This window comes from Billgrantia endophytica, assembly GCF_002879615.1.
Taxonomy (GTDB): domain Bacteria; phylum Pseudomonadota; class Gammaproteobacteria; order Pseudomonadales; family Halomonadaceae; genus Halomonas; species Halomonas endophytica.
Genome location: NZ_PNRF01000047.1, coordinates 55,462 through 103,387 on the forward strand (window position 1 = coordinate 55,462; position 47,926 = coordinate 103,387).

48 protein-coding genes (1 of these 48 cut by a window edge) are annotated in these 47,926 nt (G+C 63.4%); 18 read left to right on the forward strand and 30 right to left on the reverse strand.

Annotated elements, in window-relative coordinates:
* The 5 genes from C1H69_RS22160 to C1H69_RS22180 all read right to left on the reverse strand — a co-directional run.
* A protein-coding gene (locus tag C1H69_RS22160; RefSeq protein ID WP_165789563.1) for an alpha/beta fold hydrolase crosses the window boundary here: on the reverse strand, positions 1-708 show its 5' portion. 123 nt of this gene lie to the left of the window's left edge; the window shows 708 of its 831 coding nt (coding positions 1-708); the start codon lies at positions 706-708; its stop codon lies off the left edge, out of view.
* A gap of 77 nt (positions 709-785) precedes the next feature.
* Entirely contained in the window at positions 786-1,988 is a 1,203-nt protein-coding gene (pcaF, locus tag C1H69_RS22165; protein WP_102655554.1) for a 3-oxoadipyl-CoA thiolase, read from the reverse strand.
* Between the two features lie 13 nt (positions 1,989-2,001).
* Positions 2,002-2,775 carry a CoA-transferase subunit beta gene (locus C1H69_RS22170; protein ID WP_102655555.1) on the reverse strand — a complete coding sequence of 258 codons (774 nt, stop codon included), beginning with the start codon at positions 2,773-2,775 and terminating at the stop codon, positions 2,002-2,004.
* Positions 2,775-3,605, reverse strand: coding sequence for a CoA transferase subunit A (locus C1H69_RS22175; RefSeq protein WP_102655556.1), 831 nt, complete (start codon positions 3,603-3,605; stop codon positions 2,775-2,777). Before C1H69_RS22175 ends, C1H69_RS22170 begins: the two co-directional genes overlap by 1 nt.
* A 309-nt stretch (positions 3,606-3,914) precedes the next feature.
* The gene (locus C1H69_RS22180; protein ID WP_102655557.1) at positions 3,915-4,817 is read right to left on the reverse strand and encodes a 3-hydroxyacyl-CoA dehydrogenase NAD-binding domain-containing protein; all 903 of its coding nucleotides are present in this window, start codon (positions 4,815-4,817) and stop codon (positions 3,915-3,917) included.
* A gap of 168 nt (positions 4,818-4,985) precedes the next feature.
* On the opposite strand from C1H69_RS22180, the gene C1H69_RS22185 reads away from it, so the two are divergent.
* On the forward strand, positions 4,986-5,699 hold the full coding sequence (locus C1H69_RS22185; RefSeq protein ID WP_102655558.1) for an SDR family NAD(P)-dependent oxidoreductase: 714 nt from the start codon (positions 4,986-4,988) through the stop codon (positions 5,697-5,699).
* Between the two features lie 10 nt (positions 5,700-5,709).
* On the opposite strand, the gene C1H69_RS22190 is transcribed toward C1H69_RS22185, so the two are convergent.
* The 7 genes from C1H69_RS22190 to C1H69_RS22215 form a co-directional block, all read right to left on the reverse strand.
* Positions 5,710-7,083: a hypothetical protein gene (locus tag C1H69_RS22190; protein WP_240610046.1), complete on the reverse strand. Its 1,374-nt coding sequence runs from the start codon at positions 7,081-7,083 to the stop codon at positions 5,710-5,712.
* A gap of 8 nt (positions 7,084-7,091) precedes the next feature.
* Complete coding sequence (locus tag C1H69_RS23720) at positions 7,092-7,232, reverse strand: hypothetical protein (RefSeq protein WP_165789564.1); 141 nt, start codon at positions 7,230-7,232, stop codon at positions 7,092-7,094.
* A gap of 21 nt (positions 7,233-7,253) precedes the next feature.
* Positions 7,254-8,477 (reverse strand): CaiB/BaiF CoA transferase family protein, encoded by a 1,224-nt coding sequence (locus tag C1H69_RS22195; RefSeq protein WP_102655559.1) that lies wholly within the window; start codon positions 8,475-8,477, stop codon positions 7,254-7,256.
* 84 nt (positions 8,478-8,561) lie between these two features.
* The gene (locus C1H69_RS22200) at positions 8,562-9,713 is read right to left on the reverse strand and encodes an acyl-CoA dehydrogenase family protein (RefSeq protein WP_102655560.1); all 1,152 of its coding nucleotides are present in this window, start codon (positions 9,711-9,713) and stop codon (positions 8,562-8,564) included.
* Positions 9,714-9,888: 175 nt separating this feature from the next.
* A complete protein-coding gene (locus C1H69_RS22205; protein WP_102655561.1) occupies positions 9,889-11,397 on the reverse strand; it encodes a tripartite tricarboxylate transporter permease in 1,509 nt (502 codons plus the stop codon).
* 32 nt (positions 11,398-11,429) lie between these two features.
* Positions 11,430-11,930: a tripartite tricarboxylate transporter TctB family protein gene (locus tag C1H69_RS22210; RefSeq protein ID WP_102655562.1), complete on the reverse strand. Its 501-nt coding sequence runs from the start codon at positions 11,928-11,930 to the stop codon at positions 11,430-11,432.
* Positions 11,931-12,010: 80 nt separating this feature from the next.
* Positions 12,011-12,997 (reverse strand): Bug family tripartite tricarboxylate transporter substrate binding protein, encoded by a 987-nt coding sequence (locus C1H69_RS22215; RefSeq protein ID WP_102655563.1) that lies wholly within the window; start codon positions 12,995-12,997, stop codon positions 12,011-12,013.
* A 302-nt stretch (positions 12,998-13,299) separates the two neighbouring features.
* Here C1H69_RS22215 and C1H69_RS22220 point away from each other — a divergent pair, with 302 nt between their 5' ends.
* Positions 13,300-13,551 (forward strand): hypothetical protein, encoded by a 252-nt coding sequence (locus tag C1H69_RS22220; RefSeq protein ID WP_102655564.1) that lies wholly within the window; start codon positions 13,300-13,302, stop codon positions 13,549-13,551.
* Positions 13,552-13,630: 79 nt separating this feature from the next.
* Here C1H69_RS22220 and C1H69_RS22225 read toward each other — a convergent pair whose 3' ends face one another.
* From C1H69_RS22225 to C1H69_RS22240, 4 genes are all read right to left on the reverse strand, one after another.
* Positions 13,631-14,650, reverse strand: a complete 1,020-nt coding sequence (locus C1H69_RS22225) for an isopenicillin N synthase family dioxygenase (protein ID WP_102655565.1) — start codon at positions 14,648-14,650, stop codon at positions 13,631-13,633.
* Positions 14,651-14,808: 158 nt separating this feature from the next.
* A complete protein-coding gene (locus tag C1H69_RS22230) occupies positions 14,809-15,597 on the reverse strand; it encodes an ABC transporter permease (protein ID WP_102655566.1) in 789 nt (262 codons plus the stop codon).
* A gap of 10 nt (positions 15,598-15,607) precedes the next feature.
* Positions 15,608-16,492 carry an ABC transporter ATP-binding protein gene (locus C1H69_RS22235; RefSeq protein ID WP_102655567.1) on the reverse strand — a complete coding sequence of 295 codons (885 nt, stop codon included), beginning with the start codon at positions 16,490-16,492 and terminating at the stop codon, positions 15,608-15,610.
* Entirely contained in the window at positions 16,489-17,520 is a 1,032-nt protein-coding gene (locus C1H69_RS22240) for an ABC transporter substrate-binding protein (RefSeq protein ID WP_240610047.1), read from the reverse strand. Before C1H69_RS22240 ends, C1H69_RS22235 begins: the two co-directional genes overlap by 4 nt.
* A gap of 630 nt (positions 17,521-18,150) precedes the next feature.
* On the opposite strand from C1H69_RS22240, the gene C1H69_RS22245 reads away from it, so the two are divergent.
* The 3 genes from C1H69_RS22245 to C1H69_RS22250 all read left to right on the forward strand — a co-directional run bounded on the left by C1H69_RS22245 (position 18,151) and on the right by C1H69_RS22250 (position 20,802).
* Positions 18,151-19,506 (forward strand): amidohydrolase family protein, encoded by a 1,356-nt coding sequence (locus tag C1H69_RS22245; RefSeq protein WP_102655568.1) that lies wholly within the window; start codon positions 18,151-18,153, stop codon positions 19,504-19,506.
* A 225-nt stretch (positions 19,507-19,731) separates the two neighbouring features.
* Positions 19,732-19,890, forward strand: a complete 159-nt coding sequence (locus C1H69_RS23725) for a hypothetical protein (RefSeq protein ID WP_165789565.1) — start codon at positions 19,732-19,734, stop codon at positions 19,888-19,890.
* 132 nt (positions 19,891-20,022) lie between these two features.
* Positions 20,023-20,802 carry an IclR family transcriptional regulator domain-containing protein gene (locus C1H69_RS22250; RefSeq protein ID WP_102655595.1) on the forward strand — a complete coding sequence of 260 codons (780 nt, stop codon included), beginning with the start codon at positions 20,023-20,025 and terminating at the stop codon, positions 20,800-20,802.
* Between the two features lie 453 nt (positions 20,803-21,255).
* Here C1H69_RS22250 and aroQ read toward each other — a convergent pair whose 3' ends face one another.
* From aroQ to trmB, 5 genes are all read right to left on the reverse strand, one after another.
* Entirely contained in the window at positions 21,256-21,699 is a 444-nt protein-coding gene (gene aroQ, locus C1H69_RS22255) for a type II 3-dehydroquinate dehydratase (RefSeq protein WP_102655569.1), read from the reverse strand.
* A gap of 40 nt (positions 21,700-21,739) precedes the next feature.
* Positions 21,740-24,718 (reverse strand): bifunctional [glutamate--ammonia ligase]-adenylyl-L-tyrosine phosphorylase/[glutamate--ammonia-ligase] adenylyltransferase, encoded by a 2,979-nt coding sequence (gene glnE, locus C1H69_RS22260; RefSeq protein WP_102655570.1) that lies wholly within the window; start codon positions 24,716-24,718, stop codon positions 21,740-21,742.
* A gap of 99 nt (positions 24,719-24,817) precedes the next feature.
* On the reverse strand, positions 24,818-25,189 hold the full coding sequence (locus C1H69_RS22265; protein WP_102655571.1) for a diacylglycerol kinase: 372 nt from the start codon (positions 25,187-25,189) through the stop codon (positions 24,818-24,820).
* A gap of 47 nt (positions 25,190-25,236) precedes the next feature.
* The gene (gene dacB, locus C1H69_RS22270; protein ID WP_102655572.1) at positions 25,237-26,679 is read right to left on the reverse strand and encodes a D-alanyl-D-alanine carboxypeptidase/D-alanyl-D-alanine endopeptidase; all 1,443 of its coding nucleotides are present in this window, start codon (positions 26,677-26,679) and stop codon (positions 25,237-25,239) included.
* An 18-nt stretch (positions 26,680-26,697) separates the two neighbouring features.
* Positions 26,698-27,453, reverse strand: coding sequence for a tRNA (guanine(46)-N(7))-methyltransferase TrmB (trmB, locus tag C1H69_RS22275; RefSeq protein WP_102655596.1), 756 nt, complete (start codon positions 27,451-27,453; stop codon positions 26,698-26,700).
* A 324-nt stretch (positions 27,454-27,777) separates the two neighbouring features.
* Here trmB and C1H69_RS22280 point away from each other — a divergent pair, with 324 nt between their 5' ends.
* The 7 genes from C1H69_RS22280 (at position 27,778) to C1H69_RS22310 (ending at position 35,071) form a co-directional block, all read left to right on the forward strand.
* Positions 27,778-29,655 (forward strand): beta-ketoacyl synthase, encoded by a 1,878-nt coding sequence (locus C1H69_RS22280; protein WP_102655573.1) that lies wholly within the window; start codon positions 27,778-27,780, stop codon positions 29,653-29,655.
* 85 nt (positions 29,656-29,740) lie between these two features.
* A complete protein-coding gene (gene coaD / locus C1H69_RS22285; RefSeq protein ID WP_102655574.1) occupies positions 29,741-30,220 on the forward strand; it encodes a pantetheine-phosphate adenylyltransferase in 480 nt (159 codons plus the stop codon).
* Between the two features lie 87 nt (positions 30,221-30,307).
* Entirely contained in the window at positions 30,308-30,556 is a 249-nt protein-coding gene (locus C1H69_RS22290) for a YfhL family 4Fe-4S dicluster ferredoxin (RefSeq protein WP_102655575.1), read from the forward strand.
* 83 nt (positions 30,557-30,639) lie between these two features.
* On the forward strand, positions 30,640-31,986 hold the full coding sequence (locus C1H69_RS22295) for an MATE family efflux transporter (protein WP_240610048.1): 1,347 nt from the start codon (positions 30,640-30,642) through the stop codon (positions 31,984-31,986).
* Between the two features lie 119 nt (positions 31,987-32,105).
* Positions 32,106-33,416, forward strand: a complete 1,311-nt coding sequence (locus tag C1H69_RS22300) for a short-chain fatty acid transporter (protein WP_102655576.1) — start codon at positions 32,106-32,108, stop codon at positions 33,414-33,416.
* A 104-nt stretch (positions 33,417-33,520) separates the two neighbouring features.
* Positions 33,521-34,057, forward strand: a complete 537-nt coding sequence (locus tag C1H69_RS22305) for an acyl-CoA thioesterase (protein ID WP_102655577.1) — start codon at positions 33,521-33,523, stop codon at positions 34,055-34,057.
* 6 nt (positions 34,058-34,063) lie between these two features.
* On the forward strand, positions 34,064-35,071 hold the full coding sequence (locus tag C1H69_RS22310; RefSeq protein ID WP_102655578.1) for an ion transporter: 1,008 nt from the start codon (positions 34,064-34,066) through the stop codon (positions 35,069-35,071).
* A 26-nt stretch (positions 35,072-35,097) separates the two neighbouring features.
* Here the strand turns inward: C1H69_RS22310 and C1H69_RS22315 are convergent, their stop codons facing one another.
* From C1H69_RS22315 to C1H69_RS22325, 3 genes are all read right to left on the reverse strand, one after another.
* Positions 35,098-35,418 carry an I78 family peptidase inhibitor gene (locus C1H69_RS22315; protein ID WP_240610049.1) on the reverse strand — a complete coding sequence of 107 codons (321 nt, stop codon included), beginning with the start codon at positions 35,416-35,418 and terminating at the stop codon, positions 35,098-35,100.
* A gap of 120 nt (positions 35,419-35,538) precedes the next feature.
* A complete protein-coding gene (locus C1H69_RS22320; RefSeq protein WP_102655579.1) occupies positions 35,539-35,670 on the reverse strand; it encodes an entericidin A/B family lipoprotein in 132 nt (43 codons plus the stop codon).
* Between the two features lie 106 nt (positions 35,671-35,776).
* A complete protein-coding gene (locus tag C1H69_RS22325; RefSeq protein WP_102655580.1) occupies positions 35,777-35,908 on the reverse strand; it encodes an entericidin A/B family lipoprotein in 132 nt (43 codons plus the stop codon).
* Positions 35,909-36,084: 176 nt separating this feature from the next.
* On the opposite strand from C1H69_RS22325, the gene C1H69_RS22330 reads away from it, so the two are divergent.
* Entirely contained in the window at positions 36,085-36,507 is a 423-nt protein-coding gene (locus C1H69_RS22330; protein ID WP_102655581.1) for an HIT domain-containing protein, read from the forward strand.
* 5 nt (positions 36,508-36,512) lie between these two features.
* Here the strand turns inward: C1H69_RS22330 and C1H69_RS22335 are convergent, their stop codons facing one another.
* The 4 genes from C1H69_RS22335 to C1H69_RS22350 are packed head-to-tail and all read right to left on the reverse strand — an operon-like array spanning position 36,513 to position 39,183.
* Positions 36,513-37,553 (reverse strand): nickel/cobalt transporter, encoded by a 1,041-nt coding sequence (locus C1H69_RS22335; protein WP_102655582.1) that lies wholly within the window; start codon positions 37,551-37,553, stop codon positions 36,513-36,515.
* Positions 37,544-38,233 carry a DUF1007 family protein gene (locus C1H69_RS22340; protein ID WP_205738590.1) on the reverse strand — a complete coding sequence of 230 codons (690 nt, stop codon included), beginning with the start codon at positions 38,231-38,233 and terminating at the stop codon, positions 37,544-37,546. Before C1H69_RS22340 ends, C1H69_RS22335 begins: the two co-directional genes overlap by 10 nt.
* A 42-nt stretch (positions 38,234-38,275) precedes the next feature.
* Entirely contained in the window at positions 38,276-38,635 is a 360-nt protein-coding gene (locus C1H69_RS22345) for a Slp family lipoprotein (RefSeq protein WP_102655584.1), read from the reverse strand.
* Entirely contained in the window at positions 38,632-39,183 is a 552-nt protein-coding gene (locus tag C1H69_RS22350) for a hypothetical protein (protein ID WP_102655585.1), read from the reverse strand. Before C1H69_RS22350 ends, C1H69_RS22345 begins: the two co-directional genes overlap by 4 nt.
* Positions 39,184-39,491: 308 nt before the next feature.
* Between C1H69_RS22350 and C1H69_RS22355 the strand changes: the two genes are divergently transcribed.
* Together C1H69_RS22355 and C1H69_RS22360 are read left to right on the forward strand one after the other, a co-directional pair.
* Complete coding sequence (locus tag C1H69_RS22355) at positions 39,492-39,965, forward strand: Dps family protein (protein ID WP_102655586.1); 474 nt, start codon at positions 39,492-39,494, stop codon at positions 39,963-39,965.
* 192 nt (positions 39,966-40,157) lie between these two features.
* Positions 40,158-40,721, forward strand: a complete 564-nt coding sequence (locus C1H69_RS22360; RefSeq protein WP_102655587.1) for a type 1 glutamine amidotransferase domain-containing protein — start codon at positions 40,158-40,160, stop codon at positions 40,719-40,721.
* A 92-nt stretch (positions 40,722-40,813) separates the two neighbouring features.
* Here C1H69_RS22360 and C1H69_RS22365 read toward each other — a convergent pair whose 3' ends face one another.
* On the reverse strand, positions 40,814-42,283 hold the full coding sequence (locus C1H69_RS22365) for an aminoacyl-histidine dipeptidase (protein WP_102655588.1): 1,470 nt from the start codon (positions 42,281-42,283) through the stop codon (positions 40,814-40,816).
* A gap of 63 nt (positions 42,284-42,346) precedes the next feature.
* Positions 42,347-44,458, reverse strand: coding sequence for a tRNA(Met) cytidine acetyltransferase TmcA (locus C1H69_RS22370; protein ID WP_479688543.1), 2,112 nt, complete (start codon positions 44,456-44,458; stop codon positions 42,347-42,349).
* A gap of 411 nt (positions 44,459-44,869) precedes the next feature.
* On the opposite strand from C1H69_RS22370, the gene dctP reads away from it, so the two are divergent.
* The 3 genes from dctP to C1H69_RS22385 all read left to right on the forward strand — a co-directional run.
* On the forward strand, positions 44,870-45,970 hold the full coding sequence (dctP, locus tag C1H69_RS22375) for a TRAP transporter substrate-binding protein DctP (RefSeq protein WP_102655590.1): 1,101 nt from the start codon (positions 44,870-44,872) through the stop codon (positions 45,968-45,970).
* Between the two features lie 123 nt (positions 45,971-46,093).
* Entirely contained in the window at positions 46,094-46,597 is a 504-nt protein-coding gene (locus C1H69_RS22380; protein ID WP_102651510.1) for a TRAP transporter small permease subunit, read from the forward strand.
* Positions 46,594-47,926: TRAP transporter large permease (locus C1H69_RS22385; RefSeq protein WP_102651509.1), on the forward strand; the 1,333-nt coding region annotated here is incomplete at its 3' end. The genes C1H69_RS22380 and C1H69_RS22385, both read left to right, overlap by 4 nt.

Here is a 47,926-nt window from a genome sequence, read left to right on the forward strand (position 1 = left end):
CTCGAGCGGCGCACTGTCGAGCTCGGCGGCCAGGGTCTCGAGGGTCGCCGGCGGCGTGGCCAGATCTTCGCTGCCACCCAGCAATTGCGTTTTCACCTGTTTGCCCGATAGCTTTCCCGTGAAGTCGGTGCGTCCCAGCATCTCGCACAGCCGCGCATAGGATTCGTCATCACCGCGGCCCATCTGGATCATCCAGCCATCCTTGAGCGCCGGGTTGGCCTCGATACGCACCGCGCTGAACCAGCGCGGCACGATCTCGCCTGACATGGCCGCGAGCCCCTCGCTGCGCACGCGCCCGGCGCGGGTGGTCCACAGCTCCTGGTTGCCGATCGCCGCCCCGGTATTGGTCAGGGTGGCGGAAAGCAAGCGCTCGGCGTGCTCGGCGATCAGTTGCTGGCCCACCACGCCGCCGATGGAGGTGCCGACGAAGTGGAAGCGCGAAGCGCCGGCGCGTTCGACCAGCGCCAGCGCCTCGCGGGCCAGCGCCGCCGGGGTGATCCCGCCGCCATCGGCCGGCCAGGCCTGGCTGGCGCCGTGGCCCGGCAAGTCCCAGGTCAGCACGCGGTAGCGCGGCAGCAGCATGGGCAGGACGTCGTCCCACACCGCCTGGGTCATGCCCAGCGGATGCGCCAGCACCACCAGCGGCAGCGCCTCGGCACCGAGCAGGCGGTAGGCCACGCTGCGGCCCTCGATGGTCAGAAATGCCATGATCTCTCTCCCTGCAGTGCAACGGGAAAGGCCGGCAGCTCGAAACCGCCGGCCCTGGTTCCGATCTTCGGTACCACTTATACCTTTTCGATAAGGGTAGCGATCCCCTGCCCCACGCCCACGCACATGGTGCACAGGGCATAGCGCTTGCCGGTGCGCTGCAGCTCATGGGCCGCGGTCAGCAGCAGCCGTGCCCCGGACATGCCCAGCGGATGCCCCAGGGCGATGCCACCGCCGTTGGGATTGACCCGTGGATCGTCGTCGGCAATGCCCAGTTCACGCAGGCAGGCAAGTGCCTGGGCGGCAAAGGCTTCGTTGAGCTCGATGACGTCGATCTCGTCCAGCGACACGCCGGTACGCTCGAGCAGTTTCTTCACCGCCGGTACCGGGCCGATGCCCATGATGCGCGGTTCCACCCCGGCGGTGGCCATGCCGACGATGCGCGCCATGGGCTTGAGGCCGTGCTTGTCCACCGCCGCCTGACTGGCGACGAGCATCGCCGCGGCGCCGTCGTTGACGCCGGAGGCGTTGCCGGCGGTGACGCTGCCACCCTCGCGGAACGGCGTCGGCAGGCCGGCCAGCTTCTCCAGCGTCGTCTCGCGCGGGTGCTCGTCCTGGTCGAAGACGAGCGGCTCCTGCTTGCGCCGCGGGATCTCGATCGGCGTGATTTCGATGGCGAAGCGGCCCGCCTTCTGGGCGGCGGCGGCCTTCTGCTGGGAGCGCAGGGCGAAGGCGTCCTGGTCCTCACGGGAGATGTCGTACTGTTCGGCCACGTTCTCGGCGGTCTCGGGCATGGACTCAACGCCGTAGGCCTTCTTCATCAGCGGGTTGACGAAGCGCCAGCCGATGGTGGTGTCCTCGATCGTCTGGGAGCGTGAAAAGGCGCCGTCGGCCTTGCCCAGCACATAGGGCGCCCGCGACATCGACTCCACGCCACCGGCCAGGGCCAGCTCCATCTCACCGGCCCTGATGGCGCGAAAGGCGGTGCCTACGGCGTCCATGCCGGAGCCGCACAGGCGGTTCATGGTGGTACCGGGAACCGTGACCGGCAGGCCCGCCAGCAGCGCCGACATGCGCGCCACGTTACGGTTGTCCTCACCGGCCTGATTGGCACAGCCCATGAAGACTTCTTCAATCTCGGCGGGATCCAGCCCAGGGGCTTCCGCCAACACCGCCTTGAAGACACCAGCGGCGAAGTCGTCGGGGCGCCGGCTTGCCAGGGTGCCGCCGAAACGGCCGACGGCGGTGCGGCGCGGATGACACAGGTAGACGTCGTTCATTGGGTCTCTCCCTTCATTCACCAGCGTGTTTGCGTGCGGTCCTGTCCTTCAGGTCGCGCAGTATTTCGAGCTCCTTCACCGATGGTTCCGGAGTGCTGTCGAGCTCGCTGGCGAAACGGATCTCCCAACCGGTAGCCTCGATCACGTCCTCGCGGGTCACGCCGGGGTGCAGCGAGACGACCACCAGCTCCTTGGTATCCGGATCGGGCTTCATCACGCAGAGGTCGGTGATCACCCGGGTCGGGCCACGGCCGATATTGGGCACGCCGTCGCGACCCTTGCCGTCGCGGCCGAAGCCCAGGGTGGTAACGAAATCCACGTCCCTGACGAAAGCGCGCCTGGAGTGTTTCAGGGTGATGAAGACCTCTCCCGCACAGGTCGCGATCTCCGGCGCCCCACCGCCGCCCGGCAGGCGTACCTTGGGGTCATGGTAGTCACCGATCAGGGTGGTGTTGAGGTTGGCAAAGCGGTCGATCTGGGCTGTCCCCAGGAAACCCACGCTCACCTTGCCACCCTGTAGCCAGTAGCGAAACATCTCCGGCACCGACACGGTGGTCAGCGCCGATTCGCACAGCTCGCCGTCGCCGATGGAAAGCGGCAGCACGTCGGGCTTGGTCTGCAGGGTGCCGGATTCGTAGATCAATACCACGTCCGGGGCGTGGGTCAGGCGCGCCAGGTTGGCCGCCTCGGAGGGCAGGCCGATGCCGACGAAACAGGTCATGCCGTTTTCCAGCGCACGGGCGGCGGTGACGGTCATCATTTCCGAGGAGGAGTAGTCAAGGCTCATCAGGATTTACCTCCTGCGTTGTAGACGTTTTCGTCAAGCCACTTCGTGAAGGCGTCGCGGTCACGGGCAATGGCGTCCCACTCCTTGTAGAAGCGGTTATCGCGCGGGTAGTAACCGTGGGTATAGGAGGGGTAGGAGCCCTTCTCGGCCACGGCCACGGCGCTGATTGCCCAGCCGGGAATCACGCAGGCATTGGGGTGATAGTCCGACTGCGTGGTCAGGTCATCGACGATCTCCTCGACGGTGACAATGCTGTGCTGCGCCGCCAGTACCGCCTCTTTCTGAACTCCGATGATGCCTTCCACCAGCACGTTACCGGCACGGTCGGCGCGCTGGGCATGGACGATGGACACATCCGGGCGCACCGACGGCACCGCGGCCAGGCGCTCGCCGGTGAACGGGCACTCGATGAACTTGATCTGATCGTTGACGTTGGGCAACTCGCTGCCGACGTAACCGCGCAGCACCGCCAGCGGCAACCCGGCGGCACCCGCCTCGAAGGCGCAGGCCATGGCGGCATGGCTGTGCTCCAGGATCTCGACCTTGTGCGGCCAGCCTTTCTCGACGGCATCGCGCAGGCGGTGCAGCGAACCCACCCCCGGATTGCCGCCCCAGGAGAAGATCACCTTCTTCGCGCAGCCCGCACCGATCATCTGGTCGTAGACCAGGTCGGGGGTCATGCGGATCAGGGTCAGATCGCGCGTTTCCTGGCGGATGATTTCGTGGCCCGCGGCGAAGGGGATCAGGTGGGTAAAGCCCTCCATGGCCACGGTGGCGCCGTCTTGGACATAGCGCGCTACCGCATCATGCAGGCTGAGGAATTCGGCCATGTGGTTTGCCTCCCGGCTTCAACTCGATAAGTGCCAGAGCTATGTCGATCACGGCTTCACCCCATCGCCGGGGATCGCGTGCTGCAGAAATGCTTGCCGCACTGTACGCATTACGAACATAGATTTGTAATGCGAACAAAATACTTCCCTTGGCTCTGAACGTCAAACCATGGAAAAAAAGAAGACCGAAAGCCTTTCCTTGGTCGTTTGAAAGAAATAATATTTTTTATCAAAGGGTTATGAATACACGGAGGAAAAGTGCCGTAGACGAGTCACGGATAATGCGACCAAGGTATAAGAAAAACCGGGTCAGGCATCGCGCTCCGAGTCGATCAGCGAAAGAATGTGGGTCAGCTGTTCCCGCTCCTGTCGGGATTGCGCCGCCAGCTCTGCCTCGCTCCATTCGTAAAAGCCCCTGCCGGCCTTGGCGCCCAGGAAGCCTTCGGCCACGTGATTCTCGAGCAGCTTGGCGGGCGTCCGGCTGGAGCTCAGGTCGTCATAGAGATAGCGGGCGATGTTGAGATGAGTGTCCAGCCCGTTGAGGTCACGCTGGCGCAGGGGGCCATTGATGGCCATGCGGATGCCGATGGAGTATTTCACGATATCGTCCAATGCAGCCGGTTCCACCACCCCCTGTTCGATAAGGTGAAGACATTCGCGCATGATGGCGTGCTGGATACGGTTGGCGACAAAGCCCGGCACACACCGGCTCAATACCGCCGGGCGCTTGCCCAGTCGCCGCAATAGCTGGCAGGCCCGTTCCACGGCAGCCGGGTGGGTCGGGCTGCCCGGTACCACTTCCACTGCGGGAATCACATCGGCGGGGTTGAAGAAGTGGGCACCGACGAAGCGCTCGGGGTGCGCCATCGACTCGCCGATCTCATCGATGGAAAGGCCAGAGGTATTGGTCATGATCAACGTATCACTGTCGACATGGGCCTCGGCCTGTTCAATGACCTGCCGCTTGACCGCGATGTTCTCGGTCACGCTTTCGACCACCACATCGACGGCGCGCCCAGGGCACCACTCGGAGGCAAAGGCGACCCGCGCCGCCGCACCGGGGTCGTGAACCAGGCGATCACGGCAACGCGCCAGCGTCTCCTGGCTGGTATCGATCACCGTGACCGACAGACCGTGTGTTGCCATGAGCCGGGCGAGTGTGGTGCCCATGGTGCCTGCACCTACCACGATGGCGTTCTGTTGACTGCTCATCGACTGATGTCTCCTCGTTTCACACAGCCGACACAAAGGTCGACCGCGACGAAAGTCGCATTGTGGCGCCCCTCTATCGAACGCAACCATTAGGCAATTAGCGAACATATGTCCGCACTACGTACATCCTATCCAGCGATAACTGCCTCGACAACAAGGAACTTCCTCATGACCCAACCCTGTGCAGTCGTCACCGGCGGCGCCCGCAACATTGGCCAGGCCATTGCCCTGCGACTGCAGCAAGACGGCTACCGTACCCTCGTACTGGACATCGTCGAACCGGAAGCCGACTCGTTGAAGGCCGACGCTCGGCAGGTCGACCTCTCCGATACGAACGCCGCTGCCGTCGTGCTGAAGGAGATCGCCGAGGTTCACCAGGTTTCGTGCCTGGTCAATAACGTGGGGGTCGTGGCCCCCGCCCTGCTCGACGAGACCCGTATCGAGGACTTCGATCGGCTGATGCACCTCAATGTCCGTTCGGCGCTGATCTGCACCCAGGCGCTGCTGCCGGGCATGCGGGCCCTGGGGGGCGGCCGCATCGTCATGAATGCCAGTCGCGTCGTCCTGGGCAAGGAAGCGCGCACCCTCTACAGCGCGACCAAGGGCGCCCTGCAGTCGATGGCCCGCACCTGGGCGCTCGAGCTTGCTGGCGACGGCATCACCGTCAACTGCGTGGCACCCGGCCCCATCGCCACGACCGCCTTCTGGGAAAACAACCCGCCGGAATCGGCTCGAGCACGGCGCATCATCGACAACATTCCGGTCCAGCGCATGGGGCAACCCGAAGACGTCGCCCAGGCCGTGAGTTTCTTCTGCGACCAGCGCAGCGGCTTTATCACCGGGCAGACACTGTTCGTATGCGGAGGGGTCACGGTCGGCTGAACCGGCCCGTTCAGGTAGCCAGCCGCAGCAACAAGACCGCGGTCATCAGTGAAGTCCCGAGAAACACCCCGTTCCAATGGAACCCGATACGCCCGGCCGATAGGCCGGTGAAGCGTGACATGATCATCATCGCCGCCGTGAACGGCGAGGTCACCATCGTCAATGACCAGCCAGCCAGCATGGCGGCCGCGAGGAGCGGCAATGGCACGCCGGGCAGGGTCACCTGTGATGCCATGCTGGTCAGGAACGTCACACTGATGATCGGATTGACACCGACCTGGGCCAGTACCACGATCACCAGCATGGCAACCAACGGCAGCCAGGTACCGAGATCGACCATGACGCCAGCCATGCCGGCAAGCTGGGCAGGGTCCATCAGCGCCACACTCAGGTAGCCCAGGTAGGCCCCCGCACCGAGCGCCACGACTTCATTGCCGATGCTGCCGAGCAGTGCGGGCAAGCGTCGCCCGAGCACGACGGTGGCCGGGGCCACCCCCATCAGGCCAAGAAGACGACACTGCCAGGCCAGCCACAGCCAGGCACCCAACGGCACCCCCACCAGTACCGCTTGGGGCAGGCGCAGCTCGAACCACCAGGAAAGCAGGAAGATCAGCGCCATCAGCGCCGAGAGCAGCAGGCTGAAGCGCACCAGCGGCAACAGCGATGGTCGCGGTGGGTTGGCATTGCGCCTGACCGGCTTCGGTCCGGCCAGGTGATCGCAGGCCCAGCCCACCAGGAACAGCACCGTGGCCGCCGCCAGCACGTAGGGGAACAGTTCACGCCATTTGAGTTCGGGCAGATTGGCCAGTATGACCGCCACGCCGATACCCATGGGCGAGACCAGCGGCGCCAGGGTGAAACCACGCAGCGTGGCGAGCAGCATGCGCCGCCGCCGCGCCTGCTGGACCCACTGCCGCCCCTGGGCCGCGCCCAGGGTGTTGGCTTTCTCGATCATCGACACGAACAGGTTGAGGACACCGAAATTGAGTACGATGCCAAACAGGGTCGAACCCACCGAGAGCAGCGGGTAACGCCAGTTGGGCGGTTGCAGCAACAGGCTTTGCCCACAGCGGCGGATCAGGCGGGAGCGGTAGGCCGGCAGCCGCAGCAACGCCAGCGAGGTCATGAAGGCCGCCAGGAAGGCAAAGCTGTCGGCGGCTTCGCGCAGAACCGTCCAAGGGCTGTCAAGGCGCCACATTGTCAGCAGCGAGACCATTATCGAGGCCAGCAACAGCCCTCTCGCCATGACGGAGAACCGTCCCCACGAGAGCGACAGGAAGCCCACCAGCAGAAAGACGGCCACGTCGGCGACGAGGGGCGGCCCACCCAACTGGGACCAGAGAGTCAGCAGTGCAACCAGCATCAACAGGTAGCTGTGCAGCACACCCGCTTTCACTCCGGTTGGCCTACTGGTGAAATGCTGCCACTGCGGCGGCGGAAGACACCTTCTTCCATCGAAAGCCCATCACTCCGCTCGTCCGCCACCTTGACGCTGGCCATGTAGTCCTCGCCACCTCCACCGATGTCGGCCACCCCGCCTCCCTGACCCGTTCGCTACAGCACGCCCTGCTCACGCAGTGCGGCAATGTCTTCGGCGCTCTTGTTCAGCATGCCGGCAAGCACGTCTTCCGTATCACGACCCAGGGAAGGTGGTGCCTTGTGGTACTCGAGCCGTGTCTTGGAAAACTTGGTGGGATTGGCCACCCCCACCACCGGGCCATGCTCCGACTCGGTCTCGATCCTCATGCCGCGGGCCTTGACCTGCGGGTCGTCGAATACCTGGGCGATATTCTGGATCGGGCCGCAGGGCACGCCGATATCGCGCAGCAGTTCCATCCACCGGGAGGCGGTGCGGGTGCGAGTGATGGTCACCATGATCGGCACCAGTTCCAGGCGGTGTCTTACCCGCCCGGGATTGGTACTGAAGCGAGCATCCGTGGCCAGTTCCGGACGCCCCACCGCGCTGCAGAAGCGCTGGAACTGGCTGTCGTTGCCGATGGCGATGATCACCTTCTCCCCGTCCTCGGTGGGGAAAGGCTGATAGGGCACCAGGTTGGGGTGGTATTCACCGGTGCGGGTGGGCGGCGTACCGCTGCAGAAGTAGTTCTGGGCCTGGTTGGCCAGCCAGCTGACCTGAACGTCGAGCAATGCCATGTCGATATGCTGGCCTTCACCGGTCTGATGGCGATGATGCAGCGCCGCCAGAATGGCGGTGGCGGCATTCATGCCGGTCGTCAGGTCGGCGACCGCCATGCCCACACGCTGAGGGCCGGCGCCCGGCTCGCCGTCCGCCACGCCAGTGATGCTCATCAGGCCACCCTGTGCCTGAACCAGGTAGTCGTAGCCGGCCATGTGCGCCATGGGACCGGTATGGCCGAAGCCGGTGATCGAGCAGTAGATCAACCCCGGATTGATCGCCTCCAGCGCCGGGTAATCGAGACCCTTCTCGGCCAAGCCGCCCGTCTTGAAGTTCTCCACCAGGATGTCGCATGTGGCCGCCAGCTCGCGAACCAACGCCTGCCCTTCAGGCCGGCCGATATCCACGGTCACCGAATGCTTGCCACGATTGGCCGAGAGGTAATAGGCCGATTCACGTGTGATATCGCCGGCCTGGTTCGTCCACCAGGGAGGGCCCCAATGGCGCGTATCGTCCCCGATGACGGGACGCTCGATCTTGATCACCTCCGCGCCCATGTCGGCCAGTATCTGGGTACACCAGGGGCCGGCCATGACACGACTCAGGTCCAGTACCCGCAGGCCAGTCAGCGGTCCTGCCATAACGCTATCTCCCTCGATGCCATCAGGTTCTCTCATACCGCAGGACAGTGGTTCGCTACGACATCGCCACTGGCCGCAGTCGGCTCAGCTGGCTTCCTTCACCATGTTGCGGGCGATGACCAGTTGCTGGATCTGGGTCGTACCTTCATAGATGCGGAACAGGCGGACATCGCGATAGAAGCGCTCGACGGCATACTCGGCCATGTACCCGGCCCCCCCATGGATCTGTACGGCACGGTCGGCCACACGCCCGACCATCTCGCTGCAGAACAGCTTGCAGCAGGAGGCCAGCGTCGAAACGTTTTCGCCAGCATCCTTGCGCCTGGCGGCATCCAGCACCATGGTGCGCCCGGCATAGGCTTCGGTCTTGCTGTCGGCCAGCATGGCCTGGATGAGCTGATGCTCCGCCAGCGGCACGCCGAACTGGCGGCGCTCCATGGCATAGCTCAGACTCTCCTCGATCAGCCGCTCGGCGACCCCGGCGCATAGCGCCGAGATATGCAGGCGGCCTCGGTCCAGAACCTTCATGGCCGTCTTGAAGCCCACCCCTTCGCGCCCCCCGATGATGTTCTCGGCCGGTACCCGGCAGTCGTCGAAGATGATGTCGCAGGTATGGGCCCCTTTCTGCCCCATCTTGTGATCCGCAGAACCTCGGCTCAGCCCAGGCGCATCGCCCTCGACGATGAAGGCGGTGATGCCTCGCGCACCCTTCTGGGCCGGGTCGGTGCGTGCCATGACGGTGAACAGGTTGGCCTCCGGCCCGTTGGTGATGAAGCGCTTGGTACCATTGAGCACATAGTGGTCGCCATCGCGTACGGCCGTGGTACACAGGCTCGCCGCATCGGATCCAGCGTCCGGTTCGGTCAGGCAGAAGGCGCTGATGATCTCGCCGCTGGCCAGTGCGGGTACATACTTCGCTTTCTGCGCCTCGGTGCCGTCGATCAGAATTCCCTGGGCACCGATACCATTATTGGTACCGAACCGGGAGCGGAACGCCGGCGAGGTCTTGCCGATCTCGAAGACCACGTAGGCCTCTTCTTCCATGGTCAGCCCCAGGCCGCCGTACGCCTCGGGAATCGACAGGCCGAAGAGCCCCATCTCCTTCATCTCTTCGAGAAGGGTTGCCGGGATCTCATCGTCATCCGCTACCTGGGCTTCGCTGGGGATCAGACGCTCCCTCACGAACCGTGCAATGGTATCGACAAGTTGATCGAGCAGTTCCTGATCGCGAATCATTGGCTCCCTCGCTGTAGCGGCTCTGGCACTCGCCTTGCGTACGCATGGCGAATATATGTGCGCCAGGTATCATTAATATTCTGCATAACATCGAATTACAGTCAATAAATCGACATTCTTTCCTGATGCAAGACACCCTGGCCTGGTTCGACAACTTCGATGGCACGCATGGTGTTCATGAAGCCTCCTGGCTCGTGTCGGCGGCACGGCGAGCCATGCGTTGCGCCATGACGTAACGGTAGATGGCCAGCAGGATCGAGCCTGCCGTCAGGGCGATGAAGAACCAGGTGATGGGACCACGCACGAAGATCGACAGATCGTTGGAACCGATCAGCAGCGAGCGCCGCAGGTTATCCTCGAACATGGGTCCGAGGATGAAGCCAATCAGGAATGGCGCAGCCGGAATCGCGGCACGGTTGAAGATATAGCCGAGTACGCCAAAGGCAAGCATCAGCCAGATATCGAAGGTGTCGTTGTTGACCGCATAAGCACCGTAGACGCAGAACATCAGCACGATCGGAAACAGGATCGACTTGGGAATGTCGGCGATCACCGAAAAGTACTTGATGGCCATATTACCTACCACCAGCAGCAGCACGGAACTGAACATGATGCCGATGAACAGCGCATAGATCAGCGGCAGATTCTCCTGGAACATGATCGGGCCGGGGCTCAGGCCGTGCACCATGAAGGCCCCCAGAATGATCGCCGTGATCACGTCGCCGGGAATGCCCAGTGACAGAAGGGGAATCATGGTGGCACCGGCGACACCGTTGTTGCCGGCCTCGGCGGCAGCCACCCCCTCTACTTCGCCCTTGCCGAAATTGGCCTTGTTGGGAGAGCGGCGACGCGCATCACTGTAGGAGATGAAGGCGGCCGCCGTGGCGCCAGTACCGGGAATGGCGCCGATGATCACCCCGATCAGGCTGCCGCGAACGATACTTTTCATGCTGCGCTTCATCTCGGCCAAGGTCACCCCGACACCGCTGGCCTTGGTCTTGAGATGTGGCAGTGCCTTCTTGCGGTAGAACTCCATGATTTCCGGAAGAGCAAACAGGCCGATCAGCAACGGAATGAAGGAAATGGTATCCATCAGGTTGTAGTTGCCGAAGGTCAGACGCTGTGAGCCATAGACGACATCCAGCCCTACCATGGACAGCAGAATCCCCATCAGCGCCGCCAGCAACCCCTTGATCATGGACCCACTGGCCAGCGAGATGATGATGGTGAGCGAGAAGCAGATCAACCAGAAGAATTCAGGGGCTCCGAAACTCAGGGCAAGCTTTGCCAGGTAAGCGGCAAAGAAGATCAGCGCGATATTGGAAATGAAGTCGGCAATGCACGAGGAATAGAGCGACATTTTCAGGGCTTTTTTCGCATGGCCCTGCTGTGCCATGGGGTAACCGTCGAGCAACGTACAGGCATTGGCAGGCGATCCGGGTGTGCGGATCAGAATGGCCGTGATCGATCCCCCGTACATGCCGCCTTTATAAATGCCCACCAGCAGCAGAATCGCCGCCACGGGCTGCATGGAGAAAGTGAACGGCAGCGCCAGTGCCACCGCCATGGTGGCTGTGAGCCCGGGAATGGAGCCGACCACGACGCCAATCACGACACCGACTGCTATTGCCAGAAAATTATCCAGGCTTAGGAATATGTGTAGAACTTCCGAAAAGATTTCCATAGGTCACCAGAGAAAAGTTGAGTGGCCCGATATCAAAACGGCATCAACGGAAGTGGCACATTCATTACTTCCACGAAAATGAAAGCCACACCAGCGGGAAAGATGAAAGCCAGGCTGTAGACCCACCAGGTTCTGACAGGGTGGGCAACAAACAGGATCAGCGTTGCCAGAATGCCGCTGATTATCGCACCCAGGAGTTCGAACATGGTGACGTACACCATCAGCGCCAGCACCATCAAGGCAAAGCGCAGCCAGGGTCCCTTATCGATGCGGCGCTCGTCGCTCTCTGCCTTGTTCTCGACGAATATCCCCTGAAAGATAAGCAGGACAGAAAAGCCGAGCATCAACCAGCCCACGATCCGGGGGAGCCATCTTGGCGACATCATGGGATTCTGGAGAATAGGCGGCTCGCTGATAAAGTTGGGCACCAGATAAAAGACCAGGACCGCAGAACTTACAAGCAGCACCAGGCCCGCCAGAACGTCGCCGGAGTCATTGACCTGCCTGCCAGGCTTGGGATCAGTTGTCGTCATTGCTACCCTCTCCACAGGGAAACAAGAGAGGCGAGGACGCATGCCCTCGCCTCAGCGTTTATGGGATTCAGCCCATTCGCTTACTGGCGAATGCCCGCCTGCTCGGCCACGGCATCCCACCGCTCGACTTCCTCGGCGATGAACTGCTTGAATTCCTCGCCGGCCACCTGGCCCGGCTCGGCGCCCAACTGCTCGGCGAAGTCCAGGAACTCTTCACGCTGCATCACGGCCGCCAGCGCTTCCTGCATCGCCTCATGGGCCTCCTGGGAGAAGGAGTTGTGAGCGATCAGACCAAACCAGGCGGTGGTCACGAACTGGTCGAGGTTGTGCTCGCCGATTTCGGCCATGGTCGGCACGTCAGGCAGGTATTCGGAGCGCTCCGCGGAAGTGACCGCCAGCGCCCTGAGATCACCGGAGCGAATGTGCGAGTACACGGTCGGCATGTTTTCGAAGGAGACTTGGACATCACCGCCCAGAAGTGCCGGCAGCGCAGCACCGCTGCCCGCGAACGGTACGGAGGTCATGTTGGTCTCGGTCAGGTTCTTGAACAGCTCGCCTGACATGTGGATCGAACTGCCCACCCCGCTGTGGCTGAAGGCCATGTTCTGCTCTTTGGCTGCTTCGACGAATTCGAGCACACTGTTGTAGGGGCTGTTGGCAGGCACCACCATGACGTTGGGAATGTCGATGATGTTCTGGATGAACAGGAAGTCCTCGACCGGATCATATGTCAGGTCGGGGTAGATTGCCGCACCGATGGTATGGCCCGGAGAGGCCATCAGGATGGTGTGATCGGCATCACGGCCGCCACGGGCCAGACGGGCGGTGGCAACGGTGGAACCGGCACCGGGACGGTTCTCGACGATGACGTTGGCGTCCAGTTCGTCCTGCAGGAGGTCGGCTACACGACGAGCCAGCACGTCGGTGGTACCGCCGGGCGCATAGGGAACGACCAGGCGGACGTCGTCAGTCGGCCAGTCATTTGCACTTGCCGTCGAGACAGACATTGTCAGTGCCAGAGCGCTACCACAAGCTGCCAGCCATGCTGCATTGATGAGTTTGTTCATCGCGCCACCTTAATGAGTTGTCAATTTGTTCGCTATGCGTACATGTATTCGCAATACATACCGGGAGAGTACTTGCTTACTCTCATGATCAAAAACCCAACTTTAGTCTTAAAGAAGACAACAACATGACCCGCTCATCTCACCGATGGCCATTGCAGAGGCCGCTTGCTCCCTGTGGGTTTGATTTTCCGGTCCCTGGTGCGAGTCGCTATGCGTTGCACTATGCTCAGCCACGGATTTCGCGACTTTCTGTCGCGTCGGCAGGGACGCGGAGGGGATAGGAGGTGGCCAAGCAGGGTGGGATGGCCGTGATCAAAGGGTACGGCAACACTCATGCGCAGGGCATCGTGATCGTCGAGATCTTCATGGCCCAGCGCCAGCCCGTAGATACGCTATGGTACCAACGCCAGCACGCTGTGCTCGATGCGGTTCGGGTTGCGGTAACCGGTGAAACAGACGGCGATCCGACCCAGCAGCTCGAGCCGCTGGCCGATTTCCCGAAGCCCCCGTCCAAACTGAGCCGGCCGCCATCGACATGCCTGTTTCCGGGCTAGCCAAGTCAGCCCCGGCCAACGGTATCGTGATATCGACTCGGGCCCGCCGTGTGGCGAGCCCGGTGCGCATGGGTGGGCGTCAGGCGTCCTTGTTCCGCACGGCATGGAAGTTCGCCGCGATGCGCTGCTGCAGGTAGTCGTGGGCGGTGATCGGGGGATAGGTGCGCAACGGCCCCTGGATCGTGACGTCCTTATTGGCCTGGCAGAAGAATGCCATGCTGTAGCGAGGCTTGTCGGCTTCTTCCGGTGTCGGCATGCGGACCCGATGCAGGGTGGATTTGAGCGCATCGTCACTCCAGCGCATCAGCATGTCGCCGATGTTGCAGGTGATGATGTCATCGCGGGGTACCACGCTGCTCCAGGCCGGGCCTTCGTCACTGCCGGCGACTTCGTGACCGGGGCAGACCTGCAATCCGCCTTGCCCCTCGCGCTGAAACACCATGGTCAGGCAGTCGAAGTCGGTATGCGCCCCGGCGCGCCACAGCGAGGCATCCGCCAGCGCATCCCGGTCGAGGGGAAGGTAGTGCAGCAGACGCAGCGTACTCTGGTAGTCGGGGGCATGGCGTGCATGGGCATGAGTGAAGAAGTCGCGCTCGAAGCCCAGACGCTCGGCGAAGCACGATAGCACCCGCATCCCCAGTTGCCAGGCCTGGTGCTCGAAGTCGAGCATGATGCGCTGGAACTCGGCCAGCGTGACCTGGTCCGGCCACAGCCCTTCCATGTGCGGCAGGGTGATCTGGTAGGACTCCTTCTGGTCGGCGGTCTGCGTCGACGGCCGTACCTGGGACTTGAACTCCCAGCCAGCGTTCTGCCCCTGCTTCAGCGAGTGGCGCGCCTTGGTTGCGTCGGGCAAGGCGAAGAATTCTTCGGCGAGGGTGAATGCCTGGCGAATGTCGGCGGTGGCGATGCCGTGATTGACCAGTTGGAAGAAGCCGACATCGGTGGCCGCCTGCCATAGTCGATCGATGATCTCGTCGCGCCGGGTATCGAAGTCGGAAAGGTCGATCAGTGGAATCTCGCGCTCGGCCTCGCGGCCCTCTCCGCCCAGGGTGCGCTCCAGTTGCAGTTCCTGCAGGGTGTCATGCGTACTCGTTATCATGAAGGTTCTCCAACGTTGGGGCAGGCGTCGCCTGCCGGTCATTGGAGCAATGCCGGGCGGCTGTGGGGCCGCCTGCCGCTTCTACTCCGTGAAAGGCATGGGCCTTGGCTTTGTCTGAAAAGTCGGCGAGCGATGGCCAGACAGTTTTCAGGCAAAGCCTAGCGTTCGTCGTCGGCAGGAAGACTCCAGCCAAAGAACGTCTGCTGTACCAGTTGCACCGCCTTGAACAGCAACAGGCTGACGGCGGACAGGAAGAACAGTGCCGCAAAGGCCTGGGGAATCCTGAAATAGGAGGTCGAGAACTGCACGAAGTAGCCCAGCCCCTGCTCCGCGGCGACGAACTCGGCGATCACCGCGCCGATGATGGCCAGCGTGATCGCCACCTTCAGTCCGCTGAAGATATGCGGTACCGCATAGGGCAGCCGGACCTGCCAGATCTCCCGCGCCGGAGACGCCTTGAGCGAACGTGACAGTTCGAGCATTTCGCGGGGCGTGGCCAGCATGCCGGTGGTAGTGGCGACGACGATCGGGAAAAACGCGATCAGGCAGGCGATCACCGTGCGTGGCGCGTCGCCTGCGCCGAGGATCACGATGATCAAGGGGGCGACGGCGACGATGGGCGTGGACTGTATCACCACCAGAAACGGGAACAGCGTGCGGGTCAGGAAGACCGAGCGAACCATGAGAATGGCCAGTGGCAGGCTGACCAGAATGGCGAGTGCGAATCCCATCAGGGCGACCCTCACGGTGGCCCAGAGGTGGCCCATCCAGCGCTGGCCGTCGACGTTCAGGAACGCCTCGAGGATCGCCGTCGGGGCGGGCAGCACATAATCGGGCACGCCGAACAGCCGGCATGCCAGCTCCCACAATGGCAGGATCGCGAGCAGGGCCAGGATGGGTAGCAGGCGCTGGCCGAGGACATCGCGCAATGAAACGAGAGGCTTCATGGTGGCTTCCTCAGGAGGCATGACGGATCGCCTGGTGAGTGGCAGGGCGAGGGCTGTCGGCAGCCTGGCGAGTGTTGGCCAGGGGGCTCTCGGTCAAGGCACCCGCGGTCACGTTACTCTCGCCAGGCCCCGGGGGACCGAAGATATGCCGGCGGATGCGCTGGGTATGGACGTTGAACGCCGGTAGATCGATGGTCGCCGGGGTGCGTGGGCGTGGCAGATCGATGTCGAGGCTGTCGACGATGCTCGCTGGGCGAGGGCTCATGACCAGTACCCTGTCGGCCAGCAGCACGGCTTCGGAGATCGAGTGAGTGATGAACAGCACGGTCTTGGGGCGTTCGCCCCAGATGCGCAACAGTTCGAAGCCCATCTGCTCGCGACTCAGCGCATCCAGTGCCGAGAAGGGCTCGTCCATGATCAACACCTCTGGGTCCAGCAGCAGGGCACGGGCGATGCCCACGCGCTGCTGCATGCCACCTGACAACTCGTCCGGACGGCTGGCGATGAAGTCTCCGAGCCCTACCGTATCGAGCAGTTCCCGCGCGCGGGTTCGATCCTGTCGACCCACCACCCTGCCCTGGTGACGTAGTGGAAACAGCACGTTGTCGAGCACGTTCAGCCACGGTAGCAACGTCGGCTTCTGGAATACGATGCCGACCTCTCCGCCAGGCTCCCGTACCGGGTGGCCGAACATGCGCACTTCGCCTTGGGTGGGACGAGTCAGGCCACTGAGCAGCCGTAACAGGGTCGACTTGCCACAGCCGGACGGCCCGACCACGGCGACGAACTCGTGTCGCGCGATGCTCAGGTTCACCCCCAGCAGAGACTGTACCGGTGCCTTGCGCCTGCTGCGATAACAGTGGCCTACCTCGATGAATTCGACGTGTGGCTTCATGAGTCACCTCCTGGCATGAAGGAGCGGTCGATGATGCTCTCCGGATCGAGTTGGGCGGGATCCATGTCCTGGGCCTCGGCGGTCCACTGCCAGGTGGTCGCCAGGCGTTCGGGATCGAAGGTCCCGAGGCCATGCGCGTCGCTGGCGTCGTTGAAGACCAGCGAGCGGATGGCTTCGATGGTGCTGGCGGCCATCTCCACCTCGACTTCGGGCACCACCGCGTGCACCGCTTCGGCTGCTTCCTGGGGGTTCTCCCAGGTGTACTCGATGGCTTTTTCGTACGCGCTGATGAAGCGTCTTGCCACCTCGGGGCGTTCCTCGAGGAAGCGCTCGCTGGCGACCAGCGTCGTGGCATACGCTTCCAGGCCAGCCTCGTGCCAGGGAATGACGCGCAGCGATTCATCGGCGGAGCGTGCATTGGCGGCATAGCGCTCGTGGTCGGTTACCCAACTGATGACCACGTCGGTGCGACCGTTGAGCAGCATCGGACTGAGGGTGCCGGGGTCGCTCTGAATCAGCTCGATATCGCCGTCGTCAACACCGTTGAGTTCCAGTAACAGGGGAAGGAACAGATTGGACGAGGTGAAGGGAGAGGTGGCGATGCGCTTGCCCTCGACATCGGCGACGCTTTCGATACCCGACGACTCGAGCACATAGAAGGCATGCGGTGCCTGGCTGAACACCGAATAGACGCCCTTGACCGGTATTCCACCTTCGGCTTGGGCCACCATCAGCGCGGTGATGTCGGCCAGGCCGATATCGGCCTGGCGCGTGGCCAGCTTGGTCATGGCATCGGTGGAGCCACGTCCTTGAGAGATACGTACCTCCAGGCCCTCCTCCTCGAAGAAGCCTTGTGCCAGGCCGACATAGACCGGGGCCTTGTCGCCTCCCGGTAGCCAGTCGAGCTGAAAGGTCACTTGCTCGTTGGCATGGGATAATGGGCTCATCGACAGCAGCAGAGTGCCGGCCAGAAGCATGGCCAATGGTTTGGCAGACGCGTCGGTAAAGTGTGTCGGTACAGGGTTCATTGTGTTTTTCTCCCAGGTCATCAGGGGCACGGGTCGGTTCATTCAACCGGTGAGTCGGCACGATACCGACTTGACGTGGGAAGGCCATACAGGGGCGGGGCAAGCAAGTCCTGTCGCGGCCACGCCCCGGTTCGCCCACACACGACGACCGGCTGGCGCGCCTAGCAATGACCCGGGTCGGAGACCCTGACTGCTTCTACCAGGACACGGAGGATGACGGAGATATCTCGTTGTTGCCGCCATCGCATTCACGACCAAGCAGATAGTATGCCAAGGTGAAAAAAGTCACTGGCGGCAATGGAGTTGGTGAGTGCTGGCGCCACGGGTGGCCATTCAGTGATGGCATGCAACGCACTTTTCTGGTGCATTGCTGAACATGCTGCGCCGCTGCAGTGCCCACTAACAGTGCTCTTTGCCAATGTTCTCGTCGCGCCGCAGCGATGACCGATGGATGCACCATTCCGTTTCATGCACGACGACGGTGGCAACGAGATTGTGGAAGGCAATTTGCATGGCAAACATGACGGCACCCGATCGCCGTCCAACCTTCAACCATTCATCGGGAGTAGAAGCGGTCAGGGGAACGCCCCGGGACATTGCTCCGATCAGAGATCATATGGGGACATAACCATGGGCTATCTGATTCGCAATGCCAGGGCGATCTTTTCGTCGCAGCAATCATCGGCCACCGACATGCGACTCCAGGGCAATCGCATCACCGCACTTGGCCGTGACCTGGCGCCAATCGAAGGCGAGCGGGTGATCGATGCCAGCGGATGCGTGGTGTGGCCGGGGCTGGTCAACACGCATCATCACCTGGCCCAGTCGATCCTCAAGGGCGTTCCGCAAGGACTCAACCAACGCCTGGGAGAGTGGCTGGGTTCGGTGCCCTATCGCTTCTGGCCGAAGATCACTCCGGAACTGATGTATCACGCCGCGCGGCTAGGGCTATACGAGATGCTGCGTTCGGGCGTCACCACCTGTGCCGATCACCATTATCTCTATCACCGCGACACCAGCCCGGAGGTCGAGGCGGCGGTGTGGCAGGCGGCCGATGAACTCGGCATACGCCTGGCGCTGTGCCGCGGTTGCGCCACCGAGGCCGGCAGCCACAAGGGCATGGCACGTCACGCCATCGTACCGGAGAGCCTGGAGCTGGCGCTCGACCGCCTTGAGAGCTCGCGCCGGCGTTATCATCAACCGGCGGGTGATGCCATGCGGCGACTGGTCGTCGCACCCACCAGCCTGATCCACTCGAGCAATCCGCGGAGCCTCGACGCGCTGGCCGACTATGCGCGGCGTCATGGCTTGCGGCGCCACTCCCATCTTCTCGAGGTGAGCTTCGATGAGACCCAGGCGCAGGAAAAGTATGGCATGTCGGCCATCGACTATGCGGATGCGCGGGGTTGGCTGGGCGAAGACGTTTGGTTCGCTCATCTGGTCAAGAGCGATCCGCACGCCATTGACCGACTGGCGCAAACCGGCACCGGCATCGCTCACTGCCCAACCTCGAACTGCCGTCTGGGAAGCGGTGTCGCGCCAGTGCCCGACATGGCTCGTGCAGGGGTGCCCATCGGTCTGGGGGTGGACGGTTCGGCTTCGTCGGAGTCCGGCTCGATGTTGCAGGAAATGAATCTCGCGTGGCTGATTCATCGTGCCCTGGGCGGCCCGGAAGCCACCACTCTGGAGAGCGTGCTGAGCTGGGGAAGCGCCGGTGGTGCACGCATATTGGGACTGGACGATGTGGGTGAGCTGGTTGTCGGCAAGGCCGCCGACCTGGTGCTCTACGATATCGACCAGCCACGCTTTGCCGGCGTGCACTACCCGCTGATGGCACCGCTGCTATGTGCCGAGCCGGCCACGGTAAAATATGGCTTCATCAATGGCGAACCGGTGACCGTCGATGGGCGAGTGGCCGGCCTGGATGAAGGCGACCTGACCCGGCAAGTCCAACGCAGCGTCGAACGGTTGCTGGGCAGCGCTTGAACTCGAATCGGCTCGGACACAGATGCCGGCAGCATTCATCGCTGCTGGCATCTGTGATTTACCTGACTTTCTCATGGCCATGGGATGCCCAACTCCGCCGGGGATGTCTTGGCGGTAACTGGCGGTTTCATGGCCCAGGCGGTCACCGATTGCCAGCGACGCTGCCTGCCGCGCCAAGTAGCGTGGAAGAACCGGCCCTCTTGGTGGCCATGCGGCGGATCGTCCATGGCATCGAGATCCAACCAGACCTCCCGTGGCACCTTCGGGCAGGGACTCGAGGAAGACACCCACCAGGAGCCGATCCAGTGCGGCGGGATCGGCGACCCGCTGGTAGCGACCACGCGTTATGCACCGGACAGAGGCCTGTTTCCATTCTGTCGGTGAGATTCCCGGTCTAAAGGCGACTTAGCTTATCGCAATGGAGCCATGCTTGAACAACACATGTTCGGTATGCGAACATATGCCGCAAATGACGCCTTGATCAATCAAGCGCCGGGTCAGTCAGCGGAGGCATACGTGACAGACAAAGGAATATCGACAGAGGACCGCGACTTCGTTACTGCCCTGGCCAGCGGGCTGGAGGTGATACTGGCGTTCGACAATGCCCACCCGCGGATGACACTGAGCGAGGTGGCCACTCGAACCAGCATGAATCGTGCCAAGGCAAGGCGCTTCCTGCTGACGCTCCATGCGCTGGGCTACATGCGCAAGCAAGGGCGACATTTCGAGCTTGCCCCCAAGGTGCTTCAGCTTGGCTATGCCTTCCTCTCGGCCAATAACTATCGTAGTGTCATCCAGCAGGTGCTGGAGGACATCACGCTCGAGATCGGGGAATCATCTTCTCTGGGCGTGCTTGATGGTGACGACGTTATCTATGTGGCCCGCTCCTCGGCCCGTCATCGATTATTGGCAATTACCCTGTCGGTGGGCACCCGCCTGCCGGCCGCCCTCACCTCTCTGGGCCGCGTCCTGCTGGCCCAGCTTCCGGATGCTGAGCTGGATGCCTTTCTCGAGCAGGTGAAGCTCGAACGCCATACCGACAAGACCATCGTCGACAAGGCGGAATTGAAACGCCGTATCCTCGATATACGTCAGCAGGGCTATGCGATTGCAGACCAGGAGCTTGATTCGGGCCTGCGCTCCATTGCAGTGCCCGCCTTCGATGCCAACGACAAGCTGCTCGGCGCCATCAACATCAGTACCAATGCTGCCCGGGTCGACTACGAGACCCTGAAGCAGCGGTACCTTCCGCTACTGCAGGAAAAAGCCCGGCAGATCCGCACCACGATCAGTTGAGCCACGAACCTGGGGCGCCTCGGAACTAGTCGGTCGGATGCCCATGCCCTGGCCCATCGCGTTCCAGGTGCGCCACCCAGCCATTCCGCCGTTTCCTGGCAGTGCGCCGGCTGGACATGTACCAGGAAACTGGCGATATGCAGGGGATCGTTCGACATGGGCCATTTCCTCATTTGTCATTCTGATGGCGTCGTTGGGGCACTGGGCAAGACAGGCACCACAGCCGGTACGGGCCTCGCTATCGAGCCGAGGCCTTGGCGGTCGCCCCAACGTCAGGGGTAAAGCGGATAGCAGGCCGTGATGCAGGCATCGCAGCGCACGCACCGGGCGGTGAAGTCGTCACTGGCCCAGGGGGGCCGCCGTACCGGGCCTTGCCAGCACTTGTTACACAAACACAACGAAGCGGGCCCACCGTTCTTTTGGCGGGCCCGAGAGAAGTGGCGAAACAGTCCTTCAGGATTTCGAGGCCGCCTTGATCACCGCATCCAGGGCGGCCAGGTAGCCCTGGCCGCCAAGGCCGGCGATCACGCCATCGGCCCGCAGCGAAACGTAGGAGTGGTGCCGGAAGCTTTCGCGCTTGTGCACGTTGGAGAGGTGCACCTCGATGACGGTCCCCTCGAAGGCATTGAGCGCATCGAGGATCGCCACCGAGGTATGGGTATAAGCGGCGGGGTTGATGATGATCGCCGCGGTACCGTCGAGGCGCGCCGCCTGGATGAGGTCGATCAGCTCGCCCTCGTGGTTGCTCTGCCGTGCCCTGATATCCCAGCCGTTGACCGCGGCTTTCTCGTAAAGGGAGTTGTTGATGTCGTCCAGGGACTCGAAACCATAGATTTCCGGCTGGCGTGTCCCCAGCAGGTTGAGGTTGGGGCCGTGGAGTACCAGTGCCTTGTTCATCGGACTCTCTCTTCTGATGTTGGCGAAATCGGTTGAACTCTCATGTCGACGGCTCGAGCAGTCGCTGCCACACGTCGATCACGGCCTGTCGGTGGGCCTGGAAGTCCTCACTGCGGCCGCGGGCCGACTCACGTGTCAGCGAAGCCCGGTGAACGGCGCTGCGGTAGGCCAGGTAGGCCTCGCGCAGGCACCGACAGTCATCGTCGGGCAGGCGACCGGTGGCCTCGAGGGTCTCGAGGATGCGCATGTTATCGCTGTAGGCCAATAGCTCGGGTGTCTCGCTGCCCATCGAGAGGACGGCGAACTGGCAGAGAAACTCGATATCGACCATGCCACCCGCGTCGTGCTTGAGGTCGAAGCCTTCGGCATCCCTGCTGCCCAGGTGATCGCGCATCTTGTGGCGCATCGCCACCACCTCCTTGCGCAGTGCCTCGACATCGCGGCTGCGTCCCAGTATCTCGCGACGCACCGCCTCGAATCCTTCGGCAATAGGCGGATACCCGGCCACCACGCGGGCCCGCACAAGCGCCTGATGCTCCCAGGTCCAGGCCTCGCGGCGCTGATAGTCGGCGAAGGCGCTGGTCGACGTGACCAGCAGCCCGGCACTGCCCGAGGGGCGCAGGCGCATATCCACCTCGTAGAGCGCGCCTGCCGGCGTCACTGCGGTGAGCAGGTGAATGATGCGCTGTCCCAGGCGGGTGAAGAACACCGGCGTGTCGATGGACCGCGCGCCATCGGTACTGCCGCCGGAGTCGGCATCGTGAATGAAGACCAGATCGAGGTCCGAGCCATAGCCCAGCTCGATGCCACCCAGCTTGCCATAGCCGACGATCAGGAACTCGGGCTCGGCTCCGGCGCGGGAGCCATCACGCCGCAACGGATAGCCGTGCTTGCGCACCAGGTGGCGCCAGGCCATGGCCAGCACCGCCTCCAGCAGCACCTCGGCGATATGGGTGAGGTAGTCGCTGACCTTCATCAGATGCCGGGTGCCGGCGATGTCGGAGGCGGCAACCCGCAGCACATGGGCGTGCTTGAAGACACGCAGCGCCTCCAGGTGGGCCTCGTCGTCATCCTCGGGAATTCGACCCAGGGCCTGGCGCAGCTCGTCGGCGAGTCGTGTCTTGTCGGCGGGGGTGTAAAGTGTATCCGGGGTCAACAGCTCGTCGAGCAGCAGCGGGTAGCGCGCCAGCTGCTCGGCGATCCAGGGGCTGGCGCTGCATAGCCCCATCAGGTGGCCCAGCGCCTCGGGGTTCTCGCGCAGCAGTGCCAGGTAGGCGGTGCGCCGCAGCACGGCCTCGACCAATGGCAGCACACGCTCCAGTGCGATATCCGGCAGCTCGCTTTCGGCAACCGCCCCCAGCAGCAGGGGCATCAAGGCATCGAGTCGCTCGTAGCCGATGCGCTGCATGGTCTGCACCTGACGGGACTGGCGCAGCGTGGTGAGGCGTCGCAACGCTGTCTCCGGGTCAGCGAACCCCGCCCCGGCCAGTAGCGTTCGGGCTTCTTCCTCCTCGAGCTCGTCGTGCCATAGCGACCGCCAGTCATCCAGGGAAGAGATACCATGTTCGGGACTCCTGGCGGGTCCCTCCATCTCCGCTTCCGGGTCGGCAATCACCGCATCGAAGTGCTGGCGTACGCGGGAGCGAACCTCGTCAAGCCGTGCCATCACGGCCGGCCAGTCCGCCATGTCCAGCGCCAGCGCCACGCGCTCCCGGGCCTGGTCGTCGTCGGGCAGGCTCTGGGTCTGGCGATCCTCCAGTGCCTGCAGGGCATGCTCCAGGTCACGCAGGAAAACGTAATCCGGCATGAGCTCGTCGGCCACCGCCTGGGGCAGAAGCCCCAGGCCAGGCAGCCGTTCCAGCGCGGTCTTGAGCGAGGTGACCTGCAACTCGGTGTCCCGCCCTCCGCGAATCAGCTGGAAGGCCTGGACCACGAACTCGATTTCCCGAATACCACCGGGGCCGAGCTTGATGTTGGCCTGCATGCCCTTGCGCTTCACTTCGCGATTGATCAGCGCCTTCATCTCGCGCAGCGACTCGATGGCGCCGAAATCCAGATACCGGCGGTAGACGAAGGGGCGCAGATTCGCCAGCAGTTCATCACCCGCATCCAGGTCCCCGGCCACCGGCCGCGCCTTGAGCATGGCATAGCGTTCCCATTCGCGGCCCTGGTCCTGGTAATAGCCGGCCAGCGAGGCGAAGCTGCCGACCAGCGGGCCGCCCTCCCCCAGCGGTCGCAGCCGCATATCGACGCGAAAGGCAAAACCGTCCGCTGTCACGGCGTCCAGGGCCGTGATCAGGCGCTGGCCCAGCTTGGTGAAGTACTCCTGGTGCTCCAGCGACTTACGCCCACCCTGGGTCTCGCCCTTCTCGGGAAACGCAAAGATCAGATCGATATCCGAAGAGAGATTCAACTCCCCCGCACCGAGCTTGCCCATACCCAGCACCACCAGGTGCTGCCCACTACCGTCGGCCCGCGCAGCGGGCCGACCCCAGCGCGGTTCGAGATACGCCTCCAGCCAGTACAGGGCCCCGTCCAGGCAGAGTTCCGCCAGCCGGGACACGGCGGCACTGGTGTCCCACATGTCGACATCGGCCGGGCGTGTCAGGTCGCGCCATACGATGCCCATCATGCGGGCACGGCGGAAGCGCCGTATGGCCGACTGCATGGCGGCCTCGTCGTCAACCGCCTCCAGCCGCTCATCGAGCCAGTCACGCTGCACCTCTGTGCCCGGGGCCTCGTCAAGCTCTCCACTGGCGTCCAGGTGCAGCAGCCAGTCGGGATGGCGCACCAATGAATCGAGGACGAAATCGGAAATGGCCAGCACCCGGGCGAGCTGACGGCGACGGCCGTCGCCGAGCGCCACCCAGCTCTCGGATGGCGGCTCCTGTCCGGTCAGCTCGGCGACACTGTCGGCCTGGGCCAGACTGTCATGCAGGCGCTGCCAGGCTTTGGCCAAGGCTGGCCTGAGCACGGCGGGAACGTCATCGGTGGGCAGAAAGTCGTCGGGAAGGGGCATCGCCAGCTCGCCTTGTCATAACTCGGGTGCTTCCAGCATAACGAAGGTCGGCATCGCAGGCACTGCCACGAGGCCGGGAAGTGCCGACTATCGTGCTACCTAGGCAAGAAGCTTCTGCCCGATGAGCAGAGCCCAGGTCAGCCCGGCAAGCAGCAGCGCCAGCATGACGGCGGCCGAGCCGATGTCCTTGGCGCGACCGGATAGCTCATGGTGTTCGGTGCCGATACGGTCCACCACACTCTCGATAGCGCTATTGAGCAGTTCCACGATCAGCACCAGCAGGCAACTGCCCAACAGCAGGATCCACTCCACCGGCCCGTCGCCGATCCACCACGCCAGCGGTACCAGCATCACGCACAGGGCCAGCTCCTGGCGAAAGGCCGTTTCATGGCGAAAGGCGATACGCAGCCCCTTGATCGAATAGCCGGTGGATTTCACCAGATGACGCCAACCCGTGCTCCCATGCTTCATGATGACTTCGTCCTGCCTCGGCTCGTTGGTGCGGTTCGGAGTAACCCTCAATGGCTGTCGATCATGCGTTCCAGATCCACGGCCAGCGGGTCGAGTACCTGGGCCCAGTTGAGCCAGGGGGTCGTGGCGGTGCCATTGACCAGCACACTGAAGACGCCCCATCGCCCCGAACGGGTACGAAAGTAGCCACTGACCGCGCGCACGGCAACCGGTTGATTGAGCGTACCGGTCTTGAGCATGACGTGATCCTGGAAGGTGGGCGAGCCTCGGCGAATGAAATTGGCCACGCCGGTGGCTGGCGACTGGAAGCTGGCCACGAAGCTCGGAAAGAGCGCCGTACGGTGGAACATGCTCTCCAGCATCACGTTGGCCCCGTGAGCCGAGATGCGGCTTTCCGGCGTCAGGCCGCTGCCACTGCGCAGCTCCAGCGGGCCGTGGTCGGGAATGCCGCCAACGAAGTGCTCGATGACTTCTCCGCCCTGGAGCAGAGTGCTACGTGGGGTGTCGACCAGATTGAGCGCCAGCACATCGGCCATGAAATTGTTGGAATAGTTCATGGTGCGCAGGAGCAATTCCTGCAACGGCTTGCCGTCGACCGCCGCCAGGGTGCGCGTGGCAGCGGACGGCTCCTCGACGCTGGTGGCATATCCCTGGCGCACCACGATGCCGGCCTGCTCGAGCATGGCTGCCATGGTGCGGGCCGTCTGCCGGGCGGGGTCGCTGCTGGCGCGGTAGACTTCGCGTGGCGAGGCGTTCAGGGAAATCTGTCCGCCCAGCACCATGGTGTCTTCACCCTCGCGGGTGACGCGCTCGGCGCTGAACTCGGTGCCACTGTTGGGTGGGCGAGTCTCGACCCGGTTGTCGATACCGACGATCGGCGACTGACTGTCGCAGCTGGTGACCCGTGCCGGCTCGCCGGCAGCCGCTCCGGGAGCCACGCTGACGCACCAGCTGCCATGATTGACACCCGCCGAGGAGAGTAGCGCACTGTAGGCGTTGGCTGTCCGTGAACTGGCCTGGCAGCGGTCGGTGGTGATGCACTCCACCGGTCCGAAGCGCCATTGACTGACCACCAGGCGGCCCGCCACCTCGCGCACGCCATGCTGGTGCAGACGCTGGGCCAGGCGCCACAGGTCTTCGGTGGCCAGGGCTGGGTCGCCACCTCCCTCGAATATCAGGTCGCCAGCCAGCACGCCATTGCCGTCGAGCTCGACATCGCTGACCAGGCGCGTGGTGAAGCGGTGCTGGGGACCCCAGCGGTCCAGCGCCGCCGCCGCCAGATATGCCTTGGAGACCGAGGCCGGCGATAGCTGGCGCTGGGGTTCGATGGCACCCAGCACTTCACCCGGTGCGCCGCCATCACCCAGCAGCCTTGCTTCGGCACCGATCAGAAATCCGCTTTCGGCCATACGGCCGAGTTCAGTGAAGCCCGCTCCCAGAGCCGTCAAAGGCATGAATAGACCGCACAGCAGGACAAGGCGACGCAACATGGCAATAGGAACCTCGAATCAGGAAACAGTGGACCTGCATGTGCCGCCGGTCATGGGTACCTTATCCAGCGAAGCAGCCGGTACCAGACCGGGAGCGTGGGGCAGGCTGGCCGTCAGGCACCAGAGTGACTGACCGCTGGTGTGATACTTCCGTTCAAAAGGCGTGAGACAACCGTCATCGGGTATGTGGGGCTGCACGGCGACCTCGATCCCCGTTGCCTGCTCGATGGCCAGGGCGAACTCTTCCAGGTAGAGACGCCAGTTGGAACGAAGCTCGAGCCGCCCTCCCAGTGCCAGGATAACGGAAAAAACCGGGTGGCCATGCCAGCGCATCTTGAGGTGCGCCGCCTTGGGATAGGGATTCGGATAGAGCAGGTAATGGTGTGCCGGCTGCCAGCCGGCCGCCAGCGCCAGTCGCCAGAAATCCACCAGGTCGGCACGCACCAGCAAGCCGTTGTCAGGCAGGGCGCCGTGATCGCGCGCGAGCCGGTCGGCGCTTCTGTCCACGCCAATGACCACATGGTCGGGAAAGCGGGTGGCCAGCCGACGCGTCGACAGCCCGACTCCGCAGCCGGCATCGAGGATCAGTCGCGTCCGGCGGAAGCCATCGGGCTGACGAGCGCCAAGCCATGTATCCGCCTGCTCGAAGGCCAGGCGGGTATGGATGGCGACCGGCTTGCGAAACGGATGGCTCAAGGCTCGCTCGACGCGTCGTGTCAGATCCTGATGCGGACCCGGCTGATTGGTCACGATAGTACGAGAAGTGGCGTGCATGCGGCTCAGTTGAATCATGTGCGAAAGCTGACCATTCTAGCAGCCGTATCGTGACGCGCGAGGCGTAAATAAAAATGGCGCGCCCCCGAAGGAACACGCCCACATACCCACTCGTATGACTCAAACAGCACGTGAAGGATAGCTCGATCACCGCCCCATTTCAAACGTTCGTTTTTTCGCAATGGCTGTCCTGTCCTGTTCCGGGAGCCCATGACGGGGTCCCGAACCGGGTGCTATGATCGCCAATCTCATACTTATAACAGCGACTCGCACAAACAGCACAACGAGGAAAGCGGCTTGTCACACTTACCGGTGATCGTCGGCATGGGCGGCATAAACGCCGCCGGTCGAACTTCTGGCCATCAAGCCTTTCGTCGCACCGTTATCGATGCCCTGACCGATGACGACCAGCAGACGCTCCTGCTGGGCCTGGCTGCCCTGATGGGGCTGGGTAGCCATCGAGACGGCGCCTGGCATGATGTCCACGGCCAATCTGTCAGCCCAGCGACGCTGGCCGAGCGGTGCCGCGGGCAGGTGCTGGACCACACCCTGATCCGGCGTATCGAAGACCCTCGCTTCCACGACGATGGCCTGCCAGGCAACCGCCGGGCCAGCCTGGAACTTGGGAGCGAACTGACGTTCCGCATCCGCCGACGCCAGTTGCCCGAGCGTCTGCCCGCCACCTGGCAGGTTCGCGAGGTGGACCGCCATGTCCTCGAGGTCACGGTGCCTGCCGGCGACCTGGACGTGATGCTGCCAGAGACCCGGCAGGCCCAGGTCCGCGCGGCGGGACAGCTGCCTAGCGGTTTCAACCCCAGTCGCTATTATCGCAGCGTGCATCATCCACGCGGTTTGTCGATGTCGATCTTCGCCGCCAGCGACTGCCTGGGCAGCAGCGGATTCGAATGGGAAACCCTGCGCGACCGCCTCGATCCGGACGATGTGGCCGTCTATGCCGGCAACTCCATCGGCCAGCTCGACGACGAAGGCTGGGGCGGGCTGCTCAAGAGCTTTGTCTCCGGCAACCGGGCCACGTCCAAGCAGATGCCGCTGGGCTATGGCCAGATGCCGGCCGACTTCCTCAACGCCTACGTACTGGGCAGCGTGGGCGGCACCGGCGCCGTCCTCGGGGCCTGCGCCAGCTTCCTCTACAACCTGCGCCTGGGGGTGGAGGATATCCGCAGCGGACAGCGCCGTGCGGTCATGGTCGGCACCTCGGATGCGCCGATAACGCCGGAGATCATCGAAGGCTTTCGTGCCATGGGGGCACTGGCCGACGACGAGAGCCTCAAGGCGCTGGATGCCCTGGAGCTGTTGACCGATGCGGATTATCAGCGAGCCTGCCGCCCTTTCGCCCGTAACTGCGGCTTCACCATCGCCGAATCCAGCCAGTTCATCCTGTTGCTGGACGATTCCCTTGCCCTGGAGATCGGCGCCGAGATCCTCGGCAGTGTACCGGCCGTCTTCGTCAACGCCGATGGCTGGAAGCGCTCGATCTCGGCCCCCGGTATCGGCAACTACATTACCCTGGGCAAGGCGGCCGCCCTGGTACGGGACATGCTCGGTGAAAAAGCGCTGCGGGAACGTACCTTTCTCCACGCCCACGGCACCAGCACTCCCAAGAATCGCGTGACCGAGTCCCATGTCTTCGACCTGGTCGCCAAGGCACACGATATCCATAGCTGGCCCGTGGTGGCCGTCAAGGCCTTCGTCGGCCACTCCCAGGGCAGCGCGGCCGGCGACCAGTTGGTCAGTGCCCTCGGCTCCTTCGCCCAGGGCCTGCTGCCGGGCATTCCAACCCTGGATGCCGTCGCCGAGGACGTGTATGCCGAACGACTCTGCTTTTCCCGCGAGCCTCAATCCTTCAGCGCCGACGCCGCCTTCATCAATGCCAAGGGGTTTGGCGGCAACAATGCCACCGGCGTGGTGCTCTCGCCGGACGTGACCGAGCGGCTGCTGCTGCAGCGTCATGGTGAAGCGGCCCTGACTGCCTGGCGAGAGCGCCGCGAGGCGACCCGGGAGGCAAGCCGGGCCTACCTGGCCAAGGCCGACCATGGACACTATCAGGCTCGGTATCGCTTCGGCGAGGGCGTTCTGGAAGGGCCTGAGCTCGATGTCAGTGTGGAACGCATTCTTATCCCGGGCTTCGCGCGGCCGGTCTCGCTGGTGGTGGACAACCCCTTCGGCCAACTGGACGAGTGACCCTCCGTGGCCGGGCAGATATTGTCGGCTCGGCCACGGGCGGTTACCCTGAGCCCCCTTGAGTCCTGCAAGTGAGCCGAGCGCCATGAAGACAGCGGTCTACCCCGGCACCTTCGACCCCATCACCCACGGCCATTTCGACTTGATCGAGCGTGCCTCGCACCTCTTCGACAATGTCGTGGTGGCGATCTCCGCCAGCCCCGGCAAAGGGCCCGCCCTAGACCTCGGGACCCGCATCACCCTGGCCCGGGAAGTGGTGGCCGAGCTCGGCAATGTCGAGGTCATCGGTTTCAATGGCCTGCTGACCGACATGATGATCGAGCAGAAGGCATATATCATATTGCGCGGCCTTCGTGCGGTATCCGACTTCGAGTACGAGCTGCAACTGGCCAACATGTACCGTGCCCAGGCGCCCGAGCTGGAAAGCGTCTTCCTCACCCCGGCGGTGGAAAACTCCTACATCTCCTCCACCATCGTGCGGGAAATCGCCAAGCTCGGCGGCGATGTCACACGGCTGGTCCATCCCAGGGTCGCCGAGACGCTGCGAAGCCATTACAATACCTGACCAGAATGCTCGGCCATACACGCCGATAGGCATCATCCAGGGCGAGGCCAGCCTCGCTGGCCACGCCTTACTCGCGAGGTAGCCCTCATGGCACTGATGATCACCGACGAGTGCATCAACTGCGACGTCTGCGAGCCCGAATGCCCCAACGGCGCCATCTCGGCGGGTGAAGAGATCTACGTTATCGACCCCAACCTGTGCACCGAGTGCGTCGGCCACTACGACGAACCCCAGTGCCAGCAGGTGTGCCCCGTGGACTGCATTCCGCTGGATCCGGAGCGCAAGGAAAGCCGTGATCAACTGATGGAGAAGTACCACATCATTACCGCGGCATAGGCCACTCCGCTCACGCACGGGCTGTTGCGTCGTGGTCACGCGCACGCCATGCTGCAGCGTTTCGTCAATCATCGGAACAGGCCGTGGCCTCCCAGGATCTCGTGACACCCTCCGCCGCCCGACGCCGCATCTGGACGCTGGCCTGGCCGATCATCCTCTCGAATATCACCGTGCCACTGCTGGGTCTGGTGGATACCGCCGTGGTCGGCCACCTGCCGGACTCCCGTTACCTGGCGGCGGTGACGCTGGGCGCCACCCTGTTCAGCTTCCTCTATTGGGGCTTCGGCTTCCTGCGCATGGGTACCACCGGGCTGACCTCCCAGGCGACGGGGCGCGAAAACGACAGCGAGGTACGAAACCTGCTGGGCCAGTCGCTGCTGCTGGCCATCGGCATCGGCTTGCTGCTGATCCTCTTTTCCCAGCCGCTTATCGGCCTCGGCCTGTGGCTGCTGGACGGCAGCGAAGTGGCGACCGGACTGGCTGCGGAATATGCCCAGATCCGCATCCTCTCGGCGCCCGCCGTGTTGGCCAACTATGCGATTATCGGCTGGTTCCTGGGCCAGCAGAATTCCCGGGTCACCCTCGCCATCCTGGTCCTGACCAATGGTGTCAATATCGTCCTGGACCTGCTCTTCGTGGTGGGTTTCGGAATGACCAGCGATGGCGTCGCCTGGGCGACGGTCATCGCCGACTACACGGCGCTGGCCTTTGGTGCCTGGCTGGTCAGCCGTCAGCTGAAACTGCTGGAGGGGCGTTTCCTGCGTGAGCGGCTGCTCAAGCTCGCGGCCTATGCCAAACTGTTCCAGGTCAATGCCAACCTGTTCGTGCGCACCCTGGGCCTGCTCTTTGCCATGGCCTTCTTCACTTCGCGAGGCGCCGTGCAGGGAGACACGATGCTGGCCGCCAATGCCGTCCTGCTGCAGTTCATCATGTTGACCTCCTATGCGCTGGACGGCTTTGCCCATGCCGTCGAGGCACTGATCGGTCGCTCGGTAGGGCGCCGCCGCTGGGATGAATTCGGCGCTGCCGTGCGCTCGGCGGCCTGGTTCTCGCTCATGACCGCCGCCACGGCATCACTGGTCTTTGCTCTGGGCGGCCACTATCTCATCGCGATGTTGACGAGCCTACCGGAGGTGCGCGACACGGCGGGCTCCTATCTGCCATGGATGGTGGTCATGCCGCTGATCGCTGTCTGGAGCTACCTGTTCGATGGGGTCTTCATAGGGGCTACCGCCACCCGTGAAATGCGCAACAGCATCTTCGTCGGGCTGGCGGTCTACCTGCCGGCATGGTGGCTCACCCAGGGCTTCGGCAACCACGGCCTATGGCTGTCGTTCCTGCTCTTTGCCCTGGTGCGCTCGGCCGTACTGTCGGCTTATTTCCTGCATTATCGCCGCACGCGCTGGCAATCGGTGCCCCGTACCCTTTGACAAACCCCTGCGCCCGCCTCACCGTTGACCCGTCGAACAGGGCAACTTCATGAGGTTGCGCTATTTTTCTGAGACGACCCCGACAGCAACTTCCACAACTTAGAAGAAGCGAAACCGCCATGCTCAAATTCCTGTCCAGGCCTGCCGTGAGGCTGGTCGACCGTTACTTGCCCGACCCCTTCATATTCGTGCTATTGCTGACCATCGCCGCCGCTGCCGCTGCCATCGCCGTCGAACGCCAGACGCCATTGGCAGTGATGCGCTTCTGGGGTGACGGCTTCTGGAACCTGCTCACCTTCTCGATGCAGATGCTGCTGGTACTGGTCACCGGCTTCATGCTGGCCAGCTCGCCTCCGGTCAAGCGGGTGCTACAGCAGTTGGCCGGACGGGCCACGAGCGCTGGCGGGGCTATTATCCTGGTTACCCTCGTCTCCCTGGTCGCCAGCTGGATCAACTGGGGCTTCGGGCTGGTAGTCGGCGCCCTGTTCGCCAAGGAGCTTGCCCGTCTGGTGCGCGTCGATTATCGCCTGCTGGTGGCCAGCGCCTACTCCGGGTTCGTGGTATGGCATGGTGGACTTGCCGGCTCCATTCCGTTGACCATCGCCACCGAAGGCCACTTCACCGCTGACCAGATCGGCGTGATCGGTACCGGCTCGACCATTTTCGCCTTCTTCAACCTGGCGATCGTGGTCTGCCTGTTTATCAGTATCCCGCTGGTCAACCGGCTGATGCTGCCCGACGAAAAGGACAGCGTCTATGTGGACCCGAAGCTGCTGGATGACGGACCCGAGGCACGCGCACGGGTGACACGCCCGGCCGAGCGCCTGGAAAACAGCGTGACCCTGGCTTGGCTGGTGGGCATCCCGGGCGTGATATTCCTGCTCGATCACTTCATCCTGCGGGACGGCAGTCTGAACCTGAATGTCGTCAACTTCATGTTCCTGTTTCTCGCCATCGTGCTGCACCGCACGCCCCGCAGCCTGCTCGAAAGCCTCAACGAGGCGATCAAGGGTGGAGCCGGCATCGTCATCCAGTTCCCCTTCTATGCCGGCATCATGGGGATCATGGTGCAGTCGGGCCTGGCCGAATCCATGTCCCAGGGGTTGATTTCGTTTGCCACCGAGACATCGCTGCCGTTCTGGACCTTCATCAGTGCCGGCATCGTCAACCTGTTCATCCCCTCGGGTGGCGGCCAGTGGGCGGTGCAGGCTCCCGTCATGCTGCCGGCAGCCGAGGCCCTGGGCGTGGATGTGGCACGAGTCTCCATGGCCATTGCCTGGGGCGACGCCTGGACCAATCTGCTGCAGCCGTTCTGGGCCCTGCCGGTACTGGCAATTGCCGGGCTGAAGGCCAAGGACATCATGGGCTTCTGCCTGATCCAGCTGTTCATCACCGGCATTATCATCTCCGTGGGCCTGACCTGGTTCTGAGCCGGTCGTGAGCCGCCTATCGGGCTGACATGGCGCCTTGCCCACGAGTCGTGACAACCGGGGCAAGGCGTTATGCTGTCAGGACAACACCACAGGACATCGCTATGGATCACCACGACCTGCCCGGTCAGCATGAATTGAGCATGACCGTGCTGATGACCCCCGATATGGCCAATTTCAGCGGCAAGGTACATGGCGGGGCCATCCTGAAGAAGCTCGATGAAGTGGCCTATGCCTGCGCCAGCCGTTACTCCGGCCATTACGTCGTCACCCTGTCCGTCGATCAGGTACTGTTCAAGCAGCCGATCCACGTGGGCGAACTGGTCACCTTCCTCGCCAGCGTCAACCATGTCGGCCACTCCTCCATGGAGATCGGCATCAAGGTGGTGGCCGAGAACATTCGCGACAAGGTGATACGACATACCAACAGCTGCTATCTGACCATGGTGGCCGTGGACTCGAACGGCCAGCCGGCCAGGGTGCCACCGCTCAAGCTGGCGACGTCGCTGCAGAAGCTACGCTTCGAGAAGGCCACCCTGCGCAAGACGTTGCGCAAGCGGGCGGAAGAGGAAGAGCACCGCACCCAGAAGGACCACTTTGCCAGTCAGGAACCCAAGCCTGGCCGGCACGGAGACGAGTAAGGCGCCATGTCCCATCCCACTCCCGATCTCGGCAGTTCCTCTTCCTCGCTGGAACGCATCCATCTGGTCTGGGATCTGCTCATCATCCTTCTGGTCGTCACCAACCTGGCGCTGCTGCTGTTCGACAGTCTCTTCCTGCTGCCGCCCCTGAACGCGGCCTTCGAGGCAGTTGCCCCGGGGCTGCACAGCGCCTATGACCGTCACATCCATGACAACTTCATCGCCATCGACCTGGTCTTCGTGGCGATCTTCGTCCTCGATGTCCTGCTGGGCTGGGCGGCGGCCATCCTGGAGCGTCGCTACCACCGCTGGTTCTTCTACCCTTTCGTGCACTGGTACGACGTGTTGGGCTGCATTCCGGTCGGCGGCTTCCGGCTATTGCGGATACTGCGCGTCATTTCGCTGCTGCATCGCCTGCATCGGCTGGGAATGATCGATATCCGGCGGTGGCGGGCCTACGCCTTCCTGGCCAAGTACTATGACATCCTGGTGGAGGAGCTGTCGGACCGGGTCGCCCTGCGGCTGCTGGGCAACATCCAGGACCAGGTACGCAGCAGCGATTCCCTGTCACGGCGTATCACCGAAGAGGTGGTGGTACCTCGCAAGCAGCAGCTCATCCACGAGATCAGCCGGCGCCTGGAGGATATGGCCGATAGCGCCTACCGGGCCAATCGCGCGGATATGATGCGCTACATCAGCGCCCTGGTGGGGCGAGCCCTGAGGGAGAGTCCCGAGATCAAGCGTCTCAAGCGTCTGCCGCTGGGAGGGCAGGTGGCCAAGGCGCTGAATGAGTCACTGAGCGACATTGCCTGTCGCCTGGTCCATGAAGCGATGGAGGGACTCCACTCGCCGGACTTCAATACTCTGGTGGAACACCTCGCTGAAAGCGGCCTCGATGCCTGGTTGAGAGTCGACGAGCATACCGACCAGGTCACCGAACAGGTGCTGATCGACATGCTGGAGTTGATCAAGGCACAGGTGGCCCAGCAGCGGTGGAAGGAGCGTTACGAGTAAACAAGCCGGCCGTTGCCGGTCGGCATCTAACCACAGCCGATATCGGTGATGACCTCGTTGTCATCCACACGGACGTTGAGACGATCGGCACGGTACTCGAGGGTGTAGGCATGGCCAGGGCGCATCACGCGAATCGTTCCGGCACCGCTTTGCTCCCGCATCGACTCGCCAAGCGCTTCGTCGAACTGACGTCCCACCCGATCCTGCACCCGGCTCGCGCCGCAGGTGTCGCCCTCTTCACTGACGCGAGGAGGTTCCGGCGCAGGCTCACGCGGGCCATTCGTTTGGGTCATGGCGGTACAACCCGTTATCAGCAGCAGGCTGACTAGTGACAAGAAGGACTTCATGGGTATGGCCATCGCGGGGCCTCAATGGCAAGTCGTGGAAATACAGGAAGGCTGCCCGATCGGGACACACAGGCATGCCCTTCGGCATGCCTGTGTAATGCTCGATCGGTCAAACAGTCCTTACTGCGCGGCATCCTGAACGGCTTCACCGCCTCGCTCGACATCCTCCCCGGCCCCATGCATGGTATTGCAGCCTGCGAGGGCACCGGCAGTCATCAGCAGGGCGAAGCTAAGGGCAATGGCTTTCTTCATGGTCGTTTCTCCTTGAAAAAGTACAGGGAATCTCCATTCCTTTCCTTGAAGCAATGGCCTCGTTCAGCCTAACAGGACTCGCCTCATCTTGCACAATTGCCCAAGCTCAGCTTGCCTGGCGCTGAATCGCTTCGCCGCCCCTTTCGATATCCTCACCGGCGCCACGCATGGTATTGCAACCACTGAGCAGTGATAGTGCGAAGATCGATACCAGTAACAATGCCATTATCCGTTTCATGCTTGCCTTCTCCAGTGGGCAGGACTTCTGCTTCTCTAAATCTAGCACCGACTGCACGCCGCTGCGCTAATTAAGACACAATGCGGCGCTTCGCTTCCGGGGGGCTTTTCTCAATGCGGCTGTGTCATGATGGAGGCTTCGCGACAGACAGCGCGGTATGACGACAGGGGGAAGCCATGGTGTCCATTGAACTCGATGAGCGACTGGTACAGGACAGTTACCCGGTGACCGAGCTGCCGCTGTGCCAGCTGCGGCTGATGGATGATACCCGCTTCCCCTGGTTGATTCTGATACCGCGTCGCGGCGGAGTCAGCGAGGTATTCGACCTGGACGAGGCCGACCAGCAGCAACTCTGGCGGGAAGCCGCCACGGTCGGCAAGATGCTGAAGACCCTCTCCGGGGGCGACAAGCTGAACGTCGCCAGCCTCGGCAACGTGGTTGCCCAGCTCCATGTCCATGTCGTTGTCAGGCACAGAGGCGATGCTGCCTGGCCGGCACCGGTATGGGGGCATGGCGAAGCCGTACCCTACGACCTGGACAGCCTGGCCGCCATGCGGGGCCATCTTCTGGCTCAGATCGAGGTTCTCACGCTGAGATAGACGGCTCAGCCACTCCCGAAAGGGCTGCTCCGGGGAGGCGACTCGACCCCGGCGCTGCGAGAGGGCGGCTCCCCGAACAGCGGGGCCGAGGCGGGTTGCGTCACACCGGTCACGGAGAGTGACACTCCCAGCGCCAGGATGGCCAGGCCACCCCCCAGGGAGGCCCAGCCCAGAACTCGGCCAGCCCGCTGCACGTTGCCTTGGCGCGCCAGCCGACGCTCTGCCCAGCCACGCGCCACGACACTGGCAAGCGCCAGGCCCGACACGGTCAGCGCCGTACCCAGCGACATCACCAGCACGGCTGCCACGCCGACCGGAAACTGCCCCAGAAGTGAGGCTGCGCCCAGCAGCAGCACACCGCCACTGCAGGGACGAACCCCGATGGCCGCCACCGTGGCCAGTGCAGTCCGCCAGTCCGCGGCCTGTTGCGGGTCCACATGGTGGTGCCCCCCGCAGCAATGTTCATGGCCATGATGAGGATCCGCCGCATGGTCGGCAGCGACGTGCGTCCGGTGGGGGTAGCCGTGCGCCGCGGCGGGCACGGGCCTTCTCAACTGACGAATGGCACGCAGGCAGAGCCAGGCCCCCAGCAGCGCCACCATCAGGAAGCTGGCCTGCTCGACCCAGACCACGCTACCCATGGCTTGCCGTGTGACCCAGCCCAGGCCATGCACCAGCACGACGACCAGGCTGATCGCCACCATCCCCTGCAGCAGCGAAGCGGCGAAGGAGAGCGCCAGGGCTCGGCGAATCGCACCGCCCTGGGAGAGCAGGTAGGTGGTCAGCACCGCCTTGCCATGGCCAGGCCCCGCGGCATGAAAGACCCCGTAGCCGAAGCTGATGCCCAGCAGTGCCGCCCAGGTACCCGGCGAAGGAGTCCCGGAAAGTTCGGTGATCGCCATGGTCAGGGCGCGGTGGAAATCCCGCTGCCAGGATACCAGCTGCAGACTCAGCGACTGGAAGCCACCCTGGAAGGCCAGATGGAACAGCAGAGCCGCCAGTAGCAGGCCCGCCCCGGCCAGCCACCATTTGCCCTTCACTCGCATGTCACCTCCCCGGTCTCGGCAAAGTGGCGACCCAGCCCCGGCTCGGCTTCGTCGGTGATATCCAGCATGGCGGCTTCCATCACGCGCTCGGGATCCGGATCGGCAGGCAGGATTCGTGTCGTGCACGACAGCTCGCCATTGACCACCAGGGCATCGTCGAGAGGGGTGTTGCCATCCGCCTCATGCACCACTTCCAGATAGTAGGTCGGATCGAAGACCTTGTAGTTCAGGGTCTTCTCGTTCAATGCCCGTGGCGAGGCCAGGGGCAGCAGGAAAATGAACTCGACTCGTCCCCCACGCGCCATGACGGTGTATTCGGTCACCTCCCCCACGGCTAGCTTCTCGTCGCCCAACCGCAGCTCGGTGAAATAGTCGTGGGGTGCCAGGTTGGCGCGTATCTCGCCACCGAGCTGGTCCAGGCCGGCCTCCAGCCCTTCTTCACCCGCGGCCTGCGTGAGCTCCTCGATCAGCACCAGGCTATAGAAGGGGTCCATTCGCCATGCTTGATGCAGCCCCTCGAGGTGCCCCTGGTCATCGAGGATCAATCGCATGCGGATGTCGATCCAACCATGCGGATGAGCCTGAACCAGTGCCGGAGCAAGCAGCAGCATCAAGGCTGCCAGCCCGGCCGGCCAGCCCCCTCCTTTCCAGCATACCGAAAGGTCACGTGGTCGCGTCATAAGCGTCTTGAAGGGCTCGTCGTCGGGGTAAGCGTTTCACTGTCAGGGGCCCAGCCCCAGCCTGGATTGCAATGCCGCCAATAGGGGATCAAGCAGGTGGGGCTGCAAGGGGCGACCGCCCCGTGTCGCAGTGAAAGAGGCACGGGCAGCGTCACCTTCCGGTGTGACCTGCAAACGGACCTGGTAGCCCGGCCAGCGGGCAAGGGCGGCATCGACCCGCCCTAGCTCCGCATCCGCATGCCGAACCACGTACCCCTCTTCCATCAACAGGGCCACGGCCTCACGCAGCGTCTCCTCGGGCGTGGCGGCAAGCGTGAGCTCCCGGGGCTCGGGAGCCGGAGCGGCAGTGACACAACCTGCCAGTAGCAGGACCGTCAGCAGGATGACGAAACGGCGCATCATGAATCCTCCCCGGCACGAGCAGTGGTCATGGCGTTGCGAAGCTGGGTACAGAACCGGGCATCGCTGGCACTGCGCGACTCGCGAATCTCGCCTCGCCAGTCGATGACCTGAATATCGCGGCTGACCCGAACCCAGCTGTCATCGGCCACCACCGAGACACGTTCCAGGCGAGTGGCATCGTGCATGATGCGTCCGCCTCCACCGCCGAAGCCAATCATCACCCCGCTGGAAACACCGCCCCGGCCGCCTCCCACGCCATAGCCGCCAAAGAGGCCCAGACGATCACGCTCATCGAAACCGCCGTAGCCGGGCACGGTCCGGGTACGCTCGGCATTGACGAGCCCCAGCGTCAGCTCGGTATGACGAACCACGAACCCGTCGTTCTCGAGTGCCGTGAGTGCGCGACGCACCCACTCGTCCGCCTCCGTTCCGTCGGCGTCCCAGCGGCACTCGGCGGCCGGCCGCGGCTCGGCCGATGGCAGCACCGCAGGCGATATCTGACAACCAGCCAGCACCAGCAGGCAGGGTAAAAGCCACCAAGGACGCATGGGCACTCTCCATTTCATGTTGCTCGCAGTCTACGCGGCGCATGGCGCCATGTAACCGCTGTGAATACCACGAGCAGACCAGACCGCTCCTTCTGAGTCTCGCTGCGCCACGGGGTTCCCGCAAGGTCGAAGCCAGTGCGGCAAAGCACCACAGCCCCTTGAAAGGCACGAGTACCACCGGCATGTGATCAATGTGCGCTATGAAAGCGATGATCAGATTTTGCTTATCGGATTCCCCCCGTCCTCTTACACTGGGGGTCCTGACGAATCCGACTGCCAACCATATCCTGCGAACTAAGGAGCTCCGCATGACAGATATCAACTCCATCGGCCTGCACGAAGACAGCGCCAGCCAACTTGCCGAAAAGCTCAACGCCCTGCTGGCCAATTACCAGATCTTCTACATGAACGTGCGCGGCTACCACTGGAACGTGAAAGGACCACAATTCTTCGAACTGCACACCAAGTTCGAGGAGTTCTACACCGACCTGCTGGTCAAGGTCGACGAGGTTGCGGAGCGAATCCTGACCTTGGGACACAAGCCCGTCCATGCCTACAGCGATTACGTGTCCATGTCGGAAATTCGTGAAGACAAGGACGTGCATGACGGCGGAACCTGCGTTCGCGGCGTGCTGAAGGGCTACCAGACCCTGATCGAACTGCAGCGCGAGATCCTGTCCCTGGCTTCGGATGCCGATGATGAAGGCACCGCCGCGCAGGCTGGCGACTACATCCGCGAGCAGGAAAAGACCATCTGGATGCTCAACGCCTACCTGGGCTGAATGCTCCCGGCTCACCCGCACCAGGCCGAGCGCCGCCGCCCACCGGGCGGCGGCGCTTGCATTCGGCCTGTCACCCAGGGCAAAGATGGGTGACGTTTCCCTACATTTTCACCCTTGTGATCTTTCGCGCTCACCACAACGATAGGAAATGAAGGCACGCTTGCCGTGTACTTGGATCACAAGGAGGTAGCCATGAGCCAGAAGCTCAACGGAAAGAAGGTCGCCATTCTCGCCACCGACGGTTTCGAGGAATCGGAGCTTTCTGAACCCAGGGCCGCGCTGGAGCGCTTCGGCGCCACGGTTCATGTGATCGCTCCCGGGAAGGACAGTATTCGTGCCTGGGCAGGGTCGGACTGGGGCAAGCCCCATGACGTGGACGAGCGCCTCGAAGAGGTAAAGGCCGACGACTACGATGCCTTGGTACTGCCGGGCGGACTGTTCAATCCGGATGCCCTGCGCCAGAACGAGCAGGCCCTGGCATTCACCCGCCAGTTCTTCGTCGCCCACAAGCCGGTGGGCGCCATCTGTCATGGGCCGTGGGTACTGATCAACGCCGGCGTGGCCAAGGGCCGCCGCATGACCTCCTATCCCTCGGTCGAGCAGGATCTCCGCAACGCCGGCGCCGAATGGGTGAACCGGGAAGTCGTGGTCGACAGCGGCCTGGTCACCAGCCGCAAACCCGACGACCTGGAAGCCTTCTGCGCCAAGCTGATCGAAGAGATCGGCGAAGGCAAGCACAGCCGCCAGCATGCCTGACCCACACCGCATGTCGTCTGGTGGCCGGATGCCGACCACCGCCCGCTCTCAGCGGGCGGTGGTCACGTCGAGGGCCGTCGAGACGACCTGCGTCAGGCCGCCTTTTCGTTGGCGAGGCTTTCTATCATCCCCTTCAGCAATTTCCAGAACTCCTCCACGGAGTTCAGCTCGACCCGCTCATTGGGCGAGTGGGCACCACGGATCAACGGACCGAAGGAGATCATGTCCAGGTGCGGGTATTTACCAGCCAGGATCCCGCACTCCAGCCCCGCATGAATCACCTTCACCGCCGGATCGCTGCCCAGTTGCTGCTGGTGCAACTGCCGGAAGCGAGCCAGCAGGGCGCTGTCGGGATCGGGCGTCCAGCCCGGATAGGCATTCTCGACCCGGGTGCGAGCGCCAATCAGATCGAAGAGCCCCCGGAAACGGTCGGCGATATCGGCAGCGGCACTGTCACGCAGCGAGCGGACCAGTGCACAGAGATGGAAGCGTCCTTCCGCCAGGTTGACCACACCCAGGTTGTTGGAGGTTTCCACCACACCGGGCACGTCCAGGCTCATGCGCTCCACCCCATAGGGGGCGACATGCAGCGCCGCCACCAGCATACGACTGGCATGGGCATTGAGGGCCTGGGCCGGCGGCGACACCAGCGGATGCAGCGCCAGGGTCAGCCCCTCATCGGCGCCGGCCAGTTCGGCGCGTAGCTCCTGCTGCAACGCCGCGACCTTCTCGCCCGCGGCCTCTGCTTCGTCGGCCGGCAACGCCAGGGTGGCAAACGCCTCCCGCGGCAGTGCATTGCGCAGCGTCCCGCCATGGTAGTCGGCCAGGCGAGCGTCGAAGGCTTCCAGGGCGCGCAGGACCCGAACCAGCAGCCGATTGGCGTTGCCGCGGCCCCGGTGGATGTCGATGCCGGAATGACCGCCCGACAGCCCTGTCAACGACAGCCTCAGGGCCACCTCGTCCTCGTTCAACTCGGCGGTAGGCAACTGGGCCTCCACCACGATATCCGCACCGCCCGCGCAGCCGATGAAGACTTCGCCGCGATCCTCGGAGTCCAGGTTGAGCAGTACCTGCCCCTCCAGCCAGCCCTCCGCCAGGTTCAGCGCTCCCCCCATGGAAGACTCTTCCTCCAAGGTGAACAGCGCTTCCAGTGGACCATGCACCAGGGCTTCGTCTTCCAGCACAGCCAGAGCAGCCGCCACGCCCAGGCCGTTGTCGGCACCCAGGGTCGTCTGACGGGCCTGCAGCCACCCCTCGTTCACATGGGTCTCGATGGGATCGCGGGTGAAGTCGTGGGGGTGATCGGCGTTGGCCTGGGCCACCATGTCCAGATGCCCCTGCAGGATCACGCCCGGCGCCTGCTCATGACCCGGCGAGGCGGGCTTGCGGATACGCAGATTGCCGAATGCGTCGCGGTCATGGGCCAGGCCTTGAGCATCGGCCCAGGCCTCGATCAAGGCCACCAGCCTGGCTTCATGGCCAGAGGGTCTCGGTGTATTGCACAGGGTACGGAAATGCCGCCACAGCGGCTGCGGCGATAGTTGCTCGAGATGTGCGTTCATGGTGAGTCTTCATGAGGATAACCGAGCTACCTTACCGGGCCAATGACGCCGGGGAAAGCCCGCCTAGCTCCGAAGGTCGTAACCCTCGAGCAGAACCGCCACCTCTCGACGCAGCCAAGCCACGACCTCACGCCGTCCGGACACGCCGAGCCGTGACGCCAGCCAGGCCATGTCACGCCCCTGAAATCCCCATGCCAGCATGAGGGAAAGCACGCGATCCCGCTTCCCCTCGGCCGCCGCACAGCGAACCAATGCCCGTAACGCAGGGCGAGCCAGGGCCGGCTCACGGAAACCGAACGCCACGTCGGCGATATCACGACGATCGAGGTCATTCAGGGGCGGCCGTGGCCCTTCGGCCAGCAGTGCCAGGGCAACCATCGGGTCCAGGGTATTCAGCTCGAAGGCCAGCAGCATCGGCAACAGTTGCTGAAAGCCCGCCGTCAATTCGCCTGCCAGGGCTTCGCCTCGGTCACTGACGGGAGCAACCATCATGACGGCATGTTCTCCGGTGGCGGTCTCGCGGGACAGCCCGAGCCGAACCGCCCGGAAGCCCTGCGCCTGCCAGAAGGCGATCAAGCCCGGCTCGGCACCGAAGCTGGCCCCAACCAGGTCGACGCCTGCACGTCGGGCGTCGACCAGCTCCGCCTGTAACAGTCGTCGCCCCAGTCCCTCGCGACGACGTCCGGGATGTACGGCGATGCGCTGCACCCGGCGCAGGCGCGCCATCAAGGCGTCGCGGGAGCCGGCGTGAGCCGCCAGCGACTGAGCCAGGAGATGGCCCTGAGGACGACGCTCCCCCCTGGCGACCTGCTCGGCCAGCCCCGCGTCGAAGCCACCCTCTTCCCCGCAGAGCATGACGGCCTGGGTCTGCTTCCGTGACGCCAGGGTCGCCACCCTCAGCCCTGGCTCATCGAGCAGCCGGCGCAAGTCGGCGGGAGAGGTACGATAATGGGCCTGGACCAGCAGACCGAAAACCGCGCGCAGCTGCTCTTCCTCGGCGGCCAACGCGTGGCGACACCAGCGCCACATGTCCAATCCCCCCGGGGCCGAAGCGGGCGGCGGCTCGGCATCCAGCAACAAGAGGTCGTTGACCAGCCTCTCCAGCGGATCGCCTTCCGCCCAGCGTATGGGCATCGCCAAGTGAAACTCGCGCCAGTCGGGCGCCTGGCGCTCCAGGCGTTCCCGAAAGCGCAGGGCGAAGCCTCTCCCCGATCCTTCGTACCCATGAACCGTGGTGGCGAATGCAAGGCGGGGAAAGCGTTCGAGCCACTGGCCCAGCAGTGCAGCCGGAATGGCTGCCGCCTCGTCTACCAGCAGTCGGCAGCCAGCCCCCCCCGCTTCCCCGCGCTCGACCAAGGTCGACAGTTCGTCCGGGGCCATGAAGTCGACCCGCGCCCCATTCGCCTCGATGAAGCTGTTGTCCTGACGTCGGCCCGACGGGCAGAGCCGTTCAAGGCGCTCGAACAATGCCGACACGGCGGCGGGGCGCGGTGCTGTCACTAGAATCCGACGCTCCCCGGCCAACAGAAGCCGCGCACAGGCGATCCCCAGCGCCGACGTCTTGCCGCGGCCCCGGTCGGCGGTCAAGACCAGCGGGCGGCGCCGCTTCAGCTTGACCAGGCGCGCGACGGCTTCCGCCTGATCGGCGGTCAGACAGTCCGGGTCCTCGCTGGGTGCCGGGGTTCGCTCCGCCACCGTCAACAGGTATTCGGGAAAGGCCGGCCCCGAATCAACCGGCCAGCGGACGACTCCCCCGGCACCCTCAAGCCGTCGGTGCAGCCGCATCAGATAGGGGCTGGCCGCCGCGGGGCGCTTCCAGTCGGGAGGGGTCAGTAACACCAGCAAACCGCCGGCTCGCAGGGTACCGCTCAACGCACCGAAGACGTCGGGATCGAACTCGGCTCCCTCGGAGACAGCGTCCAGCACCACCAGGTCGTGCTCACCACCCAGGCGAATGCGTGCCTTGGCCGACGACAGCCAGCGGGTCCGCTCCAGCGAATCGGGACACATGGGGGATACCCAACAAGGCGACTGCCAGGCCCGCTGCCGCCAAAGCGCCATGGCCCTGCACCTGGTATCGGCAGGCTGGCCGACCACCCAGACAAGCGATCGCCAGCCCAGGCTCGCCATTTGGTCTGACCAATCAAGACATTGATCGACGGATGACTCCTTCAAACGCGCCTCCCCGAAGCGTCAGGCACCGTTATTGACCACCCTTCCTGGTGGCGCTTGCACTCTCGGACGACTCAACTGCGCCTCCTTCATTCAGTCTTTGGTCTAACGCCCCCTGCCATTCAACACTGATATTCCTGTTGAAAGGCAACAAGGGAAACACTCGAAACAGCATGCAACACTTTATTTTAAAAGAATTTTTACCTCATCCAGGGCAAGGAATCGAGTCGCGCTGGCACTGGTGATACACCCGTTGAGCCGGCTATCGATTATGACAACGTCACCGTGCTAGCTTGTCCCTTGCTGCCGAGTCGCGCGCCGGGGCATGCCCTGCTGCCATGTCGTACCCCATGATAATGCGCCACCGGCAAGATTGACCGAATTTGCTACACAACAAGACTAACGGAGCATCACATGAAAAAGATGACCAAATTCGCCCTCACAGGCCTGGCAGCCGGCATCGCCCTGGCCGCCTTCACCTCTGTCCAGGCCCAGGAGCGGTGGACCATGACCTCCACCTGGCCGGACAACCTGGATCTGGTCGAGATTGATCGCCACTGGGCCGACCTGGTCAACAAGCTGGCCGGAGACGAGCTCGAGATCGAGTTCCGCGCCGGCGGCACGCTGATGCCTGTCACTGAAGTGTTCGATGCCACGGAAACCGGCAGCATCGAGGCCGCCGGCGACTGGCCCGGCTATTGGGCGGGACGCAATCCAGCCTTCTCGCCGCTGGCCACCACCACCATGCTGTTCAATGGCGTGGACTATCTGAACTGGATTCAGCAGTGGGGCGGCTGGGATCTCTACCAGGAAGTCTATGGCGAGTACAACATGGTGTACCTGCCCTACGGTATCACCAACAACGAGTCCGGCTTCATGGGCCGTACGCCCATCGAGAGCCTGGAGGACCTCGACGGCAAGCGTCTTCGCCTGTCCGGCCGTGACCAGGGCCGAGTCCTCGAGCAACTGGGCGGCTCCCAGGTCAACCTGGCCGGTGGTGAGATTTACCAGGCTATCGAGCGTGGCGTGATCGACGCCGGCGAATTCTCCACGCCGGGCGTCGACTACAACGCCGGCTTCGGCGAAGTGGTCGAGCACTGGTCAGTGCCAGGCTGGCACCAGTCCGCCAGTGTCTTCGGCGTAATGATCAACAAGGACGCCTGGGACGCCCTCTCCGAAGAGACCCAGGAAAAGCTGAAGATCGCCGCCGACGCCACCATGGCCTGGTCGCTGGCCTGGTCCGAGCGCGGCTCCACCGAAGGCACCGAGAACTTCATCGCGGCTGGCGTCGAGATTCACCAGCTCTCCGACGAGGAGCTCGAGCGCATCCAGGACATCACCAACGAGGTGATCATCCGTGGCGCCTGCGAGGACCCGATGCACGCCAAGGTCTACCACTCCATGGTCAGCTATCTGGAGCACTATGCGACCTGGCGTGACATCTCCGCACCGTTCAACATGAGCCGCACCATGGACAACCTCCCTTCCCTGGAGGAAATCGAGGCCTGCCTGTAAGCGACAGGGTAGCCTCCCGCCAGCCGGGGGGCTTCCTGCCTGTCATACCAAGCGGCGACCTCGTGTCGCCGCTGATCACATCGGCCCGTTGCACCGTCTCCCAGACTCTCGAGAGCTCCCACCATGAATGCCATTGCCAAGGCAATTGATGCCCTCAACGAGGGATTCGGCCGTCTCATTGCCCCCCTGATTGCCGTGATCACCCTCGTGGTGTTGTACGATATTGCACTGCGTTTCTTCGTCGGCCGTCCCAGCGATTGGGCCTTCGATATCACCAAGATGCTCTTCGGTGCCCATTTCATGCTGATGGCCGCCTACGGGCTACGCCACCACGCCCACGTCGAGGTCGACGTGCTCAAGCGCCTGCTGTCGCGCAAGAAGCAGGCCGTCATCGAAATCCTCGCCTATCTGATCTTCTTCGTGCCGTTCATCTGGATGCTGCTGACCTTCGGCTGGAGCTTCTTCATGCGCGCCTTCACCCGCGGCGAGACCACCTACGGGATGGTGTCGATCCCGGTCGCACCCATCAAGGGCGTGATCGTCGTCGCTGCCGTGACCCTCCTGCTACAGGCCATCGCCATCGTCATCCGCGCCATCCAGGTGCTGCGTGAGGAGAAACCAGCATGAGCCTGAGTCCGGAACTGCTTACCCTGTTCATGTTCGGCGGCCTGCTGGTCGGCCTGTTCATGGGCCATCCGCTGGCCTTCGTGCTCGGCGGCGTCGCGGTGATGGGTGCCTACCTCGGCCCCGGCCCGCGGGTGCTCGGCACCATCATCAACAATATCTATGGCAACGCCATGGACAACTATGTGCTGGTGGCCATTCCGCTCTTCGTGTTGATGGCGAGATTCCTCAATGATTCCGGGGTCACCGAGAAGATGTTCGAGGTGATGCGCCTGCTGCTGGCGCAACTGCGCGGCGGCCTGGCACTGACCGTGGTCATCGTCTCGGTGCTGCTGGCCGCCACCACCGGCATCGTCGGCGCCTCCATTGCCGTGATGGGCATGATCGCGCTGGTGCCGATGCTCAAGTATGGCTACAACAAGGAGCTCAGCACCGGGGTGATCATGGCCAGCGGCTGCCTGGGTATCCTGATTCCGCCAAGTATCATGCTGATCCTGATGGCCAGCTACTCGCCGGTGTCGGTGGGCGCGCTGTTTGCCGGCGCGTTGGTGCCGGGCCTGCTGCTGGGGGCCATGTATGCGCTCTACGTCCTGGTGATCTGCCACCTCAAGCCCTCCTACGGACCGCCGGTGGCGGTCGAAGAGCGCGCCGAGTACTCTACCGGCCAACTGATGATGATGCTGGTGAAGTACGTGCTGCCGCCCATGTCGCTGATTCTCGGCGTGCTCGGCGCACTGTTCACCGGCATCGCCACCGCCACCGAGGCCTCGGCCATCGGCGTGCTGATCGCCTTCCTCCTGTTCATGATCTTCGGTGATCGCAGGATCGGCACCTGCTTTCGCACGATGATCGACGCCAGCAAGACCACCACCATGGTGATGCTGGTACTGGTCGGCGCCACCGCCTTCACCGGGGTCTTCTCCCGTGGCGGCGGCATGACCGTGATCAACGATCTGGTCATGGCCATGCCGGGCGGCACGATTGGCGCCCTGATTTTCATGTTCGCGCTGGTGTTCGTGCTGGGAATGTTCCTCGACTGGACCGGTATCGTGCTGCTGAGCTTCCCGATCATGCTGCCGATCATCAACCAGATGGGTATCGACGTGCTGTGGTTCGTGGTGATGGTGGCGGTCGTGCTGCAGACCTCCTTCCTCACGCCACCGTTCGGTTACGCGCTTTTTTACATGAAAGGGGTGTCACCCAAGGGGGTCGAGATCGTCGATCTCTACAAGGCGGTGGTGCCGTTCGTCGCCCTGATCCTGCTGGCCTGTGTGCTGATGGCCTTCTTCCCCTGGCTCATCACCGGACTGCCATCGATCATGCTCGGCTACT

Bases quoted from the DNA above. Each gene is read 5' to 3' on its own strand.
- pcaF (WP_102655554.1), bottom strand. From the start codon at position 1,988: ATGAACGACGTCTACCTGTGTCATCCGCGCCGCACCGCCGTCGGCCGT.
- C1H69_RS22170 (WP_102655555.1), bottom strand. From the start codon at position 2,775: ATGAGCCTTGACTACTCCTCCTCGGAAATGATGACCGTCACCGCCGCC.
- C1H69_RS22175 (WP_102655556.1), bottom strand. From the start codon at position 3,605: ATGGCCGAATTCCTCAGCCTGCATGATGCGGTAGCGCGCTATGTCCAA.
- C1H69_RS22180 (WP_102655557.1), bottom strand. From the start codon at position 4,817: ATGAGCAGTCAACAGAACGCCATCGTGGTAGGTGCAGGCACCATGGGC.
- C1H69_RS22185 (WP_102655558.1), top strand. From the start codon at position 4,986: ATGACCCAACCCTGTGCAGTCGTCACCGGCGGCGCCCGCAACATTGGC.
- C1H69_RS22195 (WP_102655559.1), bottom strand. From the start codon at position 8,477: ATGGCAGGACCGCTGACTGGCCTGCGGGTACTGGACCTGAGTCGTGTC.
- C1H69_RS22200 (WP_102655560.1), bottom strand. From the start codon at position 9,713: ATGATTCGCGATCAGGAACTGCTCGATCAACTTGTCGATACCATTGCA.
- C1H69_RS22205 (WP_102655561.1), bottom strand. From the start codon at position 11,397: ATGGAAATCTTTTCGGAAGTTCTACACATATTCCTAAGCCTGGATAAT.
- C1H69_RS22210 (WP_102655562.1), bottom strand. From the start codon at position 11,930: ATGACGACAACTGATCCCAAGCCTGGCAGGCAGGTCAATGACTCCGGC.
- C1H69_RS22215 (WP_102655563.1), bottom strand. From the start codon at position 12,997: ATGAACAAACTCATCAATGCAGCATGGCTGGCAGCTTGTGGTAGCGCT.
- C1H69_RS22220 (WP_102655564.1), top strand. From the start codon at position 13,300: ATGGCCGTGATCAAAGGGTACGGCAACACTCATGCGCAGGGCATCGTG.
- C1H69_RS22225 (WP_102655565.1), bottom strand. From the start codon at position 14,650: ATGATAACGAGTACGCATGACACCCTGCAGGAACTGCAACTGGAGCGC.
- C1H69_RS22230 (WP_102655566.1), bottom strand. From the start codon at position 15,597: ATGAAGCCTCTCGTTTCATTGCGCGATGTCCTCGGCCAGCGCCTGCTA.
- C1H69_RS22235 (WP_102655567.1), bottom strand. From the start codon at position 16,492: ATGAAGCCACACGTCGAATTCATCGAGGTAGGCCACTGTTATCGCAGC.
- C1H69_RS22240 (WP_240610047.1), bottom strand. From the start codon at position 17,520: ATGAACCCTGTACCGACACACTTTACCGACGCGTCTGCCAAACCATTG.
- C1H69_RS22245 (WP_102655568.1), top strand. From the start codon at position 18,151: ATGGGCTATCTGATTCGCAATGCCAGGGCGATCTTTTCGTCGCAGCAA.
- C1H69_RS23725 (WP_165789565.1), top strand. From the start codon at position 19,732: ATGGCATCGAGATCCAACCAGACCTCCCGTGGCACCTTCGGGCAGGGA.
- aroQ (WP_102655569.1), bottom strand. From the start codon at position 21,699: ATGAACAAGGCACTGGTACTCCACGGCCCCAACCTCAACCTGCTGGGG.
- glnE (WP_102655570.1), bottom strand. From the start codon at position 24,718: ATGCCCCTTCCCGACGACTTTCTGCCCACCGATGACGTTCCCGCCGTG.
- C1H69_RS22265 (WP_102655571.1), bottom strand. From the start codon at position 25,189: ATGAAGCATGGGAGCACGGGTTGGCGTCATCTGGTGAAATCCACCGGC.
- dacB (WP_102655572.1), bottom strand. From the start codon at position 26,679: ATGTTGCGTCGCCTTGTCCTGCTGTGCGGTCTATTCATGCCTTTGACG.
- trmB (WP_102655596.1), bottom strand. From the start codon at position 27,453: ATGCACGCCACTTCTCGTACTATCGTGACCAATCAGCCGGGTCCGCAT.
- C1H69_RS22280 (WP_102655573.1), top strand. From the start codon at position 27,778: ATGGGCGGCATAAACGCCGCCGGTCGAACTTCTGGCCATCAAGCCTTT.
- coaD (WP_102655574.1), top strand. From the start codon at position 29,741: ATGAAGACAGCGGTCTACCCCGGCACCTTCGACCCCATCACCCACGGC.
- C1H69_RS22290 (WP_102655575.1), top strand. From the start codon at position 30,308: ATGGCACTGATGATCACCGACGAGTGCATCAACTGCGACGTCTGCGAG.
- C1H69_RS22300 (WP_102655576.1), top strand. From the start codon at position 32,106: ATGCTCAAATTCCTGTCCAGGCCTGCCGTGAGGCTGGTCGACCGTTAC.
- C1H69_RS22305 (WP_102655577.1), top strand. From the start codon at position 33,521: ATGGATCACCACGACCTGCCCGGTCAGCATGAATTGAGCATGACCGTG.
- C1H69_RS22310 (WP_102655578.1), top strand. From the start codon at position 34,064: ATGTCCCATCCCACTCCCGATCTCGGCAGTTCCTCTTCCTCGCTGGAA.
- C1H69_RS22315 (WP_240610049.1), bottom strand. From the start codon at position 35,418: ATGAAGTCCTTCTTGTCACTAGTCAGCCTGCTGCTGATAACGGGTTGT.
- C1H69_RS22320 (WP_102655579.1), bottom strand. From the start codon at position 35,670: ATGAAGAAAGCCATTGCCCTTAGCTTCGCCCTGCTGATGACTGCCGGT.
- C1H69_RS22325 (WP_102655580.1), bottom strand. From the start codon at position 35,908: ATGAAACGGATAATGGCATTGTTACTGGTATCGATCTTCGCACTATCA.
- C1H69_RS22330 (WP_102655581.1), top strand. From the start codon at position 36,085: ATGGTGTCCATTGAACTCGATGAGCGACTGGTACAGGACAGTTACCCG.
- C1H69_RS22335 (WP_102655582.1), bottom strand. From the start codon at position 37,553: ATGCGAGTGAAGGGCAAATGGTGGCTGGCCGGGGCGGGCCTGCTACTG.
- C1H69_RS22340 (WP_205738590.1), bottom strand. From the start codon at position 38,233: ATGACGCGACCACGTGACCTTTCGGTATGCTGGAAAGGAGGGGGCTGG.
- C1H69_RS22345 (WP_102655584.1), bottom strand. From the start codon at position 38,635: ATGATGCGCCGTTTCGTCATCCTGCTGACGGTCCTGCTACTGGCAGGT.
- C1H69_RS22350 (WP_102655585.1), bottom strand. From the start codon at position 39,183: ATGCGTCCTTGGTGGCTTTTACCCTGCCTGCTGGTGCTGGCTGGTTGT.
- C1H69_RS22355 (WP_102655586.1), top strand. From the start codon at position 39,492: ATGACAGATATCAACTCCATCGGCCTGCACGAAGACAGCGCCAGCCAA.
- C1H69_RS22360 (WP_102655587.1), top strand. From the start codon at position 40,158: ATGAGCCAGAAGCTCAACGGAAAGAAGGTCGCCATTCTCGCCACCGAC.
- C1H69_RS22365 (WP_102655588.1), bottom strand. From the start codon at position 42,283: ATGAACGCACATCTCGAGCAACTATCGCCGCAGCCGCTGTGGCGGCAT.
- dctP (WP_102655590.1), top strand. From the start codon at position 44,870: ATGAAAAAGATGACCAAATTCGCCCTCACAGGCCTGGCAGCCGGCATC.
- C1H69_RS22380 (WP_102651510.1), top strand. From the start codon at position 46,094: ATGAATGCCATTGCCAAGGCAATTGATGCCCTCAACGAGGGATTCGGC.